The organism is Chitinophaga polysaccharea (genome assembly GCF_007829335.1).
Lineage (GTDB): Bacteria > Bacteroidota > Bacteroidia > Chitinophagales > Chitinophagaceae > Chitinophaga > Chitinophaga polysaccharea_B.
On the sequence record NZ_VIWO01000002.1, the window covers coordinates 230,687 to 288,357 of the forward strand.

At 46.8% G+C, this 57,671-nt stretch carries 39 protein-coding genes (2 of these 39 running past the window's edge); 24 read left to right on the top strand and 15 right to left on the bottom strand.

Translation table 11 applies throughout. From position 1 onward, the window contains the following. The 4 genes from FHW36_RS09050 to FHW36_RS09065 form a co-directional block, all read left to right on the top strand. Window positions 1-282: the final stretch of a glycogen/starch synthase gene (locus FHW36_RS09050; protein WP_145665967.1), read on the top strand. The gene continues 537 nt to the left of window position 1, outside the view; 282 of the gene's 819 nt are visible here — the last part of the coding sequence; the start codon falls outside the window, past its left edge; its stop codon occupies window positions 280-282. Window positions 283-333: 51 nt separating this feature from the next. Next, complete coding sequence (locus FHW36_RS09055) at window positions 334-1,701, top strand: DUF4270 family protein (RefSeq protein WP_145665975.1); 1,368 nt, start codon at window positions 334-336, stop codon at window positions 1,699-1,701. Between the two features lie 21 nt (window positions 1,702-1,722). Then, window positions 1,723-2,979, top strand: coding sequence for a methionine adenosyltransferase (gene metK, locus FHW36_RS09060; RefSeq protein ID WP_145665978.1), 1,257 nt, complete (start codon window positions 1,723-1,725; stop codon window positions 2,977-2,979). A 657-nt stretch (window positions 2,980-3,636) separates the two neighbouring features. Next, window positions 3,637-4,944, top strand: coding sequence for a right-handed parallel beta-helix repeat-containing protein (locus FHW36_RS09065; RefSeq protein WP_186452359.1), 1,308 nt, complete (start codon window positions 3,637-3,639; stop codon window positions 4,942-4,944). A gap of 115 nt (window positions 4,945-5,059) precedes the next feature. Here the strand turns inward: FHW36_RS09065 and FHW36_RS09070 are convergent, their stop codons facing one another. The 8 genes from FHW36_RS09070 to FHW36_RS09105 all read right to left on the bottom strand — a co-directional run bounded on the left by FHW36_RS09070 (window position 5,060) and on the right by FHW36_RS09105 (window position 19,520). Next, on the bottom strand, window positions 5,060-6,001 hold the full coding sequence (locus tag FHW36_RS09070; RefSeq protein WP_145665984.1) for an alpha/beta fold hydrolase: 942 nt from the start codon (window positions 5,999-6,001) through the stop codon (window positions 5,060-5,062). Window positions 6,002-6,007: 6 nt separating this feature from the next. Next, window positions 6,008-6,775: a carboxylesterase family protein gene (locus tag FHW36_RS09075; RefSeq protein ID WP_145665986.1), complete on the bottom strand. Its 768-nt coding sequence runs from the start codon at window positions 6,773-6,775 to the stop codon at window positions 6,008-6,010. 49 nt (window positions 6,776-6,824) lie between these two features. Beyond that, window positions 6,825-7,541, bottom strand: coding sequence for a TolC family protein (locus FHW36_RS09080; protein WP_145665989.1), 717 nt, complete (start codon window positions 7,539-7,541; stop codon window positions 6,825-6,827). Continuing rightward, the gene (locus FHW36_RS09085) at window positions 7,538-8,971 is read right to left on the bottom strand and encodes an O-antigen ligase family protein (RefSeq protein WP_145665992.1); all 1,434 of its coding nucleotides are present in this window, start codon (window positions 8,969-8,971) and stop codon (window positions 7,538-7,540) included. Before FHW36_RS09085 ends, FHW36_RS09080 begins: the two co-directional genes overlap by 4 nt. Window positions 8,972-9,097: 126 nt before the next feature. Beyond that, on the bottom strand, window positions 9,098-10,162 hold the full coding sequence (locus FHW36_RS09090) for an acyltransferase family protein (protein WP_186452360.1): 1,065 nt from the start codon (window positions 10,160-10,162) through the stop codon (window positions 9,098-9,100). Window positions 10,163-10,185: 23 nt separating this feature from the next. Continuing rightward, on the bottom strand, window positions 10,186-12,372 hold the full coding sequence (locus FHW36_RS09095; protein ID WP_145665998.1) for an exopolysaccharide transport family protein: 2,187 nt from the start codon (window positions 12,370-12,372) through the stop codon (window positions 10,186-10,188). A gap of 392 nt (window positions 12,373-12,764) precedes the next feature. Beyond that, complete coding sequence (locus FHW36_RS09100; RefSeq protein ID WP_186452361.1) at window positions 12,765-18,041, bottom strand: fibronectin type III domain-containing protein; 5,277 nt, start codon at window positions 18,039-18,041, stop codon at window positions 12,765-12,767. A gap of 387 nt (window positions 18,042-18,428) precedes the next feature. After that, window positions 18,429-19,520, bottom strand: a complete 1,092-nt coding sequence (locus FHW36_RS09105; RefSeq protein ID WP_246121121.1) for a glycosyltransferase family 2 protein — start codon at window positions 19,518-19,520, stop codon at window positions 18,429-18,431. A 516-nt stretch (window positions 19,521-20,036) separates the two neighbouring features. On the opposite strand from FHW36_RS09105, the gene FHW36_RS09110 reads away from it, so the two are divergent. From FHW36_RS09110 to FHW36_RS09140, 7 genes are read left to right on the top strand one after another with little or no spacing between them, the layout of a single operon-like run. Beyond that, window positions 20,037-20,429: a response regulator gene (locus tag FHW36_RS09110; RefSeq protein WP_145666004.1), complete on the top strand. Its 393-nt coding sequence runs from the start codon at window positions 20,037-20,039 to the stop codon at window positions 20,427-20,429. 42 nt (window positions 20,430-20,471) lie between these two features. Then, window positions 20,472-21,623, top strand: coding sequence for a sugar transferase (locus tag FHW36_RS09115; RefSeq protein WP_222429033.1), 1,152 nt, complete (start codon window positions 20,472-20,474; stop codon window positions 21,621-21,623). After that, complete coding sequence (locus FHW36_RS09120) at window positions 21,623-22,831, top strand: glycosyltransferase (protein ID WP_145666007.1); 1,209 nt, start codon at window positions 21,623-21,625, stop codon at window positions 22,829-22,831. The genes FHW36_RS09115 and FHW36_RS09120 overlap by 1 nt, the downstream gene beginning before the upstream one ends. Continuing rightward, window positions 22,815-23,738 (top strand): glycosyltransferase family 2 protein, encoded by a 924-nt coding sequence (locus FHW36_RS09125; RefSeq protein WP_145666009.1) that lies wholly within the window; start codon window positions 22,815-22,817, stop codon window positions 23,736-23,738. The genes FHW36_RS09120 and FHW36_RS09125 overlap by 17 nt, the downstream gene beginning before the upstream one ends. Continuing rightward, on the top strand, window positions 23,726-25,627 hold the full coding sequence (gene asnB, locus FHW36_RS09130; RefSeq protein ID WP_145666014.1) for an asparagine synthase (glutamine-hydrolyzing): 1,902 nt from the start codon (window positions 23,726-23,728) through the stop codon (window positions 25,625-25,627). Before FHW36_RS09125 ends, asnB begins: the two co-directional genes overlap by 13 nt. Before the next feature lies 1 nt (window position 25,628). Next, window positions 25,629-26,756, top strand: coding sequence for a glycosyltransferase family 4 protein (locus tag FHW36_RS09135; RefSeq protein ID WP_145666017.1), 1,128 nt, complete (start codon window positions 25,629-25,631; stop codon window positions 26,754-26,756). Between the two features lie 10 nt (window positions 26,757-26,766). Then, window positions 26,767-27,549 carry a class I SAM-dependent methyltransferase gene (locus FHW36_RS09140; RefSeq protein WP_262713386.1) on the top strand — a complete coding sequence of 261 codons (783 nt, stop codon included), beginning with the start codon at window positions 26,767-26,769 and terminating at the stop codon, window positions 27,547-27,549. Window positions 27,550-27,633: 84 nt separating this feature from the next. Here the strand turns inward: FHW36_RS09140 and FHW36_RS09145 are convergent, their stop codons facing one another. Both FHW36_RS09145 and FHW36_RS09150 read right to left on the bottom strand, forming a co-directional pair. Then, a complete protein-coding gene (locus FHW36_RS09145; protein WP_145666022.1) occupies window positions 27,634-28,476 on the bottom strand; it encodes a beta-1,6-N-acetylglucosaminyltransferase in 843 nt (280 codons plus the stop codon). A 10-nt stretch (window positions 28,477-28,486) separates the two neighbouring features. Then, window positions 28,487-29,803 carry a lipopolysaccharide biosynthesis protein gene (locus tag FHW36_RS09150; protein ID WP_186452363.1) on the bottom strand — a complete coding sequence of 439 codons (1,317 nt, stop codon included), beginning with the start codon at window positions 29,801-29,803 and terminating at the stop codon, window positions 28,487-28,489. A 355-nt stretch (window positions 29,804-30,158) separates the two neighbouring features. On the opposite strand from FHW36_RS09150, the gene FHW36_RS09155 reads away from it, so the two are divergent. Continuing rightward, window positions 30,159-34,352 (top strand): PKD domain-containing protein, encoded by a 4,194-nt coding sequence (locus FHW36_RS09155; RefSeq protein WP_145666027.1) that lies wholly within the window; start codon window positions 30,159-30,161, stop codon window positions 34,350-34,352. Here the strand turns inward: FHW36_RS09155 and FHW36_RS09160 are convergent. Both FHW36_RS09160 and FHW36_RS09165 read right to left on the bottom strand, forming a co-directional pair. After that, complete coding sequence (locus FHW36_RS09160) at window positions 34,349-34,963, bottom strand: acyltransferase (RefSeq protein WP_145666031.1); 615 nt, start codon at window positions 34,961-34,963, stop codon at window positions 34,349-34,351. The two genes, FHW36_RS09155 and FHW36_RS09160, sit on opposite strands and share 4 nt — an antisense overlap. Before the next feature lie 2 nt (window positions 34,964-34,965). After that, window positions 34,966-36,165 (bottom strand): glycosyltransferase, encoded by a 1,200-nt coding sequence (locus FHW36_RS09165; protein ID WP_145666034.1) that lies wholly within the window; start codon window positions 36,163-36,165, stop codon window positions 34,966-34,968. 164 nt (window positions 36,166-36,329) lie between these two features. On the opposite strand from FHW36_RS09165, the gene FHW36_RS09170 reads away from it, so the two are divergent. The 4 genes from FHW36_RS09170 (at window position 36,330) to FHW36_RS09185 (ending at window position 39,968) form a co-directional block, all read left to right on the top strand. Continuing rightward, window positions 36,330-37,853, top strand: coding sequence for a bifunctional GNAT family N-acetyltransferase/carbon-nitrogen hydrolase family protein (locus FHW36_RS09170; protein WP_145666037.1), 1,524 nt, complete (start codon window positions 36,330-36,332; stop codon window positions 37,851-37,853). Between the two features lie 119 nt (window positions 37,854-37,972). Beyond that, complete coding sequence (locus tag FHW36_RS09175) at window positions 37,973-38,779, top strand: FkbM family methyltransferase (RefSeq protein WP_145666039.1); 807 nt, start codon at window positions 37,973-37,975, stop codon at window positions 38,777-38,779. Between the two features lie 342 nt (window positions 38,780-39,121). Beyond that, a complete protein-coding gene (locus FHW36_RS09180) occupies window positions 39,122-39,421 on the top strand; it encodes a thiamine-binding protein (RefSeq protein ID WP_145666042.1) in 300 nt (99 codons plus the stop codon). Window positions 39,422-39,464: 43 nt separating this feature from the next. Next, a complete protein-coding gene (locus FHW36_RS09185; RefSeq protein ID WP_145666045.1) occupies window positions 39,465-39,968 on the top strand; it encodes a PH domain-containing protein in 504 nt (167 codons plus the stop codon). Between the two features lie 96 nt (window positions 39,969-40,064). Here the strand turns inward: FHW36_RS09185 and FHW36_RS09190 are convergent, their stop codons facing one another. Beyond that, complete coding sequence (locus tag FHW36_RS09190) at window positions 40,065-41,303, bottom strand: nucleoside recognition domain-containing protein (RefSeq protein ID WP_145666048.1); 1,239 nt, start codon at window positions 41,301-41,303, stop codon at window positions 40,065-40,067. A 66-nt stretch (window positions 41,304-41,369) separates the two neighbouring features. Between FHW36_RS09190 and ychF the strand changes: the two genes are divergently transcribed. The 4 genes from ychF (at window position 41,370) to FHW36_RS09210 (ending at window position 49,742) form a co-directional block, all read left to right on the top strand. Further along, window positions 41,370-42,473 (top strand): redox-regulated ATPase YchF, encoded by a 1,104-nt coding sequence (gene ychF, locus FHW36_RS09195; RefSeq protein WP_145666051.1) that lies wholly within the window; start codon window positions 41,370-41,372, stop codon window positions 42,471-42,473. Window positions 42,474-42,679: 206 nt separating this feature from the next. Further along, complete coding sequence (locus tag FHW36_RS09200) at window positions 42,680-46,009, top strand: HEAT repeat domain-containing protein (RefSeq protein ID WP_145666057.1); 3,330 nt, start codon at window positions 42,680-42,682, stop codon at window positions 46,007-46,009. 15 nt (window positions 46,010-46,024) lie between these two features. Next, window positions 46,025-47,665, top strand: a complete 1,641-nt coding sequence (locus FHW36_RS09205; protein ID WP_145666059.1) for an SWIM zinc finger family protein — start codon at window positions 46,025-46,027, stop codon at window positions 47,663-47,665. Window positions 47,666-48,134: 469 nt separating this feature from the next. Next, the gene (locus FHW36_RS09210; RefSeq protein ID WP_145666062.1) at window positions 48,135-49,742 is read left to right on the top strand and encodes a reverse transcriptase family protein; all 1,608 of its coding nucleotides are present in this window, start codon (window positions 48,135-48,137) and stop codon (window positions 49,740-49,742) included. A gap of 89 nt (window positions 49,743-49,831) precedes the next feature. Here FHW36_RS09210 and FHW36_RS09215 read toward each other — a convergent pair whose 3' ends face one another. After that, entirely contained in the window at window positions 49,832-52,696 is a 2,865-nt protein-coding gene (locus tag FHW36_RS09215) for a TonB-dependent receptor (protein WP_145666064.1), read from the bottom strand. Window positions 52,697-52,886: 190 nt separating this feature from the next. Beyond that, window positions 52,887-53,927: a homoserine O-acetyltransferase MetX gene (metX, locus tag FHW36_RS09220; protein WP_222429034.1), complete on the bottom strand. Its 1,041-nt coding sequence runs from the start codon at window positions 53,925-53,927 to the stop codon at window positions 52,887-52,889. 137 nt (window positions 53,928-54,064) lie between these two features. Between metX and FHW36_RS09225 the strand changes: the two genes are divergently transcribed. The 4 genes from FHW36_RS09225 to FHW36_RS09240 form a co-directional block, all read left to right on the top strand. After that, a complete protein-coding gene (locus FHW36_RS09225) occupies window positions 54,065-54,484 on the top strand; it encodes an OsmC family protein (RefSeq protein ID WP_145666067.1) in 420 nt (139 codons plus the stop codon). A gap of 20 nt (window positions 54,485-54,504) precedes the next feature. Continuing rightward, window positions 54,505-55,695, top strand: a complete 1,191-nt coding sequence (locus FHW36_RS09230) for an O-succinylhomoserine sulfhydrylase (protein ID WP_145666070.1) — start codon at window positions 54,505-54,507, stop codon at window positions 55,693-55,695. Between the two features lie 143 nt (window positions 55,696-55,838). Beyond that, on the top strand, window positions 55,839-56,192 hold the full coding sequence (locus FHW36_RS09235; protein ID WP_145666073.1) for a hypothetical protein: 354 nt from the start codon (window positions 55,839-55,841) through the stop codon (window positions 56,190-56,192). An 81-nt stretch (window positions 56,193-56,273) separates the two neighbouring features. Continuing rightward, a protein-coding gene (locus FHW36_RS09240) for a DUF5686 and carboxypeptidase regulatory-like domain-containing protein (protein WP_145666076.1) crosses the window boundary here: on the top strand, window positions 56,274-57,671 show its 5' portion. 1,125 nt of this gene lie beyond the right edge of the window; only the first 1,398 of its 2,523 coding nucleotides appear in the window; the start codon lies at window positions 56,274-56,276; its stop codon lies beyond the right edge, outside the window.

Below are 57,671 nucleotides of genomic sequence, written 5' to 3' on the forward strand. Positions count from 1 at the left end.
ACATTCAAAGAAAAGTTAGGCACCACCTTTGTGAAGAAAGCCACCATCAGTAACCAGATCAAAGAAAAGGATATGGAGCTGTTTAAGGAAGGTACCAACACTGCATTGAACAGGGGAGCTGCCAAATACGCCGATGCGGTGGTACTGGCGGGCGACAAGCTGGAAAAGAAAGTGGTGGACGAAGTAAAAGCAGAGAAGGGAAAGATAATTTTGCCTTTCAAGAAAGACAATGATGATCTTGGCGATTACCTCGCATTATACAACCAGTTGCTGGGTAAGTAGCTATTTCAGCATGTTCGGCAGTTTAACCAATACTCACTAACAACATAACGCGTGAAGATCAATTTCAGAAACCTTAGTTTCTTAGCAACCTATATTACTCTACTGTTTGGCGCCGCAGGTTGTAATAAATCTACCCTGCTCGGAAGTGGCCTTATTCCTCCCGGCGATTTTGTAAATGCACAGGACACCGTGATTTCCGGTATCATCGCCAACAACATCCTCCGGTATGATTCGGCTATTGCAAACGGTAATAGCAGTTATCGGAAAATCCTGGGCTCTATTACTACGGACCCGGTTTTTGGCAAAAGCCACGCCTTTGTATACACGCAGGTATCACTGCCCAAAAGCGCCTTCACCTTCGAAGGAGCCGGGCAAACCCTCGATTCCGTCGTATTGTCACTCGCATATGCAGGCTATACAGGAGATTCTTCTACGCCGCAGACGTTCCGCATTTACCGCATGACGGATCCTAAGTTTACCATCGATACCAACTACGCCTATGACCGGGCATTGGGATACGATAAAAGTAACCTCCTGGGCCAGGTGACGGTAACGCCCCTGAGTCTCCGTGATTCAGTAAGCGTTTACGGTAACAAAGAAGCAGCACAGCTGCGTATTAAACTGAGTCCTGCCTTTGGTAACGAGTTACTCCAGCAGAAATCGGATGGCGCCTTTGCTACCGACTCCGCATTCAGGGCTTATCTGAAAGGATTTGCCATTATACCGGATACTATGCTGGGTACCAACCGGAACATGATTTACCTGTCGCTCAATGATGTAAATACGAAACTGACCGTATTTTACAAGAACTCGGAAAAGGACTCGCTGCAGGCCGTCATGAGCTTCAACCAATATACCAGCGCTCACGCCAACTATTTCACCAGGAATTACAATGGTTCGCAGGCGGGCAGGTTTATCAATACCGGCAACCCGCAAGGCGACAGTATCCTGTTCCTGAACAATGCGCCAGGTTTGTATACGAAGCTGACTATCCCAGGATTGGAAAACTTTCCTAATGTGATGATCAACAAGGCAGAATTAATTATTACACAAATTACTGCCGGGCCTTCTGACATGAATAATATTTTTATTGAACCAGGAAGCTTATCTTTACTGCAATATGGCAATGGGGACTCCACCAAGGTGCCCATCGACTACTATTCATCCGGTGGCCCCAGTTACTATGGAGGAACCCGCCAGGTAATTACTAACTTCGGAGGAATACAGGTAGTTCAGTATACATTTAACCTTGCCAATACGGTACAGCGGTTTATCAAAAAACTCGATGCCAATAATGGTTTCAAGCTGAAAGCGTTGAATACTTCCTCTCTGCCCATAGACGTGGATAGGGTGAAAGTAGGCGGAGGTAATCTGTCGCAATACAATATGAAACTTAGAATTATTTACACTAAACCATAAAACTACTAATCCCAGTTTTTTATGCCTTACTTATTTACATCTGAATCCGTTTCAGAAGGACACCCTGATAAAGTAGCTGATCAGATCTCCGACGCTTTGATTGATAACTTTCTGGCATATGATGCATCATCTAAAGTAGCTTGTGAAACGCTTGTAACTACCGGTCAGGTTGTACTGGCAGGAGAGGTGAAATCTGAGGCATACCTCGATGTACAAGACATCGCAAGAGAAGTAATCCGCAAGATCGGCTATACCAAGAGCGAATATATGTTTGAAGCAAATTCCTGTGGTATCCTGTCTGCTATCCATGAACAATCACCTGATATCAACCAGGGGGTAGACCGTAAATCTCCGGAAGAGCAGGGTGCTGGTGACCAGGGGATGATGTTTGGCTATGCCACCCGCGAAACCGAGAACTATATGCCGCTGGCGCTCGACCTGGCACATAAGCTGCTGCTGGAACTGGCCGTACTGCGTCGTGAGAATAAAGACATCAAATACCTGCGCCCCGATGCTAAGTCCCAGGTAACAATTGAGTATTCTGATGATAATAAACCAGTAAGAATTGATACCATCGTAATCTCTACCCAGCACGATGATTTTGATTCCGATGAAAAAATGCTCGCAAAAATCAAGGAGGATATGATCAACATCCTGATCCCCCGGGTGAAAGCGCAGCTGAAACCAGAACTGCAAAAGCTGTTCGATGGTTTCGATATCAATCACCATATCAACCCAACCGGCAAGTTCGTTATTGGTGGTCCTCACGGTGATACCGGCTTAACCGGCCGTAAGATTATTGTAGACACCTATGGCGGTAAAGGCGCTCACGGTGGTGGTGCATTTTCCGGTAAAGATCCTTCCAAAGTAGACCGTTCTGCCGCTTACGCCACCCGTCACATTGCCAAAAACCTGGTAGCTGCAGGAGTTTGTGATGAAGTACTGGTACAGGTTTCCTATGCTATCGGCGTTGCCAAACCCTGCGGTGTTTACGTGAATACCAACGGTTCTTCTAAAGTGAAAATGACTGATGGTGAAATCGCTAAGAAGATTGAAGAAATCTTTGATATGCGCCCATATGCTATCGAACAGCGTCTGAAACTGCGCAATCCTATCTATAGTGAAACAGCAGCTTATGGCCACATGGGCCGTGAGTCCCAGGTAGTGACCAAAGTGTTCAACAAGGGTAAAAAACATGAGAAAACTGTGGAAGTAGAGCTGTTTACCTGGGAAAAACTGGACTACGTGGAAAAAGTAAAAGCAGCATTCGGGTTGTAAGATCCGGGTGATACAAATTATAAAATAAGGCAGCCGTTTCAAAACTTTTGAAGCGGCTGTTTTGTTTTTAACCTATACCTTTTTTAATCATTTAATGCTTTACCCGCGTCTTTTTTAAGAATGTGGAAAAGTTTTTCAAATTTTTTTCAATTTTTTCAATAAAAATTTATGTATTATTATTTTTAATGTATATTATTAATAATAATACGGTTGATCAGCCTATGTTTTAGAGTAGGCAAGGGCGTTATGGGTTCGGTATATTTCTGACCAAAGGTTGAATTGAGCAATTTAGTTTCTCTAACAACAGATAACTTAAAAATGCCTCATTACCGGCATATAATATTTCGTTTCGGAGGTGCGTTAGAGTGCTGTTTTGTATCCAAAATTCTGGATATTCGCAGCCATAAATTATAATCGGACCGTTTTAATTGTTTCCGGAGACGTTAATATGTGTGCAGTTATTTTTTAGAAAAACCGAGTCCATATCAGATGATCACCATTTACTATTAACTTTTTAATAGTAGATATTTTATTGAAACCATACAAATAATTTGAAAAACCATGAGGCATTTCAGCACTGCACGATTGACTATGTTCACAGTCTTATCAATTGCCCTGACATATCTGGTTACAGCGGAAAGCTGTAATAAGGCGCAATTGGACCAACTTAAACCTTCAACATCAACTGATACGGTTGCCACAGCAGCACCGATCACCGGAAAGGAATATATACTCGTACCCGATGCAGCCGGCCACCTGGTGGTAGATGGCAGCATTTATAAGGGAGGAGATGTAATAAGCCTCAAAGGAAACTTCGCCGCCGTTGTTTTCAACAACTTACGTGGAAGTGCAGGTAGTCCTATCATTGTTCGTAACGCTACGGGCACTGTTACCACTATTGGAAGCCCAACCTGGAACGGTGGTTCCTGGGCTACAGCACTCAGCTTCAGCGATTGTCATTATGTAAAAGTAGGAGGTCAGAGCTCAAAATCTAACTTTGTTGTGAGCGGTAGTACCCAAAGCAGCAGACAAGCTTATTTTAACGTGGCACTTGCCAAACACTCAGATAACTTTGAAGTAAGTAACATCACCATCCAGAACGGTGGTACCGGTTTGTGGGCAAAAACAGAAGTGGTTGCCGGCGATCTGACTACACAGTATCCAAATTCCTACATGGAAAACCTGTTGATACATGATGTATCTATCACTGGTACTTTCAACGAAGCCATGTATATCGGTCATACCGCTACTTACTGGGATATGACTACCAATACGCCTTACTATGGATCTCCATCCGGTTTTGTTTCCGGTCAACAGTATGCGCAGCCTATCAAATGGCGCAATGTTAAGATCTATAATAACACAGTATCTGGCAGCGGTGCAGATGGTATTCAGACTTCTGCTATTGATGGCCTGGAAGTATACGGTAACGAAGTAACCAACTGGGCTACCAAACATGGTAGTGCCGATGCAGGTGGTATCTTAATCGGTGGCCGTACCACCAACACCAATGTGCACGATAACTATGTACATGATGGTTGGGGCGAACTTTGCCAGTTCTATGGTTCCGGTGAAAATGGCGCTACGCACATTATCAAAAACAACCTGTTCAGAGACAACCAGCTGGATGGGGTGAGCCTGAGAGGTACCAACAACGCAGTAGTACAAATTCTCAACAATACCATTGCCCGTATTGGTGGTGTGGGAATCCGCATCAACGGTTACCTGGGTATGACTGCTCCGCAAATCGTTAATTCTAACGCTATCATCCAGCCTCGTACCACTGGTGGCACCATCTATCCTAACGCATACATCTACCTCGAAAATGGAGGTACGGTTACTGAAGGTACTGGTGGCTACGCCAATGTTAAATTACCAACTGTTGACTCAGCGCTGGTAGACATCAACAACTATTACATGCCTTTGGCAGGGTCTCCGTTGCTGACGATTGGCTATAAAAAATAATTCATCTCTTTATATTGTTTTTCTTTAAAACAGTATAAGCGTTACTATACTATTAAACAATCGCCATCCTGGTTTACCCGGGATGGCGATTGTTGTTAGAAGGCAAGGAAGTGAATTAATCCTTTGCCTGCAGGTACTCCCACATGAGGCTATTTACCTGTGTTGGCTGTTCATAATGCGGCATATGTCCCGCACTATCTATTTCATGTACTGCTAAAGTTGGGTATAAGGAGGTGTAAGAGTCCAGTTTTTCCCGGGGGAAAAAAGGATCCTGTTTGCCGTAAATCAGCAATATCTTTTGCGGGGCTACCTGTTTTAACAGGTATAACTGGCTCTGGTTGAGCATATTCATCCACGAAGACAAGGTAATGCGTTTATAACCGCAAAAATTACTGAAGTAATTCAGCCGTTTGGCGTAGTCATTAAACAAGGGTTGATTGACAAATTCCTTTCGTTGATTTTCGGTAGCCCGGGGGTACCAGTACCCACTCATCAAAACATCGGAAATGACGGGAACTTTCAGGAAGGGACTGGGATGGAGATCTCCGCTGGCAGCAGGGCCCAGTAAAATGATCTGTTTTACCTGGCTGGTATGCGTGGCCGCATAGTCCAAGCCGATCGCAGCTCCCATCGACATCGCAATCATATCAAAGGGCTGATGAATGCCCAGCGTATCCAGCAGGCTGTTGAGCTGCCGGCGATACAAGGACAGGTCATAGATCGTTTCCGGCCGGTCGGAATACCCCCGGCCGTACAGATCGTAGGTAAGTACACGGTATCCTTTAGACAGGAGAAAGGGCACATTGTATTTCCATACTTCCATGCCACTGGAGCCACCGCCATGGATCAGTACCAATAATTTGGCCGTATCGGGACCTGACAGCCGATAATGCACCAGGCCTTGCGGGAGCCGGATAAACCGCCCCGGAGCGGCTGCTCTCGCGGCTTCATTCATAACAGCGGTTTCCTGTCTGCTTTTAAAGAGCAGGAAACCTGATATCAACACCACCAGTGCTCCAACGCCCGTAATACATAACCACTTTTTAAAAGAAGCCATACCTGGTTATCGTTTGAATTGCAGCAGCCACTCGTAAATATTCATTCCATTCTCCCGATAGGAGGGATTGTAATATTGTTCCCAGCAGCAGTGCTTATGGTCACCAATGGTTAGTTTGGTAAGCCCGGGTTTATATTTGTTGGTACTATCGGCAAATAGCTTGCAATTGCCTAGGAATACCGGTTCTTCGGCACCCCCGAAATACCACACGTGGATATTGTTTTGCGCGGTTACCTGGAAGCTTTTCAGATTTTCTGCGTCGATCGTGGCAGGCGACATATTTACAGCGGCAGCGATTCGCTTTGCCATCCGTTTGTCGGTAACTGCCATTCCTACCGACCATCCACCGGCGCTATAGCCGGTGATATATACCCGGGAGGAATCAATAGGATATCTTTTCAGTACATCCGTCAGCGCGGCATCCAGGTGTTCCGGCCCCAGTGACCAGCTGGTGGCCAGTGGCGCCAGGACAATGAACTCATATTTTTTGCCATCTATTTTGTTGACAGCATCTATGTTTTTGCCCTCATGCATTTGCCGGGCTACCCCTTGTCTGAATATCTTTGTCAGGTCCGTACCGGCAATACTTCTGCCATGCAGGCAGATTAATATCGGGTAACGTTTACCAGGTTTCATATTATCCGGCAGCTTCAGTAAAGCCGGTATATGATGCCAGGGCGTTATCTGCACCTGTATAGCCTGAAATGGTTTTAAATCCTGCGCAGCCAACACCATTGTCTGCAGCATTAATCCGATTATTAACGTCAATCTCATTGTACAAATTTATTTGCCGGCATGTTTTAACCGGTAACCCCTCTGATTATTATAAATGCAGCAATACTTCTTCCATAGTACTGCCGATAATGCCTTCCAGCGCTATTTTAGATTGTTTTACATCTCTTTCCAATGCTACTTTTCTTACCATTTCAGCATTGTAAAGACGATATGCTTCATTTAATGTTTCTACTTGCGTATTCTGATCGGCTTTGGAAAACCTTGACTCTACCTGTTTGTAGTGGTTATACGCATCTTCCAGCAATGGCAATTGCAGCTCATACAATTGTTTGTTGGCGGCATAGTCTTCGTAAGCCCGCAGTACCGCTGCTTTCAATGCCAGTTTGCCGGTTTCCTTTTGTTGCTCCAATGCTTTGCCATTTGCCTTGGCTATTTTAACATCGTTAGGAATGCTGATCAGGTGACCAATGGGGACCATTACCCCGAAGTTGTATCTTGGATACAGGGTATTGTTGTTGGTAGTACCGCTTCCTTTGATGGTGAACTCGTTCAGGTTACCTGCAGCGGTAAGCATATCCAGCCAGCTTGCTTTGGCTTTGTTTTCTTCATATTTAGAAATCTGTTTCTTAAAATCGATTTCTTTTAACTGGGGATTCTGATAGGCCAGTTCTACCAGTCTTTCCTTTAACCGGGCAACAGTAGGCTGATCGGCGGGTAAACGCAGCAGGACAGCGGTGTCGGCTTGCTGGGCCTTCGCTATAGTTCCTGTAAATGCTACCAATAAAAATAATAATACGCGTTTCATGATGTGATGTTTGGAGATGATAGTAGATATTTTAACTTTATAGTGATCCCATTTAAGCCATAGTACAGCAGGGCAGATTCAATCAATCCGGATGATTCCTGGGCATACATACTCACCACTATGGCAAACATGACGCAGAGAATGACCAGGGTAAACTGCTTTTCCGTTTCCGTTCGCGCAGCGAAATAATTAGACACCATGTACCGCATCATGATGAAGATATTGATCAACACCAGGGTGAGGCCAATTAAGCCCTGTTCCAGTACGGTACGCAGGTAACCGCTGTCGGGAGGAAATCCATCCAGCTCACTCCCCGAACCCGGTTCGCAGCTGAGGAAGCCCCCGCCGATAGGGTGCTTGAAGATATAAGGCTGAATACGATGCCTGTTTACTTCCCTCACATTGAGAGAAGCATCTTCCGAACCGGAGAAGGCACTACGCATCCTGATCACAGTAGAGTTGCCATGAAACGGACCAAACATCAATACCAGGAATGCCATTACAAACACCAGCGCGCCGATAATCGTATTGCGGTGCCGCATGTTCACAAATACCATGATCAGGAGGCCCATAGGCACCATAATGTAAGCGGTACGCGTACCCGAAAATCCCAGGGCCATAAACTGCAAGATCAGTGAAAATACCAGGAAGGCCTTTTTCGCCGGAGAGATCAGTTTCATGGAACTCGTGAGCAGCACGATATTGATAATGCAGCCACAGGCCATGATCACCCCAAATACTGCCGGATCAGATACAAAAGAAAAGATGCGGATACCGGTTAAGATCAATACGGTCTTAAATTTTTCCGGGTACCTGGCGATATAGGCTTTCTCAAAAGGCATTAGTCCAAACCATTGCTGGATACAGGCATAGAAAGCCGCGATGGTGAGCATGATGATCCAGAACTTCAGGTAGAATTTCAGATCATCCATATTTCTCACAATTCTCATCACCAGGTACATAGCTACCATATTGCGTACATATACCCTGGCAAAGGTGGTCCAACCGTGGCGGTCGTACACAAACGCGGGGTTAAAGAACTGCAGCAGGATATACCCCCCATAGATATAGAAAGTAATGATGGCAGGATCCCGCAGGAAGTCCACCTTTTTGATATTATTATCTTCCTGTTTTAACAAGCTACCCACCAGCGTTATCAGCAGGATGGCATCTATCAGCACGCCCACGGGAATTTCTGTGCCAGACATCCGTTCCAGCAATCGTACGGTCAGCGCTACGGTGCAGGAAATGAAATAACCTGCCCGGTAGTTTAGCACGGAAATTAATGCTACGCTAATACCTACAACGCCACCTATCAGCAATGCCGTGTACTTTACCTCCTGGGCGCTTGTATAGGCAATCACCGGTACAACTATTACCCAGCAGATAATAATGAATATGTTGAAGATATTTTTTTTCGCTACTTCCACTGGATAGAATTTATAAGAAAACTATTTTAACCGCCATCGCGATAATTGTGAGCGTTATAAAAATGAGGATCAGCACCTGGTGCAGGTGTTGGTCTATCGGCTTATTTTTAGCTTGCTTTTTCATGTTTATGATGGCAATACTGTTTTATTATTAGCGTTATGCTGACTGAATGGCCCGGTAAACAACCAACCGCATTTCAATTGTATCAATACCCGGTAAGCGATAATCGACAGGAAGATGGAAGTGGGTATTAATGTCAGTAAAAGCACGATGCCATTGCTGATACCTATTCCCATCAATACTGCCCGTAACACCGCGAATATGGTGATGTGCAGCAGGTAGATGTATAATGAATAATGACCTATTATGCTCAGGAATCCCATTCGCCGGTGTTTGGCCAGCCAGGAGGAAAGCATCATTACAAACAAACATCCATTGAGTGCAATCAGCATCAATATATACAGGCTCATTTGCTGGTGATGCAGGTAGTACCATTGCAATAAACCAAATACCGGCGCCAGCAGTAGCAGGTTGATTGGGTTGGAAAACTGCCTTTGCGTTTTTTCTTCGAAAAAATAGCCGGAGGCTATGTCCCCGATGGCAAAGTAGATATAGTGTATCGCTATATCGTAAAAGGTGCTGACCGGTTGTACATAGGGCGCTATCCCCAATAATGCCAATCCAATGACCAGTTGCCATGCTTTTCGTTCTTTTATTGCGAGCGATGACAGCAGGTACAGCATGGTTACGTTAAATAGTGCAAACAGATACCACAGCTGATCTAGCTTTCTCGGCTGAATAAAAATATTCAGGTAATCAGCCGTGGAGCGGGTAGCATTACTATAGTCTGAAAATAATATCTGCAGGGTGATCTGAATCACCGCCCAAAGCAGGTATGGATATAGTAATGTATTCACCTTGTTCACCAGGAATGTTCCGGGACCACGTTTCCCTATACTTCTGCTGAAGAAAATGCCTGACAGTAAAAAAAAGAGCGGCATCCTGAAACTGTATAACATATCGTTGGTAGCCAGTACTTGCTTTGGTAGTGCAATGTGGCTGGCTACAAGCCCATAGGCCAAATGCCGGTATACAACCAGGATAATAGCGATGCCTTTTGCATAGTCAATCCAGGCGTAGCGCGACGCTTTACTCTCGGGGCGTAAACTAAATATGTCGTGAAGTTTCAAAGGATCTATAATTTTAAAGAAGTTTACAATTCCAGGTAATCCTCCTTAACGTTATTCAAGACAGCTCCCAGGAACTTGTCGCCGAGCGACTCCAGGAATTCGGATGATTCCCGGTCTATTTGTTTCATTTTTAGATGAGAAGAAAAGATCGCGATCACTCCTTCTGCATATACAGATAACTCACGGCTGTCGGTGAAATCGTTCAGCGGTGCACCTTCCATTAAGATGTAGTCGTAATATTGCTTCAGCTCAGGGAGGTAGTTGAGCAGGTGATTGGGAGGTAAAATTTCGGAAGGGGTATAGTCACCACCCCGGCAGCCAATCACTTCTATACCCGGTGCTTCATATGTTGTTACAATTTCTTTTACTTTTTCAATGCTGAATTCGGCAGGAGGCACGGAAAAGAATTCCAGTGTAGGCTTGGCTTCCATCTGAACGCTCACGTCATTGTTACAGAAGTTGGTATCTATTACCAGCACTTTTTTGTTGCTTAGGCTGAGACTATAGGCCACCGCTTGTAGCAGGGTGGTTTTACCCTGCTGGGGTTCTGTACTGGTAAACAGGAATACCTTCCGGCCGCTGCTTTCCAGCTCATACCGGAGTTTACGCAATAACTCGCGGAAAATATTTTGTCTTTTCAGCCATTGCGAGTCATCTGTTTTCCGCTGCAATATTTCCAGCAGTTTATAACGCTGCAGGTTAGCGTGGTTGATGGTGGCAATGAGCTTCAAATCGGAAGTACGGTTAAAAATGGAAGGAGATTTCAGGGAGTTATCCATGAACTCTTTGAACAGGATGCTGATACAGGCAATCATAAAAACGGCCATGCCAGACATACCCATAATCACCAGGCGTTTGGACGATTCCGGTGTAAAGGCAGGTTGTCCTATCAGCGTTTGGCGGAAGTTATCCTGTGGTACGTTGCGGTTGTCCAGGGCAGATCCCAATTTTTCTTTCAGTTTATTATACTCTTCCTGTGCCAGGGTTACTTCCTGTTGCAGCGAGGTAACGGTAGCTTCTTTATTGGCGTAAGAACCAACAGAGGAGCGCAGGTTACGGATTTTATTTTCCAGGGCGCTGATGTTCAGCCGGGAGGCGCTTACCTGTGCTTCCAGTGCTTCCTTACTCTGCAGTAATTCTTCTTTGCTGCTTACTTTACCGGAAGGGGTGGAGGCATCCAACATCGCTTTTTGCAGGCGGGCGCGCTGTGTTTTTATTTTATCGGCCAGCGCATTGTCGGTAGAACCACCGTTCACATATTGATCATTCAGGTCGTTGATTTGTCTTCTCAGCGAAATGATTTCAGCATTTGAGTTGGAATAGGCTGGCTTGCCACTGTTGGCCTGGGCCAGTTGTGTGCTGACGTTATTAAGAGAAGCCTGCAGGTTGTTATAGTTAGCCCTTTCGTCGGAGAGGGATTTTTCAAATTGTTTGATCAGGTCCCACTCATTACCGCTGGCTGTTTCTACATTCAACACGCCCTGGGCAGTTTTATATCCCCTCAGTGCTTCTACTTTCTGGTCCAGTTCGCGTTTCTTCTGTTCTACCAGTGCTTCAAATGTTTCTACGTTTTCTACAGAGCGTTCGGAACGGGAGCTGCGGTAAAAGCGTATAAATTCTTTATAGAGAGTATTTACAGCGTAGGCAGACAGCTCCGGATTCTCTGAATAGCAAATGATGTTGATATAGTCTGTACGCTGAAGGCGTCCTACCAGCATCATTTTGCGAATGCTCTCATAATCGTATCTATAGAGTTTCATGAACTCCAGTATTTTCCTTTCTTCAGGAACAGAAGAAGAGAGTATCTGCAGGGAATCAATTTTCTGGCGGCATACCCGGGCAATTTCTTCTTTATTGGCAGAGAGGTACACCGGTTTTTTCAGTTCCTGTTCTGTAAGCTGACGGAAAGGCTTATTGCTGGTGAGGTCATGCAGCATCAGGTTACAGGACAACAGCCCGGTAACGAGCGGAGAGTTAATATTTTCTATGACGTTATCAAATTTAACGTCGGCCTCAAACAGGTTAACATTTTCATCTCTTAATTTAATCTGCTCGTTGGTAGTATATCCAGTCGCCATTTGGGCGGTGGATGCGTATAATTTGGGTTTACCGATGGTAAAGGCAAAAGCTGCAGCCACTGCAGCGATGGTGCTGAGCAGTATCCACCATTTCTTTTTGAGTAACGCCTTTATGAAATACACGATGTCCATATATAATTTTTCCTTTTGCTAAAATTTACTGTAATACGCTGAGGAGGAGCATAGATATACATGTATCGAAGTCCTGTCCCGGCGCAGATACTGGAGTGTCAGAGGAGATGGTAAAAAATCTAACTAATGCTGGGCTTACAGCCCTTCAAATACTGGTTTTATCGAGGATGAGGTTACGGGGGAGATATCCGGGAGAACATAAGTATCCTGGTATATCCGGTTATGAGTCAAAGGTAAAAGATTATATTTAAAGACACTTTATTTTTAAGCGAAACATAAATTTTAGTTGGTTATCGCTGAAGTTTGAGGGGTAACGCAAATTTAACTAAAAGCAAAACCGCCCCGAAAATTTCGGAGCGGTTCTACTTTGATCATAATCATTCAGTTACAACTCAATTTCCCTTGACAAGTTTAACGCTCTTGGTTTCACCGGTGGAAGTAGTCAGTTTCAGGATATAAATACCTGGTAAGCTGATACTGCTCCTGGTGTTGATCCGGATGAGGTTCTTACCTTGTGGCACTTCCTTCCGGGTTTCTGTATAGAGACGTTTACCGCTGAGGTCAGTAATTTCTATCATCATCACAGGCGCTGATTTTTGTAAGGTCATATCTATGGCCAGGTTATCTACATATGGATTTGGATAGATATTGGCCTGGATACTGCCTTTATTAGTGCCGTCTGATGCCAGAGCCAGCTGGTGATTTGTTACATCTGTCACCATAGCCTGTGTACCGTTTAAGGTCTGGACATTGGAGGTAGCATCAATTTCCATGCAGTTCAGGTAACCTACCTGGCCGCCTACAGGTATGCTGAGCGTGAAGGCAATTTCACCATTTGCATCTGCTGTCAGGTTGGCGAAGTCGGCAGTAGTGGTCGTATTGTTTTGTGCATACAGCGTTTTGCTGACGCCGTTGATGGTAAACTGCGTGCTGCCATTGTCTGGCTGCGGCGCCCACCATTTACTGTTCGACAGGAATTTGATGGTATAAGTCGTATTCGCGCTTAAACCAGTCAGGTGTCCATGCATTACCGGGGCACCGTTAAAGAAGCCTGGCAGCGATCCGAAGTACAGGTATTCCTGGAGTACCACATCAGGATAAACGCCGCTGTTATTACCGGTAGTCGCACCTTCAATACCAGCTGCCCACCAGCTTTCGTCGAATCTCAGCCCAACGGTAGTAGTCTGGCCCTGGTCATTTTTCAGGCCGGATGCGGTGCCGTTGGAAAGATTATTCCATGGAGCCGGAGCGGTGTTGTTGAGTTTAAAGTTCAGGTACAGTTTGTAGCTGCCGCTTGAGCCAGCAGGTACATTCACCGTAATGCTGAACGTAGTAGTATCTGCGGCGCCATAAGCATCCCTGGCAATTACGCTGATATTGTTAAAGGTGCCTGAGGTGCCTATTGGTGGCGCGATAGACAGGGATACACTACCGCCTGACTGTACCAGCGTAACGAAAGACGGCAGGTTAACGGTGCTGTAGCTGATTGGGTTGCCATCCGGATCGCTGGCCACTACCGGTACGTTGAGAGTAGTACCGGCATCCAGTGTCTGGTTACTGATATCTGTCAATACCGGCGGATGGTTAGTGGTTACGGTAGAATCGCCTACGCCGCCAGCGTCGATTTCCATGGCATTCAGGTAACCTACCTGGCCGCCAGCAGGTATGCTGAGCGTGAATTTGATTTCACCGTTGGCATCTGCCGATACGTTTTGGAATACCGCGAGATTGCTGGTATTGTTTTGCGCATATAATGTCTGGGTAACGCCATTGATGGTGTACTGTGTACTACCATTGTTTGGCTGTGGAGCCCACCATTTACTGTCGCAGATGAACTTCACCGTGTAAGTCCTGTTTGTTTCCAGGCCGGTAATATGACCGTGCATGGAAGGTGCGCCGGTGAAGAACCCAGGCAGTGAGCCGAAATACAGGTATTCAGCCAACACGGAATCAGGATATACACCACTGTTGTTACCGGTAACAGCACCTTCTGTACCCGCTGCCCACCAACTTTCATCGAAAGTAAGACCAGCATTGGTTACCCGGCCGCCATCATCTTTCAGGTTGGTGGTAGTAGTACCGAAGATATTGTTCCACGGTGCAGCTACGTTGTTGTTGAGTTTGAAGTTGAGGAACAGTTTATAGTTCGGCGTAGGCCTGTCTACTACAGTGAGTGTAAAGCTGCGTACGTCGATACCACCGGCATTATCTGCTGCCTGCAGTTTTACCACATAGGTGCCCGCATCGCTGTATCCCGGAGCTAAAGTCAGGAGACAAGTGTCGTTGGCGCTTACTATGCTGGCAAAGGCCGGTAATTGCAAGGCTGTCCAGGTAAAGGTATTACCTGGGTTCAGGTCGTGCAGGGATACTTTCACAGTGGTGGTAGTGCCTTCATTAACACTCCATCCGGCTACGGAATCGATCACCGGTGGATAGTTGTCGTTCACTACCAGGTTGAAGAGGGCAGTGTCTTTACCGCCATTGTTATCTGCTGCAATTACACCGATGCCATTGTAGGTACCCTGTTGTGCCGCCGTAGGCGCCAGGTACAGGGACGTAACGCCCGCATTTTGCTGCAGGGATACAAAGGCTGGTGCATTATAGAGACTGTAAGTAATCGGATCGTTATCTGCATCGGTAGCGCTTACCGGTATGGACTGCGTAGTGCCATAGCGGATAGTCTGGCTGCTGATAGGTGCTATCTTAGGCGGATTATCCAGCGATTTGGTACCTGTTGCCGCGGTGAATGCGGAGTAACCACCTTCTCCGAAGGCTCTTACTTTATAGTATACCACGGTATTAGCTGCCAACGTAGAATCAGAGAAGGTTCCCTGGCTGGTAGCAAAGGCGCCCAGTATTTTAAAGGAGCTGAAATGCAGGCTGTCGGCCAGCGAACGTTGTACTTCATAACCTGTTTCGATAGTGGTAGTATCATTCCAGGTAAGTTTCACCACGGAGGTAGACAATGCCTGTAAAACGAGGTTAGAAGGCGCTGTTGGCGGCAATGGTTTCGCTGCGGTAGTAGCGCTGGCCACGGCAGTATAGGCAGATTCGCCATACTGACCAATGGCTCTTATTTTATAATAATAAGTAGTACTGGCGTTAAGCGCAGTATCGGTATATGCGATAGCTCCGGCTGCGGTGGTAGCTACGATATTGTAAGTGCCAGCGCTGCTGGTGCTTCTGTAAATTTCAAAACCTGTTTCGTTGGTACTGTTATCTTTCCAGGTCAGGTTAAGTTTACTGTAATTATTAACCGTAACGGCCAGGTTAGACGGCGCTGTAGGTGCACTACCATTTACCACGGAAGTATCTACGAAAGCCGCATCCGGAATCAGCGTACGGGTAGTGATACCCGCAGCGGTGCTGGTCCAGTACACTTTCATGGCAGAGCCGCCGCCGCCCTGGAAGTACGTAATAGTAATAGGATATACACCCGCATTGGCAATTACGGTACCTGAAGCATAGGTAGCGCCATGCGAACCATCGTTATTGACGGTAGCAATAGCGGTGCTGGAATATGTTTTATTGAAATACAGCTTGCTGCCATCATCTGAATAGGTCTCAAATGTATAGGTACCAGTAACCGGGATACGGATATAACCGGTCCACATGATCGCATAGTTGGTGGTAGTGCCCGCCGGTACTATGGAAAGATCTGGAACATACGCCTTACCAGTTTGAGCTGGGGTTAGCGTACTGAAGTTAGGCAGACTGCTATAGCTACCATTATAGAACTTGTAAGACAGGTTTGCCTTTTTAGTTCTTACCGTTACCTGGTTACTTGGCGTAGATGTTTTACCCGACACATCTTTTGCTTTCACGTAGAAGTTGTACAGGGTACCATCGGTAAGACCGGTAACAGTGGCGGTTAATACATTACCAACAGATGTTTTCAGTACACCGTTGGCATACACATCGTAACCGGCAATACCGGCATCATCTGTGGCAGCCAGCCAGGTTAACACTACCTGGTTGTTGGTATAGCTGCTAATGGCTAGTGATGGAGGGGCAGAAGGAGCGGAACTGTCTGCAACAGTTGTTCCTTTAACTTCGGCAGACACAGGCCCGGCTGCGTTATCATTAACCGGACGTACTTTATAGAAGTAATTAGTACCTGGAATGAGATTGATGTCGGTGAAAGTTACAACGCCTGAGTTGTTCTTTCCAACTAAAATATATGGTCCGCCACTTTGGGTAGCCCTGTATATTTCAAAGTATTTTTCGTTGAAAGCAGGAGTCGGATTCTCTGTCCAGGACAGGGAAATAGACGTTTTGGTGAAACTGCTCACTACCAGGCTGCCGATGGGATCAGGGCCATTGATACCGGTGGCATTTACCACCCTAAATGTATCTGAATAAGCGCCTATGCAATAATTAGGCGCCGTAACCCTTACTACATATGCACCAGGTGTAGACGTGGTGAGCGTGTTAGTATTGCTGAGTATAGTAGCGCTACCGCCTTTGATCCACTCATACTGAGTCATACCGGTAGGCACCTGCATGGTAATGCTGGTGCTGCCATCGAGGGCAGGCAATACGTTGCTGGCCAGTGCAGGGGAGGTAGTAATAACTGGTGCCGGTGATGCTGGTTTATAGCTCATCACCAGTGGGGTAGGAGACCATCCTGTCCATCCGGTGGGCAACTGTCCCCTGACACGATAACTACCCGGCAGGGTTACTACCAGGGAGTCGGCCGTACCGGTGTAAACGGTAACGCCATCTTTTTGCCATTCATATTGCTGGAATCCGGGTGCTATACCAATGGTGATCGACTGCCCGGGACAGAACGTCGCAGATCCAAACAGAGGCCAGGGGTTGAGTCGGTTGGCCCTCAACATGAACGGCGCAAAATCCGGTTCATTCCATGCGTCCACCCAGGTATTATGCGCATCGTTGGGGTAAGTAGTAAGTTTGAAATCACTACCCGCCGCCACAATTTGTGCCGCCACCTGGTTGGTTGTATATGGAGCGGGATTACCGTCCTGACCACCCTGGAAGAGCCATAACGGCGTAAATTTATAAGTATTGATGTAATTGGCATAATCCAGCGTCATGGCGCTCATTGGGAGAAATGCAGCGGTTAACTGAGGATAGCGCAATGCAAATTCCCAGGTAGCCCATCCACCACCGGATAAACCGTTAACGCTTAAACGATCGGGGTCGCCTTTGCAGGAAGCCACGATAGAATCTACTACTTCTTTCAGGTTGTCGTAATCATTGGGCCCCCAATAGCCACCCTGGCTTTGAGGATAAATCAGGTAACCATCGAACGTACCAGCGTCAACGCGGGAAGCCCATAACTGGCCGCCCCACAGTAACTGGTATTCGTTGTCATAAATTGTTCCTTTTTCCCCTACACCGTGGAAGAACAGGTAGATGGGGTATTTTTTTCCATCATTGGTGCCAGGGACGTAGGTCTTAGGGAATTTAAGACGAAACGCCATGTTCTTATAAATGTAGCATTTATAAGAATCGGTGTTGTAGCTCATTCTTACTGTTCTTACCCATTTTACGATTTTGTCGTACTGCGGAGTGGCAGGAGGGTTGGCAGAGTTGTAAGTGATCACCGGATCACTGGGGTTTAATGCTGTTTGTGCACTGGCTTCGTGGAGAAAGCCCAATGCAAGCAGCATCATAAGGAGCATGCGGTGTAAAGTTCGATTCATAGAAGTATATTGTATTACGTGATCCTCCAGCTTTCGGCTTGACCGAAGGAAAAAAATGTCACAGTTAAAACTCCGGGAAACCGGAATTACGTTTTGTTCAGAGGAGATGGTAAAAATTACTCGCTGTATCAGACACTCGTCTGTCAGCATGGTGGCTTTGTCGAAGGATAAGGTTGAGGGGAAATGGTGGTCAGGGAATTAACTCATTCACTGATGTTGTAGCATTGTCCGTCCATTCAAAAATCAGGACACAATCTTTCTTTTCAATTTCCTTAATCTCCTGCTAAATTAAATAACGGTTGGTAAATATCATATTTTTTTTGGTAAACGGCGTCTTTTGGCTGGTAAACGCGAGTATCTGCCTTGTGAATAAAAAACAAGCGAACTTTACTGTACCGCAACACTTCTTTGCGCCCGTTCCCAGACAGCGGACTGCCGCTTTCTGAAATAACGTATGCAACCGATGTACACCGCTACATTCATAAATACAAAATAGAAAGGAATATAAAAGTATTTCACTTTTTTCTGGCGTTTTGCGAGAAGATAACCGATGAGCGCTGCTCCGTAGAAGCAGACTTGTGCGATGCCTGTTACAATATAAATATTACCTGCCTGCGCTATCACCAGGAAAGCGTTACTAATGATGGCCAGGAGCAGCGATAAAGGGGCCAGGGTCCACCGGAGTATCCGGTGAGAAATGTACTGCCACGTGATTTTGGGATAGCGGAAAGGGTTGAGCAGCGGGAGCAGGCGGCCCATAGACTGGAACCCGCCGGCACATATCCTTACTTTACGTTTATACTCTTCCCTAAGGGAGGCAGAAGATGTTTCCATGGCATAGGCTGCCGGCTCATACATTACCTTATATCCTTTCATATTGATACGAAAGGAGATCATAAAGTCATCCAGGATCGTATCTTCTTCCGGGTGTTCGTACAGCTCGGTACGGATGGCAATCAGTTCGCCTGCTGCGCCCATGACACTGTAGAGCTCCGCATCCCATTTTTTGAGCAAGGACTCGTATTTCCAGTACATTCCTTCTCCTTCGGCTTCTGCGCCGCCGGTGGTGGGCATTACCTTTTTTTCTCCGGCCACCACGCCGGTAGCAGGATCTGCAAAGTGTTGCATGAGCAGGGACACAGCGCCGGGATTCAGTAGCGTGTTGGCATCCGATAGTACCACAAAGGGCGTGTGTACCTCTTCCATGGCGCGATTGACGGCTGCCATTTTTCCCTTGCGCTGAGGATGATACAATAAAGTTACCTGTGGATACTGTGCTATTATTTCATTAGTACGATCAGACGATCCGTCCGTTACAAAAATGAAACGGATTTTATCGGCAGGATAGTCCATCGCCAGGCTGTTCTTTATTTTTTCGGCGATAAAATCTTCTTCATTATAGGCAGCAACAAGAAAAGTTACAGGGGGAACAAAAGAAGGGTCGCCATGCTGTGAATGCCCGTGTAATAAACGTTTCACACGTATAACGAAATATAGCAGCAGGCCGTATCCTACATAACTGTAGCATACTATAAAAAGGCTCAGCCAAAAGATCACAGACAAAAAGGTGGACATAGCAGCAAAACTTAAAGGGGCTTATTGTTTTCTTCACAAAAGTATTGTAATTTAAATGATACGCAAATCGTAATTTGTGTTAGTTCATTGTTCCAGACCACTTTATTGAAATGTAAATGACCGTTTACCTCAAAAATTGCAACACTTACCCTCCAAATTTGGTCGTTTACAAAAAAAAATATCGCTGATATTTTTAAAGCTATACTTTTGCTTTCATATTCATCGAGTGAAGATTCGGGAATACACAACAAGCATGAAAAAACCATTTTTCCTCTCTCATATCCCCTGCAAAGACCGCATAAGGTAACTTACCTGACTGATAATTGACCAGATCCCATCAAAAGCCTTCGGGAGTTTGCGCTAAATTTTTTGCAAACCACCATGTAACAGTTTTAAATAATTGTTTGAAAAGAAGGTATAATGAAAAAGAAAATTTTAATAATAGATGATAGTATGCCGATGCGTTATTTGCTGGAGGCGGTTTTAGGGAAGGAATATTCTGTGGTAACAGCCCAGGACGGCCTGGTAGCAATTACCTGGTTACTGAATGGTAACAAAGCAGATTTAATTATTACCGATTTGCAGATGCCTAATATTGATGGATGGGAACTGCTGGACTACCTGTCGGGTAGCTATTTATACCAGGATACACCCATAATGGTGCTGTCGGGGTTTTATGCCGACAAAACCAATGATCTGACTGCACGGTACAATAGTGTGAGAGAAGTGTTGCAGAAGCCATTTGATCCAATGCAGTTATTAAATAAGGTGGACTTTATCCTGGAGAAGCAATTAAGCGCCACCGTTATTTAATATGTTATTGTCATAAACGAATACACTACAACTTTTTAACCGATGAATACCATTACCCCCAATTTACTGCAAGTTAAGAGCATCAGAGGCGTGGAAGTAAATAGAAACAGTTTACTCACCCAGGTAGCAGATGCTGAATGCGTGGTACTTTTTGTAGGCAAAGCCAACAAAGCCATGCTGGCAGAAAACAATCAATTTAGATGTGTCGTGACAGAGCAAGTAGAGGAAGCGAGAAAAGTAATTCATCAGCTGCAGCATGTTTTCAAAAAAATGCCTTCAGCTATCATTTATGGGTTTGACAGTAATTATGAAACAACATTAACGGAATGGGATGCTTTTTTTAACAGCCACCAGTTTCTGGGTTCTATTCCTTTCTTCGTATATATCGATAAAGGATTTGATGAACTGAAACCCCTGGTTGCCCGCTATACCTTTATTGATGATATTATTACCACCAGTGCGTGGCATATGCTGAGCAATAAAATTGCTATTGTCAGCAAGTTTAAGCGCATGCGCACGTTTCCTGTTTACAAGAGCAGCAGCCTGCGTACCCGCTTATATTCCGGTAAATTTTACAGCAACCTGCTCAAACGTACCCTGGACATTACCCTGGCTACCGGCGGGCTGATCGTGTTAAGCCCCTTCTTGCTGGTTATTGCCGCGGCAATCAGGCTGGAGTCGAAAGGGCCTATATTTTATGCTGCTAAACGTGCCGGCAGGAACTATCGCGTATTTAAATTTTATAAGTTCCGTACCATGGTGCCAGATGCAGATAAGCAACTGGATAAAATTAAACACCTCAATCAATACGATGGCCAGGGCAACGGACCTACCTTCATTAAAGTTTCCAACGATCCAAGGGTTACCAAATTGGGCAGTTTCCTGCGCAATACCAGCCTGGACGAAATTCCCCAGCTCCTGAACGTGATCAAGGGAGATATGTCGCTCGTAGGCAATCGTCCTTTACCATTATATGAGGCTACCACGCTGACCACCGACCAATGGGTGGAAAGATTCCTGGCCCCCGCCGGCATCACCGGCCTTTGGCAGGTAAGCAAAAGGGGAAAGAAGGAAATGTCTGTACAGGAAAGAATAGACCTGGATATTAACTATGCGCATAATCGTTCCTTCAGATATGATATGTGGCTGATGGCAAGCACACCATTTGCCCTTGTACAAAAAGATAATGTATAATGATAGCTACTATAGAAGTAATACTGTTTGTTTACCTGGCCGGTTGCGTATTGTATAATCTTTTGTTATCCATAGCAGGTCGTCTGAGCCGCAAAAAAAAGATTAGCTACGAGGAAACGACTGCTTTTGCAAAGATTGCAATACTTATTCCTGCCTATAAGGAAGACAGTATTATCTTATCGACGGTGAATAGTTACAATCGCTTACGTTACCCGCTTACCAGGTTTGAAGTGGTGGTAATAGCCGATTCTCTTCAGCCGAGAACACTGGAAGAGCTGGCAGCTACCGGGGCCAACGTTATCGCAGTTAAATTTGATAAAAGTACCAAAGCCAAATCGCTGAATGTAGCATTTGAGAAATTGGGCGATGATTATGATATGGCCCTGATCTGTGATGCGGACAATATGCTGGAGGAAGACTTTTTATTAAAGATCAATCACGCTTATCAGCAAGGTTATCACGCCATACAAGGTCAACGGGTAGCAAAGAATCTCGATACACCTTTTGCTATACTGGACGCCGCCAACGAAATTATAGCAAATCATCTTTACCGTAAAGGTGCTAACGCATTGGGTTTATCATCTTCTGTTATCGGATCCGGCATGGCATTCCATTATCCGCTGATTAAACAGATATTAGGCGAAATACAGGCTACCGGTGGATTTGATAAAGTGTTACAGCTGCTGGTAATAGAAAAGGGACATAGTATTCACTACCTGGAAGATGCTTACGTATTTGATGAGAAAATTACGCATGCGGCCGTATTTGAAAACCAGCGTAAACGCTGGATGTCCAGCCAATTGGTATATTTGCGCACTTACTGGCGCGCCGGATGGAAGGCCCTTTTCAGGGGTAATATCAATTACTTTAACCTGGCCGTTTGCCAGAATGCTTTATTGCCAAGGATGTTGCTCCTGGCCGCATTAACATTCATTACCGCTCTTTGTTTCCTGTTACAGTCTTTCATGGTTATTCCGGCTTATGTGTGGGCAGGGCTGTTTATAGCAAATATGATGAGCCTCCTGTTGCCTATTCCGGGAAAGTTTTTCAGGAAATACCTGGTTACTGCCATGATCGCATTGCCCAGGGCCATCGGCATTATGATATTATTGTTGTTCCGCCTCAAGGGCGCCGACAAAACATTCATTCACACTACTCATACACAAACGGGTATTAATAACCCTTTATTAGATGCAGCCAGAAAATAATACATATTATCCACTGGTATCCATTATCACTGTTAATTACAATAATGCTAAAGTAACAGTGGAACTGATGGCGTCGCTCAAGCGCATCAGTTATCCCCACCTGGAAGTGATTGTGGTTGACAATGCCTCTGCTGAAAACCCGACCGGGGCCATTCAGCAGGAATACCCTGCCGCCAGGGTTATACGGAGTGAACAGAATCTCGGATTCGCAGGAGGCAATAACCTGGGTATAAAAGCCGCTACCGGGGACTACCTGTTCCTGGTCAACAATGATACTGAATTTACCGAAGGCCTGATAGAAGGGCTACTGGAAGTGTTTAGCCAGCATCCCGATGCAGGCGTAGTCAGCCCGAAGTTTCATTACTTCTTCCAAAAAGGTACCATTGAATACGCCGGTTATAAAGCCGTAGATACACTCACCGGCAGAAACAGTATGATTGGTTGTCGCGAAACGGACAATGGCCAATACGATGCGTTTACAGAAACGCATTATGCACATGGCGGCGCTATGATGGTGTCTGCTGCTGCTTTACAAAAGGTAGGCCTCATGCCGGAAGTGTATTTCTTGTACTACGAAGAATTTGACTGGTGCGAACAATTCAAACGCCAGGGATATAAAATATACTACCAGTATAAATCCCTGATCTATCATAAAGAGTCGATGACTACCGGGAAGAACAGCCCGCTGAAAACATACTACATTACACGCAACCGGATATTATTCATGCGAAGGAATGTTAAACTGCCAGCCCGGATGTTTTTTATGTTGTACTTTGCCTTTTTCACCATCCCAAAAAACACGGCCCAGTTTCTATTAAAAAGGGAATCCGTTCATATGAAAGCATTCTGGAATGGCATTTTCTGGAACCTTAAACATCCTAAACCAGATAATATATGTGTGGCATAGCAGGGTTTATTGATTTTACCCAAAAATCAGATGTAGGTATATTGCGCAGTATGACGGATGCGATGGCACATCGCGGACCCAACGATGCCGGGTACGAGGTATACGAACACCCTCATGCCTCCATCGGTTTGGGACAACGCCGGTTGTCGATCCTGGATCTGTCCAGCTCCGGTCACCAGCCCATGCACTTTGAACAATATTCCATTATCTTCAATGGAGAGATATATAATTTTAAGGAGATCAGAACCGAACTGGAAAAGCTGGGACACAGTTTCCGCTCCGGCGCTGATACCGAGGTATTACTAAAAGGCTACGCACAGTGGCAGGGTAAGATCCTCGATAAATGCATCGGCATGTTCGCCTTTGTGATCTACGACCGCAACGCAGGGGAAGTAGTCCTGTTCCGCGACAGGGCCGGCGTGAAGCCATTGTACTACTACTGGCACAACCGTACGCTGCTTTTTGCGTCTGAATTAAAAGGACTCTGTGAGCATCCATCTTTTAAGAAAGAGATTGATGAAAAAAGCCTGTCCCTGTTCCTGCAATACAGCTATATCCCGGCGCCATATACTATCTACCGGAATACGCATAAACTCAGACCAGGGCATTTGCTGAAAATATCCCTGGAAAGCGAAGCCATCAGTGAGCATGAGTACTGGAATGTGTTGAATGCGTACAAACAACCGCTGACGCACCTGTCAGAAGGGGATGTGATCCGTCATACCGAAGAGCTGATGCACAGCGCGTATAGCTATCGCATGGTATCCGACGTACCGGTGGGCGTATTTTTAAGTGGCGGATACGATAGTGCCAGCGTGGCAGCCTTACTGCAATCTAATACCTCCAGCCGTATCAAAACCTTCACTATCGGCTATAAAGAGCCACAGTGGGACGAGTCCAGGGAAGCAAAGAAAATAGCGATGCACCTGGGTACAGAGCACCATGAGTGGATAGTAGGACCTAAAGACGCACAGGAAGTATTACATCATCTGCCCGAAATATATGATGAGCCCTTTGCCGATAATTCTACCGTACCCACTACGCTGGTGAGCCGTTTTGCCAGCCGGGAAGTGAAAGTAGTGTTGTCTGCCGATGGGGGAGATGAGGTGTTTGCCGGGTACAATAAGTTTAACCAGTCGCTCCGTTATACCGGAAGCTTCCCACGCCCGATTCAGCGTACGCTGAGTGCGGCGATGTCGGTGGTATCGCCGGAGGTGATTCCTTATTTCAATAAGCAATACAACTTCGCGTCCCGCTACGAGAAAATGAAATTGATCTGGGCGAGTGGAAAGCCACAACACGCCCTGAAATATATCAGCCAGTATCTCACCGAAAACGAAGTAAACTATTATACCGCCAGTCCGGTAGATGGTTATAAGACTAACTTCGATATGAACGGGGAACTGGATCAGATGAACGATCCGCTGAATCGTTTGCTGGCAGTAGATTACAAAACATTCCTGGTGGATAATAACCTGGTAAAGGTCGATAGGGCTACCATGTCGGTTAGTATCGAAGGCCGCGAACCTATGCTGGATCACCGCCTGGTGGAATTCCTGGCCCAGGTGCCTGCCAGCCTGAAAATGAAAGATGGGATCAACAAATATATCCTGAAAACGATCGTACATAAGTATATTCCCAGGCCCCTGATGGAACGTCCAAAAAGACCATTCATTGCACCTTTGCAGGAATGGTTCCGCGACGACCTCAAGGAACAGATGCAATATTACTTATCCGGTGAGCGCCTGGCAAAATCCGGTTTGTTCAACGTTCCACATGTAGAGCAACTATTGAATCATTATTTATCCGGCGGAAAGGTGAGTCACCAGAAACTGTGGAACATGCTGGTATTTCAATTATGGTATAGTCGCTGGATTGAAAAATTGTAGTATGGGAAAAGTAAATGGCAAAATACGTGTACTGGAAACTATCCGCCAGGGTAAAATTGGCGGTGGCGAGAGCCACGTACTGGATCTGGTGGCAACGCTGGACCGCGATTTATTTGAGCCGGTAGTACTTTCTTTTACAGAAGGGCCAATGATCACCGCGTTGAAACAAATGAATGTACCGGCCTATGTAATTGGCAGTGAAAAAGCATTTGACATAGGAGTGTGGAGAAGGGTGAAGAGCTTTATACAGCAACAACAGATCGATGTAGTACACGTGCATGGTACCCGTGCCAACTCCAACGTGTTGTGGGCCGCACGTAGCCTGGGATTACCGGTAGTATATACCATTCACGGTTGGTCGTTTCACGAGGGGCTGCATCCGCTGACCAAGCGTTTGCGTATTGCGGCAGAAAAATTTATTACCCGTAAAACACAGGTGAATATCTGTGTGTCTGAATCCAACCGCCAAACCGGTATCAAGGCGTTCAAACGTTTTGCCGGGGTGGTGATACGGAATGGTGTAAGCCTGCGGAAGTTTAATCCAGAAGGCACTTACCCGGATCTGCGGGCAGAGTATGGGATACCAGCGGAAAAGCTGCTGATTTGTTTTATTGCGCGGATGACCTACCAGAAAGATCCGGTAACGATGATCAGAGGGTTTGCAGCTGCCTTGCAGCAGGTACCACAACTGCAGTTGCTCATGATTGGCGACGGGGAACTGATGCCGGCAGCGGTATCTGCGGCCCGTGAAGCAGGTGTGGAACAGCAGGTGATCTTTGCCGGCTACCGCCAGGACATACCAGCAGTGCTCTATGCCGCTGATATCTACTGCCTGCCGTCGCTATGGGAAGGATTTCCGATTGGCGTACTCGAAGCAATGGCCATGGGAAAAGCAGTGATAGCCAGTGATGTGGACGGTACCAAAGAAGCGGTGAAAGATGGTGAAAATGGCTTGCTGATACCCGCAGAAAATGTGCCTGCATTAGCAGACGCTATTGTAAAAGTAGCCACAGATGAACGTTTGCGTTATCAGTTGCAGCAAAACGCAAAAATTGAAATTGCTACGCACTTCAACGTAGCTGGTATGACCGAAAAAATAGCCGCTGTATACCAGCAGCTCTGTAAATAATAACACACTTATCAATTTTGATATGACAAACACCGCAATCACCTACGAATACGACCGGATTACCGATATAAAACGCCTCAATTTCATAACGGATAGCTTGAAGCAAAACATTCCCGACGGAGGCCGCGTGCTGGACGTTGGATGTGGCAATGGCGTGATCAGCCGTCACCTCGGACAGTTTGGTTATGAAGTATTGGGAATAGATATCAGTGAAAAAACCATTGCAGTGGCCAATGCGCGTAATACTTACCCCAATGTAAAGTTTGCTGCTATCAGTGCAGAGGCACTCACCGCACAGGGAGAAACATATGATGCAGTGATCTGCAGCGAAGTGCTGGAACACCTGGATCAACCTCAGCTGTTACTGCAAACCATCCACGATTCCCTGAAGGACGATGGGCTGCTGATTGTAACGGTTCCCAATGGACAAGGACCGAGAGAGTTATGTGTTACCCGGCCTATGCTCAAGGCACGCAACAACCCGGCATTGTGGAAAAACATTAATAAGGTAAAACACGCACTGGGCTTCAAAGGTACTACTGCCCAATCACAGGCTGATAACCTTGATCACGTACAATTCTTTACGGTGAAGGACCTGCAGAAGCTGGCTGCCGCGAGCGATTTCAAAATAGTACGCTTTGCCAAAACCAATTTTGTGGAAGACGTATTCCCGTTTTCACTGATCACCAAGCGGGTGAAGTTCCTGCAGTCATTGGATTGCCAGGTGGCAGAAATTCTGCCCTACAACTTTACCGGTGGCTTTAATACGCTGTGGAGAAAGAACACCCGATAATAATAATATACGCAACGAGTGTAAAAAAAGAAACCGTCTCTGCGGAAGCGACGGTTTTCTTTTTTTTATAGTAGTTTCACCCGGTTAGCGCTGGGTTGCCAGGTCAATCTGGTCCAGCAGTTCCGGGGTTTTGTCCATATCAAACTTACGTGCCAGCAGTTGCCCCGACTGCAATATCTTGTCCAGATCCTGTATGGTAAATGTTTTTGGATGAGCATGGCCTTCCGACCAGTCTATATACCGCATGTAACTATTCCGGACAGTATCTCTAAATGGACTGTTCATAATGAGTGTCTGGAAAATAAATTCATCTCCCCCCCAGGTATATTTATAAAAGCGTTCCAGCCTGGGATGCTCCTTTACATATTGGGCGCACCACAACGCGCATTCTTGTGTAAGGCTCCACCAGAGCGAGCCGCCATAGACCTCGAGATTAAGAGGATGACGCCGTGCCGGCAATATTTTGTTGACCAGGGAAGCCATCCGGTATTTACCAGGTAAACGGAGATCCTCAAAATAATAGGCGGTGATTTTAGGCATCATCCGTTGGAGCGCTTCCGGTGGTAGCAGGTCCAGGAACTGTTGCCCGGGATTGTTGGCAAAGAAATGATACAGTACATCGATATCTGCCAAAGGATAATCCTGTGCACTGATCAGGTGAATAAAGCCGTATTGCCTGCCGGTAGCGCCAATGTGTTCGATGCCATTAAGTGCCGCCCGGATGGTGCCGTAACCGGCCCAGGTAACATTGGCTCTTTTGGTGATAAAACTGACCTGAGGGAAATGTAAAGCATCCTGCCATTCCCGTATATCTGCTTTCGCATCGAGATGAATATAGCAATCAACCGCCGGATGCTGCAGCCGGCCGAGCAGGCGGCATAACTGCTGAGGATTCTTATGACTCAGGATAATAAAAGCTATCCTCATAAATGGTTAGTTATTTATACTGTAAGCGGAAGAGTTTTAATTTCGACAAAAGTGTCTTGCATTCATTCCAACCATAAAGCCATACATCTTTCAACGTCACATCTGGAAGATAACGGTGAAGGAAATAATAACCGAATACTACCGCAAACACCAGGTTAAGGGAAGAGGCAATCGCCACGGAGCGAATATCGGTAAATAGCAGCACCAATAATATATCCAGAACAATATTTATAATTAGTTTCAACAGGTTTTTATAAAAATTTACGCCTGGTTGGTTGATCATGTCCAGGGTAACACTGATGAAACGGTCAATCGGGTACAGAATGCCCGACAGCAGGAATATTCTCACGATATCGGTAGCCGGCAAATAGGCCTTGGCAGCCAGTATCATAATCAATGGCTTGGTAAATATCAATAACCCTATGATAAAGGGTAGAATGATGATCGTAATGGTGCCGGTATAGCGACAAAATGCGCGGGATACTTCCTTCCAGTCGTTCCGGTTGGCCGCAGAAGAAATGGTTGGCTGCGAAGTGGCCACAAAACTCCGCAGGATAATTTCAATGAACTCCATAAATTTCTGCGGGATGCTATACACCGCTACGGCAGCAGGATTGATCATTGTTCTCAATACCAGGTTATCAGAGTAGGTGAGCAGGGACGACGTCACCATACTGCCCACTATCATTCGCCCATACCGGTATAACTGTAGGGCATGCGCTTTGGTGCGTACGGCCAGGGTATGTAATTCGGTCCACTTAAATATCATGCAATATATGCTGGTCAGGAGCAGCGACAGGGTATACGCATATAATACATTATGCAGGTTCACCTGTTTCAGGAGAAACAGGATGCAGAGCAGCACCAGGAAAGAGCCATTTTGCATCATGCGTATCTGCACAATTTTATCAAACCGGTGTGCAGCCTGCAGTACCCAGGTAGAGAAGTTGAAGGGCAGTGAAAACAATGTCATAATACCCAGCCATCCGAGGAAAAAATGCCAGGTATCGCTGAACCAGCGGTAGCCGGCAGCATATACGATAAGTGAGGCAGCAATAAAGATAAATGTCAGCAGCAGCGAAATATACCAGGCGGCCCCGGTTACCTGGTTGCTGATATCTGCATCTACACCCGCACTGAATTTAATAATGCCGGATTGCAGTAATGCCGTTCTTATCTGATCCAGGATGTTGTAAGTAGCGAGAAATAACACCCATTCACCAAATGCAGGAAGTGATAGCATTCTTACCAGCAATGCGAAAGAAAGTACATTGAAAAACGCCATAATCACATTTCCAAGAAGCGAGTGGAAATGCCTGTTACGCATTATTGCCAAAAGTTTAAATGCCATGAACCATTAATTACAATCGTATTGAACTGAGATAATGGTCTTTGTGTAGGAAGAGGTCAAAAAATAAGGGATCTGTGTAGACTAATGACTGCAAAGTTAAGTTTTTTATTGACAAAAAAACAATCTTTTGCCAGATAGATTTAAAATAAACAAATAAATACAGATATGAATTATTTATAATTTATTTATTGTCGACATATATGTTATTTTTTTTAATTATATGAAAGAAAAAAAACCTTTCTTTGCAAAGACAAACCCCTGTTTTTGGGAACCTTCAAAGAGAATGACTATGAGGATAGAATTTTAAAACTATTGCAAGCCATATAATTACATGATAAACCATCTTCCCTTGCCCAGGCGCTCGTTTCGCCGCAGCATATACCGGTTAATTGCTCTTTTTCTCCTGGTGTCCTGCTTGGGATTCCTGCCTGTTTTTAGCCAGGTACAAACAGCCCGCTCATTTAGTGATCCTACCATGTCTAATATCAAGGGCTTTTATGAATACCTACCGGCGGGTTATACCCGGGGGAGCGGTAAAAAGTATCCACTCATTATGTTCTTTCATGGCGTAGGTGAACTCGCTACTAATTCGCCGTTATCAGGTGTATTGAGAAATGGTTTGCCCAGAGTGATCGATGATGGCAGGTTTCCTACCAGTTTCACTGTAAATGGTCAGCAGTACTCATTTATCGTGATCTCGCCCCAGTTTAATACCTGGCCCGGTTCAGGAGATGTAACCCTGTTTAAAAACTACCTGCTTTCAAAATATGATATCGATACCAACCGCATTTATATTACCGGCTTAAGTATGGGAGGGGGACTCACCTGGGGAACGCTTTGTGAAGATAAAACGAAAGCCGCGGCGTTTGCAGGCGCTGTAGTGGTATGCGGTATGTATCCACCTACGACTGCATTGGCAGCCGTAGTGGCAGGCAATAACACCCCCGTATGGGCCCTGCACAATAATCAGGATCCTACCGTACCTTCTCAGTATTCGATCGACTGGATAAAAGATATCAACTCGACTGTACCTGCTCCCAATCCACTGGCAAGACTCACCCTCTTCCAGGCGGCGTCGCATGATGCCTGGACTAAAGCCTACGACCCGAATTACAAAGAAGATAATAAGAACATCTATGAATGGATGCTGCAATACAGCAAATCCGATACCACCACTACTCCGTCGCCTGGCACTGCGAAACGTATTGTAGTGCCCATGACCAATACCGCCAATGGAAGAGCGGAAATGTATTACCCCAATGCTATGACAGCGTTGAATGTAAACCCGGGAGATACCTTGTGTATACCCGCGGGGGAGTACGAATATCTTCATCTGGGGAACCTGACAGGCACTCCCGATAAACCCATCGTAGTCACTAACTGCGGCGGCCAGGTAAAGCTGGGTGTCCGCAATCAGGGTACTGCGGCAGTGTTCAACTGTCCCACCTGCCGCTTCGTGGAAATCAGCGGTAGCGGCGATAAAAATTACGAATACGGATTCGATCTCAATGGTACCAATATCAATGGCCTCCCTATTTTCGGGATCACCTTTGGCCTGGGCGCTTCCGATTTTGACGTGCATCACCTGTATATCCACGATGGTAATATTCTCCTTCAGGCTAAAACACTGCAAACCTGTGCCCAGCCACAGTATTGGGAAGGTAACTTCGTGATGCAAAACGTGAAAATACATCACCTTAAATGCAGAAATGCCGCAGGGGAGGGCTTCTATATCGGTAATACCCACTATTTCTGGAACGAAGGTACCTGCACCAACATGCGCTCTCACTGGATTGAAAACCTCTGGGTATACGACAACGACCTCGAAAATATCGGGAGCGACGGGATACAGATCGCCATGGCCAAAAATGGCGACAATCGCGTGTTCAACAACCGCTTGGTCAATTATGCGATGTCTAAAAATGCCGCCCAGGGATATGGTATCCTTATTGGTTCCGGTTCGGCGCTGAAAGTTTATAATAATAATGTCTCCACAGGGTATATGCCGGCCATCGAGGTGTTCGGTTCCGGTGTCAGCGAAATTTATAACAACATCATTTCAAATATTTACTACGAAGGGATCAATGTAGCGGATAAGATCCCTGACGGTACCACCCCTGACCTGTTTCCACCGCCAACTGCCAATATCTACAACAATACGATTGTAAATACCGATAGCGGCAAGAATGCGATCAAAATATTTGCCTATCAAACCACGATTGGTCACCAGGTATATAATAATTTATTGGTAGAGAAGGGAACGCCCTATGATTATCCATCAAACGGCATGTATATCAAAGGTGCCCAACCGATTAAACTGCAGTTCGGCAACAACATTTGTTATACCGGCATGGCCACCGCCAATTTCGTAAATGGCGCTGCCGGCGACTATCACCTGTTGCCCGCATCCACAGCGGTGAATACGGGAAGAGATATGTCAGATTTCAACCTGAAAACAGATTACGATAATACTGTACGCCCGCAGGGGGGGAAATATGACGTGGGCGCCTTCGAACTGAAAGATGGCACCCCGGCGCCCCCGGTAGCCAACGCTGGCAGTGATATTACCATCACGTTACCCGTGAACTATGCCACGCTCGATGGCGCTGCATCTACCGCGGCATCAGGCAATACGCTCACCAATTATACATGGAAGAAGCTGAGCGGCCCTACCGGCGGAACCCTTGTAACGCCGGCCGCTGTTAAAACAAATGTTACGGGCCTGCTGGCAGGCACCTACGTATATACGTTAACGGTAACCGATAACAAAGGGTTGACCAGCACCGATACGATCAATGTAAAAGTAAATCCTGCGGCCAACAAACCACCGGTAGCCAATGCCGGTACCAATATCCAGGTGCAATTGCCTGTCAGCACTACCACGCTGGATGGCAGCGCCTCTACAGATGCCGACGGACAAATTACTACCTGGCTGTGGGAGAAAACCGCCGGTCCTGCTGGTGGCGACCTTGCTACCCCGGGCGCGTCCAAAACAAATGTGACCAATTTCCAGGCAGGCACTTATACTTACCGGCTGACGGTAACAGATAACAGCGGGGCTACTAACGCAGCTACTGTAACAGTAACCGTCCTGGCCGCACCGCCCAATAAACCGCCGGTAGCCAATGCTGGTACCAATATCCAGGTACAGTTGCCGCTTAATACCGCCGCCCTCGATGGCAGCGCCTCTACAGATGCCGATGGGCAAATCACCACCTGGCTATGGGAAAAAACTGCCGCTCCTGCTGGTGGCGACCTCGCTACTCCGGGCGCGTCCAAAACGAATGTGAGCAATTTACAGGAAGGTACTTATACTTATCGCTTAACCGTAACAGATAACAATGGCGCCACCAACGCGGCTACGGTAACGATTACTGTGCTGGGTGCAACAATCAATAAGCCACCGGTTGCTAATGCGGGCACCAATATCCAGGTACAGCTGCCCATCAATACCGCCGCCCTCGATGGCAGCGCTTCTACAGATGCCGATGGGCAAATCACCACCTGGCTATGGGAAAAAACTGCCGGTCCTGCTGGTGGCGACGTCGCTACTTCGGGCGCGTCAAAAACGAATGTGAGCAATTTACAGGAAGGTACTTATACTTACCGGCTGACGGTAACAGATAATGGCGGCGCCAGTGCTACGGCCACGGTAGCGATTACCGTATTGGCTGAAGTCCCCAACAAGCCACCCGTTGCCAATGCGGGCAACAATATACAGGTGCAATTACCTGTGAATACCAGTGCCCTTGATGGCAGCGCTTCTACCGACGCCGACGGACAAATCACTGCCTGGCTATGGGAGAAAACCGGGGGTCCGGCAGGAGGCGACCTGGCTACGCCGAACGTGGCTAAAACTAATGTAAGCAACTTACAGGCAGGTACATATACCTACCGCCTCACTGTAACCGATAATAAAGGCGCCAGCAGTACGGCTACAGTAAATGTGGTAGTAGCCGCCATACCCAATAAATCACCTGTTGCTGTTACCCAGGGAGATAGAAGCATAGAACTACCCATGGACGCATTGATTGCCGATGGAAGTGCCTCCTACGATCCCGATGGTAACATTGTAAAATATGAATGGTCGCAGGTAAATGGTCCGGCAACAGCACAGATACAAAGTCCGAATACTGCCCAAACCCTGATCAGGGTGACAGAAGGAGGAGAGTACCAGTTCCGTCTTACTGTAACTGATGATAAAGGAGCTACCGGCACCACCCTGTTTTCTTTAACGGTAACCGGTAATAATGACGGACACCAGGAAAACAAGGTACAGCTGTACCCGAATCCGGCGGTGCAGTATGTGCGGTTGCAAATTACCCGTAGAGGTGAGGCGCCGCTGCAGGTGAGGATTTTCGATCTGAATGGCCGTATGCAGCGTCAACTCCGGTTTACTACGCCCGGATCTTTCCTGGCTGAAATAAACATCAGTAACCTGGCCAACGGCTACTATACGGTAGATGTAAAAGCAGAAGACGGCAGCTTTAACTGGAAGGGCCGTTTTATAAAAGTAAACAATTAAATTTTTTCCCAGGTACCACTGGATGGCTGATATTGACGGATGGGGCGGGCAGGATTGCCCGCCACTATCGTATAAGGGGGAACGTTTTTGGTAACTACGCTGCCTCCCGCCACCACAGAATGGCGGCCGATAGTAACCCCTGCGGTAATCACACTGTTGGCGCCAATCCAACAGTCGGCTTCTACTACGATCTCGCCTGTACTGCAAGGTTGTTGCGCAATAGGTACATCAGGATCTGTATAGCCATGGTTTAAGCCGGATAATACTATGTTCTGCGCCAATATAACATTGTCGCCTATACGTACCGGTCCTATCAGGACGTTGCCAATACCTACCCGTACATGGTGACCAATAATTACAGCGCCCATGCCATTGTTAACCGTAGCAAAATCTTCGATGGTGGAATAGTCGCCTAGTATAAATGTGTTGAAGGGCAATACATCCATCCGGGTGCGCCGCCTGATCAGGGAACCTTTACCTTTCTTATGTATAAAAGGATTCACAAATAGCCTTACCCACGCGCGTGGACGGGCCTGGTGCCTGGGCATCAGGAGGTATAATGCCAGTTTCTTGAGACCGGGGCTCTGTTTCAGTTTTTCTTTTATGCTCATAATTAATTGCCGCTGGTAGATAATATGGCCTGGTAAATGGCCGCAACCGAATTTTCCCAGGTGTGGGTACCTGCAAAGTGTATGCGCGCTGCCGCCGTGTCGGCATTGTTTTCTTTCAAAGCCCTTTCAATCAGCAACGTATATTCGTCCGGGTGAGTAGCCAGGTACACATAGTCCCTGAATAGCTCCATCGTTTTGGTGGCGGTAGCCACCACCGGTTTACCCATCGCCAGGTATTCATCAATCTTTAAAGGATAATTACCGACCGTGACTTCATTCACCACCTGCGGGTTCAGGCAAACATCAAATGCCTGTATATACGCAGGCAGCTGGGAAATATCTTTACTGCCGGTGAAATGAACGTTGGGAAGCTGGTGTAGGGCAGAGGCTTTGAAGTCGTCGTCTTCAGGACCTACCAATACCAGCTGCCACTGTGGCCGGTCTTTCGCTATTTTCTCCAACACGGATATATCCAGGCGCAACGATTTTAAGGCGCCCACGTATCCGATGAGCGGGCCCTGACCGGTTGGAATATCCGCTGGTACGGGGTGACTACCCGCGCGGAATAATTCCAGGTTGCATCCCTGGCCCACATAATAACTATGAGGATTGTATTGTTGAAGCATCTCAGCCAGGTAGAGGGAATTGGCTACCGCCGCATCCGCCTTGGCAATATGTTGCGGCTCCAGTTGCTGGCCATGCTTCTTCCAGTAAGGTACGCCCAACAGGTAGTCCCTGCTATAGTATACATAACTGGCGGGTTGCAGCATTTCTTTCAGGTAAAATCCCCGGAAAATGTCGTTGTCATTAAACAGGATGACATCCTTGAAATTCATTTCCTGTATCGCGGCCTGGATACTGTCGGCAAACTTTCTGTTATTCCGTTTGTTAAACCACGAGAAGAGCGGCGTAAAAGGCAGCCAGTTGATGGATTCCAGCACAGCAGATGGATAATGGTTCCATAAGTTGTCGCTGATCTGCACCGTTGCCGGCACTTTTTTATCCCGGGCGTCCAGGGTATATTGTACATGAGGGTCGTCTTTCCCGTGCATAATGGTGCGCCGGTCTAGCGGAGAGTTGATATACAATACCCGGTTATGACGGGCAAATTCACGGGCAATACTTTTACAGTTGCTGCCAATTGAAGTATACCATTGCTGCAATCCAATAATGACGATATCTCTGTTTTCTATTAAAGGCACAGTAGTAAGAAGGGTATCGGTTAATGAAATAATTGTGCAGGCTTGCCACTGGGGTATGGTTAAATTATTTGAACCGTTGATTGATAATGCAAAAGTAAACGAAAATTTCTATATTATTGAACGATACACTGGGAATACCCCAATTAAGAACAGAAACGCACAATATGTCAGAAACAGTTGAAATCAGAAATTTGACAGTAGCCGATTACATGGACCTGAAAGAGTCGATGGTATCTGCCTATGCAGATATGGCAGGAAGCTATTGGAGGGAACCCACTATTCAGCGCCTCATTAAACTTTTCCCCGAAGGGCAGATTGCTGTGGCGGTAAACGGAAAGGTAGTGGGCTGTGCATTATCTATTATTGTAGACTACAGTAAATTTGGAGATAATCATACCTATGAACAGATTACAGGGTATTATACGTTTAGCACCCACACCCCCAAAGGAGATACCCTTTATGGGATAGAGGTATTTGTACACCCCGACTTCCGGGGAAAAAGATTGGCCCGCCGGCTGTACGACGCTCGTAAAAATTTGTGTGAACAGTTGAACCTGGAAGGGATTGTGGCCGGGGGACGCATTCCCAATTACGAAAAGTACGCGGATCATTTGTCGCCCAGGGAGTATATAGAGAAGGTACAGGACCGGGAAATTTACGATCCCACCCTGACCTTCCAGTTTGCCAACGACTTCACCGTGAAGAAGATATTGAAAAATTACCTGCCCAACGATGAGGCCTCTAAAGGATTTGCCACCCTTTTACAATGGTTTAATATTTATTATGAGAAAGACCAGGATACCATCCGGTATAATAAATCGACCGTCCGCATAGGACTGGTACAATGGCAAATGCGCGATTATGGTAACCTGGATGGCTTCCTGCAACAGGTGGAGTATTTTATTGACGCCGTGAGCGACTATGGATCAGATTTCGTGGTGTTCCCAGAGTTGTTTAACTCTCCTTTGATGAAGGAATTTAACCAGATGGATCCTGCTGGGGCTATCCGGGGGGTGGCTAAATATACCGAGCAGCTGCGGGAGAAGTTCCAGGAGCATGCGGTAGCCTATAATGTAAATATTATTTCGGGAAGTATGCCGATTGTGATCGACGAGGTGCTGTACAACATCTCTTATCTCTGTCGCCGCGATGGTACGTATGATCAGTATATTAAGATACATCCTACGCCCGGGGAGGTATCTGCCTGGGGGATCAAGGGAGGAAGCGAAATTAAGGTGTTTGATACCGACTGCGGAAAGGTGGGAATCCAGATCTGTTATGATGTGGAGTTTCCCGAACCCTCCCGCATCCTGGCAGAGCAGGGGATGCAGATCCTGTTTGTGCCTTTTATGACAGATACCCAGCATGCCTACAACCGGGTACGGTTCTGTGCCCAGGCCAGGGCAGTGGAAAATGAGTGTTATGTGGCGATAGCCGGTTGCGTGGGCAATCTCCCGAAGGTAAATAATATGGACTTGCAATATGCACAGTCCTGCGTATTTACCCCATCCGATTTCGACTTCCCGGTAACCGGTATCAAGGCAGAGTCGACCCCTAATACGGAGATGGTGGTGATCGCAGATGTGGATCTTGTATTGTTGAAGGAATTACATGCCTTCGGAAGTGTACAAACTAAAAAGGATATACGAAAAGACCTGTATGAAGTCAATTATAAGAGGGTGAAATAGATAGTGATAAGGGAATTTGATAGGTTATTAATAATCTTAATTTGAACGACAGCAGCTTTTACTACACTGCTTTCCGCTTACATTCTTAAGATTTATTTTAACCCGAAAACCCAACTATCATGAAAGATCACGCCTATTATCCTTCCTGGAGAAACTTATCTAAATACGGGCAATACCTGTCATATTTTGGTGAGTACATTCGCTACAACGACTGGAATTCGTTGGCCGCTTCCCTTAAGCTGGTGCTCTTTAATAAACCACCTGGAAAAAGCTGGCAGGCTACTTCCGCTATGGGACGTTTCAGGATACGCAAAGGCACTACCGATTTCCAATTTATCAACTACGCCTATGAAAGACGCGTACGTAACTACCTGAAAGAGCAGGTAGATGCAAAGGCTGTCGGTAGTTTTATTGACATTGGCGCTTGTATCGGGGAATACGATGTATGGCTGGCAGGTCAGGGCGTTCCCTGCATTGCCTTTGAACCGGTTAACTACAAAGCGGTAGAGGAAAACCTCCGGCTTAACCAGCTGGAAGGCAAGGTAAAGTTATATGCTGCCGGATTGGGGAGCCGGCGGGAGAAGGTAAATTTTGTGGTGATGGGAACAGTCACCGGGTCGAGTCATATGGACCGTGACCATAAAGACGGGGGCAATATTCCTATTGAAAGGCTGGATGATTTGGTGCCTCAGCTGGGAGTAAACCTCCAGGAACGCATTATTGTGAAGCTCGATGTGGAAGGAATGGAAACCGAAGTGCTGGAAGGCGCCCGGAATTTTATCCGGGATACCCCAGATCTTCGTATTATTTTTGAACGCTATGAAGGGGACAATACTGTAAACGATAAACTCAGTTCGATCGCCGATTTTGAGTTTACCCGGATTGACCACTATAATTACCTGGCCACCAAAAAAGCAACAGCATAGTTACCTGCAACAGGAGAGAAGAAATGTATATCAACGCAATTTTCTGTACTGAAAATTTATTTATTATTTAAAATATGAATACATTAAAATTGATATGCATAACTACGCTTTCGTTAGACCTGCGAAGAAGGAACCGAAAAATGAATGGTGTATATTGAATTGATTAGTATTATTTTATGAGATTTATATAGACTGTTACTTTAAATGAAAAAATCAGATAGATCGATAATAAATGAGAATTAATAAAAAAACCTGAAAGAAGAGACCGTTTTCTATTAAAGCAATAGTTTAGATAAACGTAATTATTATGTATAATTCAATTAATTAGGTAAATTAAGAAAAATGAATAACAAGATCAATTTAGCGCTGCAAATCATTCCTTCGGTACCTTCTGAGCAGGTTTATGCGGTCGTTGACGAAGCCATTGCAGTGATCAGGGACTCAGGTGTCAAATATCGGGTATGTCCTTTTGAAACGGTGATGGAAGGCACCTACGATGAGCTCATGGAAGTGGTGCGTAAAGCCCAGGAAGTTTGTTTTAAAGCCGGTGCATCGCAATTGCTGGTGTATGTAAAAATGCAGATAAGAAAAGACAAGGACGTTACCATGGAAGAAAAAACCGGTAAGTATGATAGCATATAACTAAATTTCTTTATCTTACCAGGCAATTAAAGGATAGGAACTTATGCGATATGCCGCCCGGTTGGACGATAACTCAAAACTTGTCACACACCTGATCATTATCATTTCATTGGTCTTTTTATTCCGGCAAATCACCGACATCTCCCAGGATACACTCAGTACCACGGTGATGTTGTTTATCCTGGTACCAGTAATCGTTATTGCCTGGTGTTTGAGCCCGCGGTATTATACGATCACTGCTACCACCATCCTTATCCGGCGGCCGTTGTTGAGCATCACCATCCGCCTGGAGGATGTGGTAAGGTTGAGAAGCATTACAGAAGAAGACCTGGGAAACAGTTCCCGCTTGTTGAATATTGGAGGTGTATTCGGATACCTGGGTACCTACCGCTCCAGCGAAATAGGGAAGTACCAGCGTTGGTGCACTAACCGGGAAGACCTGGTGCTCATTGAATCTGATAACCAGAAATGGTTGATCAGCCCTGCCGGTGCCGATGATTTTGTGAGAAGGGTAAACCAGTTGATTAACATACCTGATCAGCCATAATAACGGTATAATATTAAAGAGAGAAGGGATCATAAGTGCGGCATATGCTGCACTTATGATCCCTTCTCCCTTTATAATATTAAATATTATGTATACCTACGCGGTATGAAAAAACAGGTATCCCAGCAGGATGGCGCAGAGCATTCCAAAAAAGTCGGCAATCAGTCCCGCTGCCAGTGCATACCGGGTCTGTTTCACGTTCACAGAGCCAAAGTATACTGCCAGTACATAAAATGTAGTTTCGGTGGTGCCCTGGATAATGCTGGCCAGCTTGCCCACAAATGAATCTACACCATGGGTTTTCAGGATATCGACCATCAGGGCCCTGGCGCCGCCGCCACTCAGCGGCTTCATAAAGGCTACCGGCAGTGCAGGCACAAAATCGGTATTAAGTCCCAGCCAGGCGAAGAACAGGCCAATACCATGGGTGATATAATCCAGGCAACCCGTAGTGCGAAACACGCTAATGGCCACCAGCATACCCACCAGGTAAGGAATAATCCGGACAGATACCTGGAATCCTTCTTTAGCACCCTCTATAAAAGCATCATATACATTTATTTTTTTTACCATCCCTGCTACCAGGAAAGTAATCACTATAGTAAAGATGATAGCACCGCCTAAAGAAGCAGTCTTGGGGCCTATTTCAGCTGGAGGCAGGCTGTGTACCCAGTAATAAAGTCCCGTCATAATACCGGCAAATAACAACAGGAAGATTAGCACCGGCAATTTGAACAGGTTGATTTTCTGGAAGATGGAAACGGTAAACATTCCCATAATAAATGCGATAAAGGTAGAGATCAGCGTCGGAATAAAGATGTCGGCCGGGTTGGCGGCGCCTGCTGCCAGTCGCAGCGCAATCACTGAGGTAGGAATCAGCACCACGCCTGCCGTATTCAGCACGAGGAACATAATCTGTGGGTTGCTGGCCTCCTCCGGTCTCGGATTGATTTCCTGCAGTTCTTTCATGGCTTTCAACCCCATCGGCGTGGCGGCATTATCAAGACCCAACATGGTAGCGGAAAAGTTCATCATCATCGACCCCATGGCCGGATGGCCTTTAGGAACGTCAGGGAATAATTTGGAGAAGAAAGGGTTTACCAGGCGGGAAAAACGGTTGATCATGCCGGCTACTTCCCCGATGCGCATGATACCCAGCCATAAAGTCATAATACCTGCCAGGCCCAGTGAAATCTCTGCGCCGGTTTTAGCGCTGGAAAACATCCCGTTCATGATCTCCCCGAAGATGGAAGCGTCGTGCAAAACTACCGACTTGAAAACTGCTACAACAAATGCAATAAGAAAAAATCCCAGCCATACGTAGTTTAATGCCATTAGATTATTGGTTTATTCATCAACAAATAAACTAAAATAAACCTATCTTTGCGCAAATTTTAAAAAATGGCTTTGCAAGTTGGAATTGTAGGATTGCCGAATGTAGGAAAATCGACTTTATTTAATGCGGTGAGCAACAGCGCTAAAGCGCAGGCCAGCAACTACCGCTTCTGTACTATAGAACCCAACGTAGGTCAGGTAGACGTACCGGACGAGCGTATGTATAAATTGGAAGAGCTGGTAAAACCTGAAAGGGTAGTACCGACCACGATCGAGTTTGTAGATATTGCCGGCCTGGTAAAAGGCGCCAGCAAGGGTGAAGGACTGGGGAATAAATTCCTGGCTAACATCCGCGAGGTAGATGCGATCGTACACGTAATCCGCTGCTTCGAAGATGATAACATCCTCCGTGAAGAGGGCGCTATCAACCCCGTGGGAGACAAGGAAATTATTGACACCGAATTACAGCTGAAAGACCTGGAAAGCGTGGAACGTAAAGTAGCCCGCACCGAGAAAATGGCTAAAACCGGTGGAGATCCTAAAGCAAAAGTAGAATTTGAAGTCCTGAAAAGGTGCCAGGCGCACCTGGAACAGGGCCGTAATATCCGTGAACTGGGACTCAGCAAGGAAGAACGCGTTGCGATCGCCGACCTGTTCCTGCTCACTGAAAAACCAGTACTGTATGTGGCCAACGTAGACGAAGCGTCACTACATACCGGCAATAAATTTTCTGAAGCGCTGCAGGAAGGCGTAAAAGCAGAGAATGCGAAAGTTATCGTGATGAACAATACCATTGAAGCCCAGATCTCCGAAATGGAAGACCCCGCCGATAAGGAACTGTTCCTCGAAGAATATGGACTGAAAGAGCCAGGCCTGAATCGCCTGATCCGCTCTGCTTACGGACTGCTCAACCTGATCACTTACTTTACTGCCGGCGTGCAGGAAGTACGTGCCTGGACCATCCACCAGGGATGGAAAGCTCCGCAGGCGGCCAGCGTTATCCATACCGATTTCGAAAAAGGATTTATCAAGGCAGAGGTAATTGCATATGATGACTATGTGAAATATGGTTCCGAATCGGCTGCCCGCGACAACGGACGTCTGCGTATTGAAGGAAAAGAATATGTGGTGGCAGACGGAGATGTAATGCACTTCCGCTTCAACGTATAAGATACTTCATGAAAATATCCATGAGGGTTACAACAATCAAACGGGCCGGAGAAATCCGGCCCGTTGTTATGTAACGTACTAACGCCCACGCATATATCATTTTGACCTGTACATATTATATTCCCACAAAATTGCCGGTCAACGTTCGGAAATTGTAATTCTTTTATTAGCTTTAGCCCGTCTATATTTAATGTTAATGTTAGCTCATGCGAATTGTCAGGAACGTAAAACTCTTTTTCCGGGAAGGAAACTCGGATAAGACCTATGAAATTGACCTTTGTGAAGTTGGCCCGGAACAATATATTGTTAACTTCAGATACGGAAAACGTGGTGGTGCCCTGAAAGACGGCACCAAAACCGTAAGCCCCGTAGCACTCGCCGCTGCCACTACCATCTTCGATGCGCTCGAAAAGGAAAAACGAAGCAAAGGTTATTTAGGAGAACAGGAAGCTGTTCAGGATTTGACATTTGTGCCAGTAGATACTACCCAGGTGACAGATGTAAAACACCGCGCTATATTAAGGCGATTGCAAGATGCCGTGGAAGGAAAATCCAGCTACAAAACTACCTGGAGTACTTCCCGCGTGATCTGGAGAGCGGGAGAGGAGAAAATAAAAGAAGCAGTACCCTACCTTATCAAACTGGTAGAGAAAGGAGATGCCCGTCAACGTTATGCCGCTTTATGGTCGCTCGGCAAAACAGGCGACCCGGCTGCCGGCCCTGTATTGCGCTCCTATGCCGACAATAGCTCCCGCCCGTTGAACATCCGTATGCTGGCGGCCAATGGTCTCCTGCTGGTATTGCCGGCAGAAGAACGGGCCGCGCATATACAAGCATATGTACAACGGCTCCCACCTGCATTTCAAACGGCGGTGACCAATAATAATGGAGAAGAACTTTTCAACCTGCTTACCCAACAGGTAGTATCTCAGCAGCAGCTGAGTTACCCTATGCTGGAAGATCTTTTCGTGATCTCCTGGCAATACCCGGCGGTAAAACAGGTGCTGGTGACCCTCTTGTCGCGCATGCCTTTCCGGCCTTCTTTCTTCCAGCACGTCCGCCATATCTTCAAACAAGCGGAACTGAGGGATGAACATAATATCGTAGGCCTGCTGGCTACCCGCTTCGAAAGGGAAGCGCCTATGTTCAACAACCCGGGCAGCAGTACCGACTACGACGGAGAACCTTATATTCCTACCATCTATATCCCTGAGTTACAGGAATCGATGAAGGCAGATAAGGAACTGAAAAAGCCTACTTCCCGGTTGTCTTATTCCAACCGTACCCGTGCTTACCTGCATCGTCGCGTACTGCGCAACCTGCAAACATTGGGCGCCCGCGAAGATGTACAATATGTACGACTCGCCACCGCCTTATTGCTGCACTACGATGAAAGCAGGGACGCCACCAAAGAATACCAGGTACGCGATTATGCGTATATCAATAACCGTTATACATCTATTTATATCCAGTATCCCGCCAACTCACGCGCGGTATACCTGAACTATATTACCCGCGGAAATGCCTCCAATCTCCGCCTGAAACCGGATAACAGGGAATGGGTATTCCAGGAACCGGGTAACGATGGGGCACAAAGTACTGCCAAACGTACATTGGATGCCAACCCCGATACCCTCAAAAACGGGGATAAAGGTGGTTTGCTGAAAAAGCTGTTTGGTTGGCTGGGCGCCGAAAAACCATCTGTAACACCAGCGGTCCCCAAAGAATACCAGGCTACACCGCCGCCAGCACAGGCTATTGTAAGCGATGTACCTTACCTGCATCTCTGGCAACAACTGCCGCAGGCTTTTGTACAGCTGCTCATTTCCGGTCGCATGGAAGCCGTGCATATTTTTGCGATGGAGCAATTGAAAGCCCACCCCGAATATGAAAGCCTGAAAGCTAAGATGGATGAAGGCGTTATAGCCGGGCTGCTGGCCAACGCGTTCAGTATTCCTACCATGTACGGATTGGAACTGGCCAAGGAGAGATATGATCCGGCCAACCCGTCGATACCACTCCTGTTCAGCCTGATCAAAAGCCCACTAGACCTGGCCCGGATACAAGGACTGCAATGGATCAGTGAAAACCAGGCGACCTGCTTTGGCAACCTCGACTTCCTCATGCACCTGTTATTCTCACCCTATAAAGAGGTGCGTGATTTTGTACGTAAGCAATTAACACCGGAATACCTACCCGGCGACAATCCCCGTCTGTTATGCAATATGGCGATTGACGGCCTGCTGGCACTGCAGTCAGCTACTGCCGCCGGCAACGATAACCTCAACGATTCCTGCAGCATACTGGAGCAGGTTTGCCGTCAGGCACTCACGGCTACGGATATAGTTATCATCGAGAAATTACTGGGTAGCCCGGTACTGGCTTGTCACGCGTTTGCCGCGCGCCTGCTGCTCCTGAAACAAGGACACTTTAATTATGCAGAAGTATCCGACGGCTTAATCCGTGAGCTGCTGGTAAATGCCTTCCAGCCCGTAAGAACAGCCGGAATCAGTATCCTACAGGCTCTCGGTATGACCGAACTGTTGAAAAGACCCGAACTGGTACTATATATTATCACCAGTACGTACACGGATGTACGAAATGGCATACGCCCGCTGATCAGTCAGTTGGTGCAACAAGACCCACGCATGGCCGTTTACCTGGTAAATGAATTGGTACCGCTGTTGATGCGCAAGGAAACCGCTGAGGGGACGCATGCAGATATTGCCGCCCTGCTCAGCCATGAGCTGGTGAACTATTTACAGGATGTAGATACCGCTACAGCCCTGCGCCTGCTGTATTCGAATTACCGGTCGGCACAGGAATTTGGTATCGTGGTACTGGAAAAGTATATTCCTGCCGATGCGTTGACGCTGAAACAGGTCATTGCAGCCGGTAGCCATGAACTGTTGGCTGTACGCGAATGGTGTTGGCTGTTTTTTCACAGAAACGTGGCCCGTATCCGCTATGAAAGAGAAGCGGCCATGGGATTGCTGGATGCCAAATGGGAAGATACCCGCCAGATGGCCATGGAGTTTTTCCGTACCCAGTTTACCGACAAAGACTGGACGCCCGAAACCCTCGTATCGGTGGCCGACAGCGTAAGACCTGATATCCAGGCCTTTGGTAAAGAAATGCTGATGCGCTTTTTCCGGGAGGAAGATGGCCCCACTTATCTACTGAAATTAAGCCAGCACCCAAGTGTAAGTATGCAGTTATTTGCTACCAACTACCTGCAAAGCTATGCCGCCAGTAACCTGGATTACCTGCAACAACTGGAACACTATTTCAGGGTGGTACTGAGCAGGGTCAACAAAGCCCGCGCCGCGAAGGAACGAATATTTGCATTCCTGGAAGCCGAGGCGCTGAAGTCTGCCGAAGCTGCAGCATATATTGGTCATATCATTGCCCATATTTCCGCTACCGTGGCGATAGGCGATAAGGCCCGTTGTATCGATATCATGCGTAACATACAACAGCAATACCCGGTAGAATTGCCTATCCAGATTATGCCAACTGCTATCAGAGTATCTTAAAAAAGTAATCCATTTATGTTATTTAATTACAGATATAGTGGTAACTCGCAGGTGTACAGCAATGCCTCCTCTGCAGGCATTTCTTTTGCGCCGGATACCCGTCGTGACCCAACTTTCTTCGTGGGAAAGCTGCACAAAAAGATAGCTTTCCGCGAAGCCATATCCGCCCTGCATGATGTGGTGGTATCTGACTTGCGTTTTAAACCCAAAGATAAAACTGCCTATAAAGAATGGGCCGCCCAGCAGGAGTCGCTCTGGCTGGCAGAATATATGAACGGCTTCGATACGAAAGCCGCCGATGACCGTATTGCCACGCTCAAAAATCAGCTGCACGATATTTCCGCTGAACGGGATCGCGTAATGGGCCCTTTCTATAAAGCCCGCAAAACTTACTTCGATTACCTATATCAGAAGGACCGCGATGCCTGGTTTGTACTGGACCCTGTTATCAGTGTGCACCCGGATGAAATGTTCTTTGAATGTTTCAGCCAGGATGAATCGACCTATGGGAAGTTAAGCGCCAACTACAATGTATTTAAAGAGGTGAACGAGTTTGAATGTGGCACCACCAACATCGATTACTCCGCAGCTTTGTATGATGAGTTTCAGAAGATACGCGATTATAAAGAAACAGATTTCAAAATTGATCCGGGAGGGTTCCAGGTGCAAACCTCCCAGGAAGAGCTTTACCATGAGGTGAAGATCGACCTGCCAGATAGCTGGGTGAGAGGATTTTTACAGGTGAGTTCAGCTATGACGTTGCCTGCGGCTACTTTTGACCTGCATCCAATGGATGTATATAACTTCTGTTCCTGGCTCCGCCGGTTTAAAGAAAAGAAAGGGCCCCGTTCCATTCGCTTTATACTGGAACCAGGTAAACCGGTAAGGGCCATTTTTGAGCCCTGGAACCAGGAAATCGTATGTGCGAGATCGTTATATACCGGTCCGCAATCCCGCGAAATCCGCATATGGGGGAGAAGACGCCTGCTGATACTGGAAAGGCTGATTCCAATTGCCAAAAAGTTCACGGTGCATTTGACCGGCAACGGCTTACCATCTTTTTATATTGCTGACCTGGGAGATATGCAGTTTACGCTGGGACTGAGCGGATGGACTGCCAACGACTGGTCCCGCGCCGGTCAGTTTGACCTGATGGCGCCCAGGGCCATAGTCGATGACAGCGCCAAGCTAAAAGTATTTGCCGACCTCAAAACCAGGTGGATGGCCAAGCCGGAAACCATTGCGCATGCAACCAGCCTGGATAAAGCCACGGTGCTGGGTGCGCTGGGTATCTATACCCAGGCGGGCAAAGTGATCTTTGATCTGCATACCGGCTTTTACCGCTTGCGGGAACTGAGCCGGGAGCCCTTGCCATTGGACGACTTGCGGTTTTCCAACCCCGAGGAAGCTGCCGGCAATAAACTGGTGCAGGAAAAACGGGTACAGTTTACCGAAAAAGATATCCCTGGAGTAGGGCTGCAATTAACGGGTACCGTGAAGGGATCACATCGTGTATACCATCCCGTTATTACCATCGATGCAGATGAAAGATTGAGCAATGCGCATTGTGATTGCAACTTTTATGCAAGCAATAAATTATATAAAGGTCCCTGCGAACATATGCTGGGACTGCGTATCGCGCATGCGCAAAAATAAAAACAGGAAAAAAGTAAGAGAAGATTTTTTGTTTTCCGGAATAATTTTCTAACTTGCTGACTCATTAATAACAAAGATCTTTGTAAAGAGGAATTGATTGCACTTGCGCCCGAAAAGGGACGAATGATGTTTCGTCATTCAGGTATTTTGACTATACATGCTTCACTAAATGCAATCTTTACTTTGGGAGGGGCCTACCATACGCATATTTCCGGTAGAAGCCCCAGGGGCTGAAATATACGTATGGTAGGCCCCTCCCTTGAGTTGATTGATTTAGTCAATGGCTTGCACGAAGGCCTCTTCCTCTTTACAAAATTTTGTTACTCCCCGTCAGCAAGGCACTACAGCCGGTATATCTTCTCTTCATTTTCCCTGTCTTACAACTATTTTTTATTTAGTCTGAAAGTAATGTCGTTGCCTGAAACAGCATTGCTGTATATGAAAATGAATAAATACTCAACTATTTATCATGGCCGAAAGCTTAACCCGTCAACAGCTGTACGATAGAATACGTGCATCCTCTAAAGAGGAATTTATACTGGAAGAAATGATTCGCCTGGGTTTCTGGGCAAGAAATACTGCACAGCCGTCTCCCTCTGAAACGCTTATCCGCAGGGAGGGAGAGCTGCGCCGTGAACTGAATGACCTGCTGGCAGAAAAGCAACGTTATCAAAATAAAGTCAAAATGTTGGCTGACATGCGAAAAGATCGCATGGCCAAATCAAAACTGAAAATTGCAGAAACTAAAAAGCGCCGCGAGGAAGAAAGGAAAGCGAGGGCGGAAGCATGGGCTGTGGCTAAGGACCAGCAGATCCTTTACCTGGGTGAAGAAGTATCTGCGGGCCTGAACAAGGTGAATCCCGACACAGCGCAACTGGCAAAGTTCAATCTGCCGGTGTTTGCCGATGCTACTGCGTTGGCAAACGCCATGGGCATTACGTTGGGTAAACTTCGCTACCTGGCGTTCAATCGGAAAGTGGGGCATCATACTCATTACCAGCGTTTCCAGGTGCCTAAAAAATCCGGCGGTACCCGCGTGATTTCTGCACCGATGCCCCAGCTGAAAGCTGCACAGCACTGGATCCTAGAGCATATACTGTATAAAGTCAGCCACAGCAACGCCGCGCATGGTTTTGTGCCGGGAAAATCGATCGTTACCAACGCGGCGCCGCATGTAGGCCAGGATATTGTGATCAATATTGACCTCCGCGATTTCTTCCCGTCCATCGCCTATAAAAGAGTGAAAGGATTATTCTGCAAATTGGGATATGCCGAACAGGTAGCTACCATCCTGGCCCTTATTTGTACGGAACCGGAAGTAGATGAAGTGTTGCTCGATGGCCGCAAATATTATGTAGCTAAAACGGCCCGCCATCTCCCGCAGGGTGCTCCTACCAGCCCCGCACTTACCAACCTGATTTGCTTTAAGCTGGACCGGCGTTTTGCCGGTCTCGCAGAAAAATACGGTTACGCCTATACGCGGTATGCGGATGACATGACGTTTTCTGCGAAAGGAGCGGCGGCCGACAAAGCCGGACAACTCCTGCGTGCCGTGAAAATGTTTGTGAAAGAAGAGGGTTTCACCATTCACCCCGACAAGCTCCAGGTCATGCGTAAAGGTGACCGCCATACGGTAACCGGCATCGTGGTAAATGAGAAGCTGAGTATAGACCGTACTACCTTACGTAAGTTCCGCGCCTTGTTACACAACATTGAGAAAACCGGTTTGTCTGGTAAAAGATGGGGCAAAGGAAAGAATATTATCAGCAGCATAGAAGGCTATGCAAACTTTGTATACATGGTGAAACCTGAATGGGGCGCCAGGTTGAAAGAGAAGCTGGCAGCGCTGTTACAGCGACCAGATATCAAGGCAGAAGCGCATGCCATCTGGACAGGCAACAGCTCACAACCTGTTACAACAGAAGCGATATCTGCGTCTTCGCATCCTGCCGGATATACCAGTTCTGACACTACTACGCCGGCTGCTACTACCGATAGTTCCACCACTATACCAGGAAGGATAACGCCGCCGGAACCGCCTGCTGCCACAGATAAGCCCTGGTGGGATGTGGTATAAGTAATAAGCATTAAATAAAAAAGGCCCCGGTTTTTCTTCCTGTTATAGGAGAAGCGCCGGGGCCTGGTTGTTTAAACTACTAGATTTTATCAGAGGTTATACCCCAGGGAGATATACCATTGTGAACCAATGGTAGGGTTACCCCATGAAGTGGTATATTTCTTATTCAGGATATTGACACCACCCAGTTTCACGGTAGTTTTAGCTTTTGGGAAGAATTTGCTTACCATCGCATCTAATGTGCCATAGGAAGGTATTTCACTCAATCCCGCTGTATTTACAGCTGGTCCTACGAAAGTTGATTGCCATACAAATGAATCTTGCCATTTCCATAAGATATTAAAGGCGATATTGGAATTGGCTACATTTCGATTACCGAAGTTCAGGCTATAGCGGTATTTCGGTGTATTGTATTGGGGAATAAAGCTGCCCAGGTCTTTCGCATTACTCAGTTCATTGTAAGTAATGTTACCACCGGCGGTAAAGTTGAGCGGCAGGCTGTAATCGAGGCCTAATGCCCATCCCCATGATTTTACAATCTGTTGTGAGCTCACAGGAACGGAGAAGTAAGCGAAAGGCTGGGTAGGATTGGTGGTAGGTTTAGCTACTACCTGGCTGCCGTTCATATTTTTGAAATCATTTTTATAAATGTAGGCATCAATCAGCAGGCGTTTGGCGATAACTGATTTATAACCGATTTCGTATGCCTGTATTCTCTCCGGTAAAAATTCCTGGAACTGGTATTGAGCGGGATTACCTGCCAGCAGCGATTGTAAGGAGTACACTCTGCCGGTATCCAGTCCATAACGTTCACGCATAAACGGTAAACCGCCAATCAGGTGCGCCTGTGGTGTTACGAGGTCAATATACTGATCCTGGTTGGTAGGAATGCGGAAGCCTGTTTGGTAAGAGGCCCGGATATTCTGGCTTTCCAGGAAGGTGTATACGGCGGAGATACGCGGACTAAACTGGCCTTTGAAGTTCATGTTCTTATCATAGCGTACGGAGCCGGTCAGTTTAAGATGATCATCGATCAGTTTTTTCATGACTTGTACATAAGCGCCATATTCGTTGATCTTAAATTCTTTTCCGTTGTCATCCAGGGCAAACAGCGTTTTCTCTGAGTTCAGGGAATAGCGGCGATAGTTGCCACCTACCAGGATTTCAGCAAAATGTACCAGCTTGTGGAAGTTGTACATAAACTCGGCCTGGTAAAGGTTGGTTTTATCAGTGAACTTGGCGCCTACACCCTTCGCATCGCCGGGAATAGGCTTGCTCTTCACCTGGGCGGCGGCGGCGTCAAATTCAGGCGTGCCTGGTAAGAAGCGACCTTTGTCGGCCACGTCCCTCGCAGATTTAAAGAAGTTGGGTTGTTGGGCTTGCACTGCCTGCTGGGCGGCGGCTACAGCGGCTACCGGGCCTTGGGCAATGTTATCCATGATAGTTTTCTGGAAAAGGGCGCCGGCAGTGGCAGCGTAGGTACCAAAGTACTCTGTATACCATTTCTGGCTGGTCTTCCAGGCTTCGTTAATACCTGCGGCCAGTGTACCTCCTGCATAACTGTCGCCTGCTCTTTCCTGGGTCGTATATAGTCTTACGTAGAAGTCGGGACTTCTCAGTTCCACTTTATATTGACCCATATTAAAGTTCTTCAGAGAATAACGGTCGTTACCCGTATATACACTGGTACCGGAGCCGTAGCTACCTTGTATCAGGGCTTCGAGGTTTTCCGTAATCTTATAATGCAGGGCAGCATTCAATTTCAGGTTTTTTGTAGTATAGTCAACCACATCGGCTTCATTATAACCGGTACGCGTTACATTTGACATATTGGGTGCCGGCATCAGTGCGTTGTACAGCTGTGTGGGGCTCACAGCGCCGCCTAGTTGTGTAGACAGCGCTGTCATTTGTGGCATCAATGATGGCTTCAGGAAAGTGTACATGTTGACAGCGTTCTCATCGCCATAGGTGTTTACACCGTTATAGCCTTCATTATTAGCCCTGGTACCGTCCTGGAGGGTATGGCCATTGGCCAGGCTTTGATCGCGGTGGTCGTATGCCTGCCAGTCTTTCGCCTGCAGGTAGCCCACGTTTAATTTGAAGGCCCATTTATTATTGAAGGCATGTGCATAGCGAACAGATACGTCGTAGAATGGGGTAGTGGCGTCGGTACGGCCGCCGTCATTGAGCACGCCGCCTTTTACCTGCGCGCTCAGGCCCTGGTATTGGAAGGGACTTTTGCTGGTCATCAGCACAATACCGTTGAGGGCATTAGGGCCATAGAGGGCAGATGCAGCGCCCGGGATCAGTTCTACGTTGTCCAGGTCCAGCTCCGGGATACCCACCATGTTGCTCACGGCGAAGTTAAGTCCTGGCGCCTGGTTGTCCATACCGTCGTTCAGTTGCAATACGCGGGTATTACCATTGCCGTTAAAACCGCGGGTGTTAACAGATTTGAAAGTTAAGCTCTGCGAACTGGTTTCCACGCCTTTCAGGTTGGCGATGGCATCATAAAATGAGGGAGCAGGAGAGGCTTTCAATGCGCGGGCATCCAGCTTTTCGATGGATACGGGCGATTGCAGGATACTTTCCTGTACACGGCTGGCGGCTACTACCACTTCCTGTCCAAGGATTTCGGAAGTGCTAAGTTCTACCGTCACGCTTTCACTGGCGCTGCTGACTTCTTTTTCTTCCGTCTTATAGCCCACGTAGGAAAACACGAGGGTTAGCGGGAAGGAGTGGCTTGTTTTGAGTACAAAGGTTCCGGCGTTGCCTGTAATAGTTCCCGCTGAGGCGCCTTTGACGCTCACAGTCACACCGGACATGGTACGGCTGGAGCCTTTTTCCTTTACAACCCCATTAATTGTGGCCATGGTTTGCGCCGAAACTACCTGGGTTAGGGATAGCAAAAGCAATAGCACACCGGAGAAGGACTTGATGAACGTGCTTTTCATAGAGTGGATTTTAAACAGATTTAGATTCGGTTTAATTTAAATATAGGGAAAAAAGCACAAAGCAAAAAAAAGCTGAAGGAACGCGCGGGGAAACTAAAAAGCGTTTACTACAAATGATCAGTGTGGGCGGTATTCCCCTGTCGACTCTCTGTTGTAAACGCTGTATGGTGCAGGGTTTCCGGGGACGCTGTTAGCGTCCCATCCAGTCCCAGAGTATATTGCCGATCTTTTCAAATTCTATGAGGAAACCATCATGACCATACGAAGAGTCAATTTCATGATAAGTTGCCTGTGGAAGATGGGCTGCCATGAATTGTTGTTCTTCCGGCGGGCAGAGAATATCGCTACTGATGCCAATTAGCAGGGTACGTTGCCGGATATGCGACAGGGAAGCGGTAATATGTTCATGTCGTCCACGGGCTATGTTATGGCTATCCATAGCTTTGGTGAGCAACCAGTACGACTGCGCATTGAAGCGTTTCACCAGCTTGTCGCCCTGGTAGTTGATATAAGAGGAGGCACGGAAATGATCTGTTTTTTCTTTGTCTTCGTCAGACTGGGCGCGCACAAAGGTTTGATAATTTCGATAGGTGAGCATACCGATGGCCCTGGCGGCTTTGAGGCCCCTGGAGCCGGCGCTGTGGCAGTCCTGTTGCCAGGTATCGTCTGCCTCTATAGCCAGTCGTTGGGCGGTATGAATAGCAATACCCCAGGCACTTTCCGCCGCGCCGGTGCACAGCAGGAAAAGCTGGTCTATCACAGCGGGTTCGGTTAATGCCCATTCCAGCGCCTGGTAACCGCCCATGGAGCCGCCGATCAGCAAATGAATACGGGGCACCTGTAAATGAGCTCTCAACAGGATATGCGCTTGTACCATATCGCGGATGGTAACAGTAGGAAAGCTATGATACCAGGGCTTGCCGGTGTCGGGGTTGATGGTATGCGGCCCGCTGCTGCCGTAACAGGAGCCGATAATGTTGGCACAAACAATAAAGTGCCTGGAAGGATCTATCACCTTCCCTGCGCCTATCAGGCCGGTCCACCAATCTGCCACATCGCTGTTGGCCGTTAATGCATGACATACCCATACTACATTACTGCCATCTTCATTCATGGTACCGTAGGTATGATACGCGATGTGCAATTCTGGTAATACCTGGCCGGACTCCAACCGGAACGCTGCTTTACTGTGAAATACCTTTACCGACAATGCTTCTTTAAATTTGCGCAAAACTACAATATTGGAATTAAAAATTACAATTACAATTACAGCGGCAGATTTACGGGAAGGCCCCGCGTATGGGTGTTATTCGTAATTCGTAATTCATGATTGTTTTATTTTATCTTTGTTGAAGAAAAATAATAACCATGAAGATAGCATTACAAAGAATAGACGACGGATTCAACATGGAAGCGGTAGACGAAGGCGGTCACAAAGTACTGATGGACTCTTCCCTGGAAAATGGCGGAAAAAACAACGGGGTACGACCCATGCAGATGGTGATCATGGGCCTGGGTGGTTGTTCTGCCATTGATGTGATGATGATCCTGAAGAAACAGCGCCAGGACGTACAGGATTTCCGTATTGAAATTGAGGCTGAAAGAGAAAAAGGCAAAGAGCCTTCGCTGTGGGAAACCGCTCACCTGGTGTTTCACCTGAAAGGCAATATAGACCCGGATAAAGCGGCACGCGCCGTGGAATTGTCGATGAACAAGTATTGTTCTGTAGCAGAAACGCTGCGCCAGGGACATACCAAACTGACCTGGGAAGTGAAATTGAACGCGTAAAAGCTGTAATTACCATATCCATGAACAAAGACAGACATCAATACCAACCGGATACCAATGCTGTAAGAATCCAGATTCCGAGAACAGACCAGATGGAGCATGCATCTCCTATGTTCCTTACTTCCAGTTTCTGTTTTGATAATGCAGAAGAAATGCGGGCTACGTTTGCCGATGAAACGGATTTCAATATCTATAGCCGTTTCAGCAATCCCAACGTAGACGAATTTGTACAGAAGATGTGCGCCCTCGAAGGAGGAGAAGCTGGTTATGCCACCGCCTCTGGTATGAGCGCTATCTTTGCCAGCTTTATGGCCCTGCTGAAAGCAGGTGATCACCTGCTCTCTGCCCGTTCTATCTTTGGCTCTACACATACAGTGATCACGAAGTTCCTGCCCAAATGGGGCATCACCACTTCCTATTTCGATATTACAGATGATCCGGCCTCTATTGCGGCGATGATCAAGCCCAATACCCGGATGATTTTCCTGGAAACACCTTCCAACCCTGGACTGGAGATTATTGATATTGAGATGTTGTCCCGTATTGCGAAGGAACATAAGGTAATACTGAATGTAGACAATGCTTTTGCTACCCCCGTGTTGCAAAAGCCACTGGCCCACGGCGCTGACCTGGTTACCCATTCTGCCACCAAGTGGATAGACGGGCAAGGGCGCGTATTAGGCGGTGTAGTGGTAGGAAAGAAAGAACTGATCAAAGAAATATATACCTTCTGCCGCAGCACCGGGCCCTCTATGTCGCCTTTCAACGCATGGGTGTTGAGTAAAAGCCTGGAAACCCTGTTTGTGCGCATGGAACGCCATTCAGACAGTGCGCTGAAGCTGGCTAAAGCCCTGGAAAACAATCCTCATCTGTCGCTAGTGAAGTATCCGTTTTTACCCAGCCACCCGCAATATGCCATTGCGCAAAAGCAGATGAGTGGAGGAGGAGGTATTGTGTGCTTTGAGCTGAAAGGCGGCTTACAGCAAGGGGTACGTTTCCTGGACGCCTTACAGTTGCTGTCGCTCACCGCTAATTTGGGCGATAGTCGTAGTATTGCTTCACATCCGGCCAGCACTACGCACGCCAAACTGAGCGAAGAAGAACGAGCCATTGCCGGTATTACGCCGGGATTGATCCGCATTTCAGTGGGATTGGAGAATATTAAGGATATTCTCGAAGATATTGAACAGGCGCTGGAGAAAAGCAAATAAGCCTAAAGCATAGAGTAAAAATCAAAAAGCTATTGTGGAGAATGATCAAAGCGATTTTTAATACCGCTAAGGTCATTCTCCACAATAGCTTTTTGCTTTAGGCTTTATGCTCTCCTTTAAGCTTTTTATCCTATATTAGAATTATGAAATCCTTTGCACATTTTCTTCTTATCCTAGTCCTGGCTTATATAGCCGGTATGTTTTTACCCTGGTGGAGCGTGGTGTTGGTGGCCTTCCTGGTAACCCTGGTGATGCCCTTATCTCCCGGTAAATCCTTCTTCAGTGCATTCATGGGTATATTTGTGCTGTGGCTGATGCTCGCGTTTTATATGGACGTACGGAATGATCACCTGTTGGCCAACCGCATGAGCGAAATGATCCTGAAAGTGAAAAGTGCCCCGCTGATGGGCGTAGTGAGTGCGTTCTTAGGTGCACTGGTAGCAGGTTTTGCCGCCAGCTCCGCTGCCTTTTTACGCGTAACAAAAAAGCCAGCCTGATTGCTTATCAAGGCTGTTAAACTTCTGGTAAAACGGCGTATCCGGTATACCGGTAACCCGTTGGCTGTTACATTTGGGAATATGATGAAATATCTATCCACCCTGTTGTGTATCCTTATTTCGGGCTATTGTCAGGCCAATGTGGTGAATGGCCGTGTAACGGATGATAAAGATCAGCCGCTTCCCTTCGCTACTATATTCATAAAAGGAACCACTACCGGCACTACTACCAATGCTGCCGGACAATATCATCTTGACCTTCCCCCGGGGCAATACACCATCGTATGCCAGTATATCGGTTTCCGGAGAACGGAATTGCCGGTTAACGTTAACGCCCCCACGCAAACGCTCGACTTCCGCTTACAGCCAGTGAATATGCAGATCCGGGAAGTAGTGGTGAAAGCCGCCGGCGAAGACCCGGCATACGCTATCATCCGCCAGGCGATCAGGAAAAGACAGTTTTACCACGACCAGGTGAAGGAGTACACTTGTATGTCTTATATTAAAGGCACTATTGGCCTGCAAAATGTACCGGAGAAACTCCTGGGCAAGAAAATAGACAAAGCCGATATGGGCGTGGATAGTACCGGGAAAGGCATGGTATTTCTCTCCGAATCTATGACAAAAATTTCCGCCCGTCAGCCGGATAAGATCAAGCTGGAAGTCATTTCTTCCCGTAAAAGCGGCGGTGGTTTTGGCCTGAGCTTCCCGGCTATTATTAGCTTCTACGATAATAACGTAACAGCCGTTATTACGCAGATGGGCCCCCGTGGCTATATTTCGCCGATTGCAGAAAATGCGCTGGCCTTCTATAAATACCAGCTGGAGGGTACTTTTGTAGAAGATGGGAAAACGGTAAACAAGATAAAAGTGATTCCTCGCCGTAAGCAGGAGCCGCTGTTTTTCGGTGATATTTTTATCACCGATGGTGATTGGCGCATTCATAGCACCGATCTGTTCCTCACTTCAGATTACCAGCTGGAGCTGATGGATTCCCTGGAGATCCGCCAAACCCATGTGCCGGTAACAGAAGGTGTATGGCGGGTAAAAGACCAGGTGCTGCGTATTGCCTTCAACAAGTTTGGTTTCCGCATGGGGGGAAGTTTTGTGAACGTTTATTCAGATTATAATGTACATCCCAACTTACCCGCAGGATTTTTCGATAATGTTTTCCTGAAGTATGATACTGCCTTTGATAAACAACAGCATGCTTATTGGGACAGTATCCGCCCGGTGCCACTGGAGCCGGCTGAAGTAAAGGACTATCACGAAAAAGACAGTGCCGCTCAGGCCGATCGGGATTCTGCCATGTCGAAATATCGTCTGGCGTCCCTGCAGAAAAAACAAAAGCCGGTGAAGGTAATGGACCTGCTTTGGGGCGGCGCCACCCACAAATATTATTTCCGCCGCGACAGCGCCATCAACTTCCATCAGCTGTATATCAAAGGATTATTGAAATCGCTGAAGTATAACACCGTA

Bases quoted from the DNA above. Each gene is read 5' to 3' on its own strand.
- metK (WP_145665978.1), top strand. From the start codon at position 1,723: ATGCCTTACTTATTTACATCTGAATCCGTTTCAGAAGGACACCCTGAT.
- FHW36_RS09205 (WP_145666059.1), top strand. From the start codon at position 46,025: ATGTTATTTAATTACAGATATAGTGGTAACTCGCAGGTGTACAGCAAT.
- FHW36_RS09120 (WP_145666007.1), top strand. From the start codon at position 21,623: ATGATAGCTACTATAGAAGTAATACTGTTTGTTTACCTGGCCGGTTGC.
- FHW36_RS09075 (WP_145665986.1), bottom strand. From the start codon at position 6,775: ATGAGATTGACGTTAATAATCGGATTAATGCTGCAGACAATGGTGTTG.
- FHW36_RS09185 (WP_145666045.1), top strand. From the start codon at position 39,465: ATGCGATATGCCGCCCGGTTGGACGATAACTCAAAACTTGTCACACAC.
- FHW36_RS09145 (WP_145666022.1), bottom strand. From the start codon at position 28,476: ATGAGGATAGCTTTTATTATCCTGAGTCATAAGAATCCTCAGCAGTTA.
- FHW36_RS09100 (WP_186452361.1), bottom strand. From the start codon at position 18,041: ATGAATCGAACTTTACACCGCATGCTCCTTATGATGCTGCTTGCATTG.
- FHW36_RS09170 (WP_145666037.1), top strand. From the start codon at position 36,330: ATGTCAGAAACAGTTGAAATCAGAAATTTGACAGTAGCCGATTACATG.
- FHW36_RS09150 (WP_186452363.1), bottom strand. From the start codon at position 29,803: ATGCGTAACAGGCATTTCCACTCGCTTCTTGGAAATGTGATTATGGCG.
- FHW36_RS09125 (WP_145666009.1), top strand. From the start codon at position 22,815: ATGCAGCCAGAAAATAATACATATTATCCACTGGTATCCATTATCACT.
- FHW36_RS09200 (WP_145666057.1), top strand. From the start codon at position 42,680: ATGCGAATTGTCAGGAACGTAAAACTCTTTTTCCGGGAAGGAAACTCG.
- FHW36_RS09135 (WP_145666017.1), top strand. From the start codon at position 25,629: ATGGGAAAAGTAAATGGCAAAATACGTGTACTGGAAACTATCCGCCAG.
- FHW36_RS09155 (WP_145666027.1), top strand. From the start codon at position 30,159: ATGATAAACCATCTTCCCTTGCCCAGGCGCTCGTTTCGCCGCAGCATA.
- FHW36_RS09160 (WP_145666031.1), bottom strand. From the start codon at position 34,963: ATGAGCATAAAAGAAAAACTGAAACAGAGCCCCGGTCTCAAGAAACTG.
- FHW36_RS09080 (WP_145665989.1), bottom strand. From the start codon at position 7,541: ATGAAACGCGTATTATTATTTTTATTGGTAGCATTTACAGGAACTATA.
- FHW36_RS09210 (WP_145666062.1), top strand. From the start codon at position 48,135: ATGGCCGAAAGCTTAACCCGTCAACAGCTGTACGATAGAATACGTGCA.
- FHW36_RS09180 (WP_145666042.1), top strand. From the start codon at position 39,122: ATGAATAACAAGATCAATTTAGCGCTGCAAATCATTCCTTCGGTACCT.
- FHW36_RS09110 (WP_145666004.1), top strand. From the start codon at position 20,037: ATGAAAAAGAAAATTTTAATAATAGATGATAGTATGCCGATGCGTTAT.
- ychF (WP_145666051.1), top strand. From the start codon at position 41,370: ATGGCTTTGCAAGTTGGAATTGTAGGATTGCCGAATGTAGGAAAATCG.
- FHW36_RS09190 (WP_145666048.1), bottom strand. From the start codon at position 41,303: ATGGCATTAAACTACGTATGGCTGGGATTTTTTCTTATTGCATTTGTT.
- FHW36_RS09215 (WP_145666064.1), bottom strand. From the start codon at position 52,696: ATGAAAAGCACGTTCATCAAGTCCTTCTCCGGTGTGCTATTGCTTTTG.
- asnB (WP_145666014.1), top strand. From the start codon at position 23,726: ATGTGTGGCATAGCAGGGTTTATTGATTTTACCCAAAAATCAGATGTA.
- FHW36_RS09175 (WP_145666039.1), top strand. From the start codon at position 37,973: ATGAAAGATCACGCCTATTATCCTTCCTGGAGAAACTTATCTAAATAC.
- FHW36_RS09230 (WP_145666070.1), top strand. From the start codon at position 54,505: ATGAACAAAGACAGACATCAATACCAACCGGATACCAATGCTGTAAGA.
- FHW36_RS09115 (WP_222429033.1), top strand. From the start codon at position 20,472: ATGAATACCATTACCCCCAATTTACTGCAAGTTAAGAGCATCAGAGGC.
- FHW36_RS09070 (WP_145665984.1), bottom strand. From the start codon at position 6,001: ATGGCTTCTTTTAAAAAGTGGTTATGTATTACGGGCGTTGGAGCACTG.
- FHW36_RS09235 (WP_145666073.1), top strand. From the start codon at position 55,839: ATGAAATCCTTTGCACATTTTCTTCTTATCCTAGTCCTGGCTTATATA.
- FHW36_RS09225 (WP_145666067.1), top strand. From the start codon at position 54,065: ATGAAGATAGCATTACAAAGAATAGACGACGGATTCAACATGGAAGCG.
- FHW36_RS09095 (WP_145665998.1), bottom strand. From the start codon at position 12,372: ATGGACATCGTGTATTTCATAAAGGCGTTACTCAAAAAGAAATGGTGG.